Consider the following 54,356-nt stretch of genomic DNA (forward strand, 5'->3'; position numbering starts at 1 on the left):
GCTCGACTACGGGCTTGACAGTAGTCCTTGAGCAGTAGGTCAGCGAAGAATAGGGTCTCGCAGTACTGACGACACCGCAGTAAGACAGTGTGCGCTTATCAGAGCTCCGGAGAAACCAGGTCCGCTTGAACGATCTCAAGTCCGCGCTGTGCAGCGGCACTTCGCGCAGCGTCTTTTGTTGCAAAGGGGCCGAACTCCTCGGCACCCGCAAATGGAAAGAGCAGTCGGCCGTCGGTCACACGAACGACTTTCAACGTGCCGAAGAATCCGCCGCTGACGCCGGGCCGATACGACGCATAGATCCGATAGTCGTCCGCCGAACGCCCTGGAGTCGGCTCGGGACGCCTTGTCGTGAAGAACAGTAGCTTAGGCCGGCGGCGTTGATGGTCATCCATGTGAACGGCCTCAAAACGTCGAAGGGGTTCATCCGCTTTCAGCAATTATTGCTCCATCTGATTCTTGAATCGGCGCTCAGGTCAATCGGCATCCAAGTAAAATAACGCCGTGGAAACAGGACGGTGGAAGCACAACCGCTTCGAATATGCGTCGACAACTTTTTCGCTTGGCTACGGGCGACCGGAACCATTTCATAGCGTTATATGCCATGATCGCTGCGGCGCTTATATCTTGCGCGGCGGCGTTCGTCTACGAGGCGACGGTCATTGCGGCGAGCCAAGCGCGCGCCCAAATATCGGTGGACGTTCTCGAGACTGCTAACCGCGTTTTGCACGATCTTGAAAATTTGGAGACGGGCCAGCAGGGATATCTCCTGACCAATGACGAGGCCTACCTGCAGCCCTATCGGAGTGGTCTGCGTGATCTGGACGACGCAGTGCTCCGTCTGCATGGACTTGTCGCTGACGATGAAACGTCCGCGACGATTGTCAGACGCATCGAGCACATGAAAAACGACAAGGTCCGGGAAGTATCCCGAACCCTCGACCTCGCCCGCATCGGCAACAGAGACGAAGCGCTTGCACTCGTGCAGACCGGTGAGGGAAAACACTATATGGACGCGCTGCGTGCCGACCTTGGCGCGCTTCTCGATCAATGGCGCGAGATTCGACGCACCGCAGTCCGAGACGTCGACCGGCGCGTGCTGCTCGGCGCGGCGACGCTTTCAGTGCTTGCCGTGCTCGTCTGCGCACTCTTGATCTATACGCTGTTCATTCAGCGGCGCGCGTTTGCCCGCGTGCATACCTATACGAAACACCTCACCCGCCGCGCATCGACGGACGCGCTGACCGGCTTGCCGAATCGGCGGCACCTACTCAATGCTCTCGCACTCCTCGCAGAGGAGGCGGATGAGGACGCGGCACCGCGCCGAGTCGGCTTGCTTTATCTCGACATCGATGGCTTCAAGGCGGTGAATGATTCGCTCGGCCATCGCGCAGGCGATGCTTTGCTCCGGGCGCTTGCTCGCGGGCTGCGCGAAGAGACCCGCCAACGAGATGTGCTCACAAGAGTCGGAGGAGACGAATTCGTCCTGCTAGTCGCTGACTACGGCGATGACACGCAGCTTCGGGAGCTCGCGTTGCGGTTGGCGGATCGCGTACGTGACGTCAGAACGAGCGAACTGGGCGAGCGTTTTCAAATCGGGGTCAGCATCGGGATCGCGACCTATCCAGACACCGCAAGTTCGATCGAAGGATTGTTGGATGCTGCGGACGCCGCAATGTATGAGGCGAAGCGAGCAGGCACGTCGTCATATGTTTTCGCTCGCAAAGAATGCGAAGCGAACGTAATTCGTTTCCATCGGCCGTAGATTTCGACGGATTTACAGCGGGGCGTTTTCCGGCAGGTTCCTCAGTCGACTGCCGACTACACTTCTAACCTTCGGCGTCAAAGTCTTCTCGTACCAATTGCTCTGAGCCGCTTCTTCGTTGAAGTAGCGAACTGCTGGTTGAAAACCGTTTCGCAGGCAGAATGCGGTAGTGCGTCGATCAGCAAGACAAAGCGCTAGCACGAGCCGACGATAACCGAGCGCGGAAGCGTCTAGCTCAAGCCGTGACAAAAGCGCATAACCGATACCCGCGCTATTTGCACGACTGTAGAGACACTTGATCTCGGCGGCGCCGTAGTCAACTCTTGTCAATGCCGCGCATCCGACAGCAAACCCGCTGAGTGTGCGCACCATGAGAAACCTGCTCCGCGGGGCCCGCACTTCTTCTTGGAACAGTTTGGACCTACCCGTCGCTCCATACAGCAGTGCACGACTTGCATCAGCCTCATCGAGAAGCGCTTGGGCATCCATGCTGCAAGGGTCCTCATTCCGTACGATCACCAATGTTCCCAGGTCCGCCATGCTGCCTCCCCATTGGAATGGTTGCAAGGAAAGCAAGCAGGAGGCCAGTTGTCACCAAAGAAGCCGCCGTGTTGTATCCAGCTTGCAGGGACTGCTTTCGGAAGAGCACCATCCAAATCATGTATAGTAAGCACTTGTTTTCACAAGTTTAGTAGCATCAATGCCCTCCCTCGCTCGTTTATCGATCCGCTGGACGTCACGGTTCAGGCCGGTCGACAATCGGGTGCCACGCGTCCTCGTCGTCGACGACAACTGCTCGGCAGCCGACGCGTTGGCGACCTTCCTCGGACTGTTGCAGTTTGAGTCACACACCGCCTACAGCGGAGCCGCAGCCATCATCGCAGCGCGCGCTTCGAAGCCGGACATTGTCCTTCTGGACATCTCAATGCCAGAAATCGACGGTTTTGCAGTCGCAGCGACGCTCCGCCGAGACCCGCTGACCGCAGGATGTATCGTCGTGGCTTTAACGGCACATGACGGCGATTTTGTCCAAGCTAGAGCGTTGACGGGTCAATTCGACGCCTACTTTCAGAAGGGGTTTGGATTGGACGCGCTTATTGCGCTCCTGGCTGAAGTAGTCCCGCACACCCTAACGGTCGGAGACCGTCCTGCGCCCGCGGATATGCAGCTTTTGCCGACGCGGGCAGGCTCGACGTAAGTTATACTTGTGTAAGTGGCCTAACTCTCCGCCCGACCGTCGCTTGCACTTCGCCCGCCGGTTGGACAGTCGCAATGAAAAGAATTCTTATCGTCGACGATTCGCGCGATACGGCCGATATGCTCGGTGAAATCGCGGTCGTGCTCGGCCATAATAGTACGGTTGTGTACGATGGTGCCTCAGCTGTGAGTGCGGCGGCCGCCGAGGCGTTCGACCTGATCTTCTTGGATCTCTGGTTGCCAGATACCGACGGCCAGAAAGTTTGCATCGAGATTCGCAAAGGGCGCTCCGGGTCGGCTCACATTGTCGCGCTTACCGGCAGCAACGAGCTTATCCGCAGCGGCTGCGAAGGTTTCGACGAATGGATTCTGAAGCCCCTTCTGATGGACGACGTTGAACGGCTGCTTGCGTAACAACCGCCAGATCTGAATCGTTTCTTCCCGCGCGTTCTCTCTTTCTGCAACACCGTCCAAAGATTCAACATACTTATTGGGCCGCCAGTTGCTACGGCGGCCCCGAAGCGCGTCGAACCCTTGCGTAACCGGGACAAATTGCTTAATGTTTCGGCAAACTAGGCGTTGTGCGCCTGCTTCGAATCAAAAATCCGCCGACCTCGAAACGGGTAGGCGGATTTTTTTTGGTCGCTCACTGGCGTTCGTTCAGTGGGTGCAAGAGATAGACGGTTATTCGTCCGTACGCGTCGGTGACGTAAAAAAAACCCGCGCTCGGGGCAGCGGGCCGAAGCATCACCTGAGAGAGAGTGACGCCAAGCGTGATGCAATCGCCATACCCGACCGGTACGCTCCGAACTGCACCGCGATGGTCGTAGACGTGATCCGTCTTGGAGTTCTGTGCGTCGTCAATCCTGCTGTTCGTCCGTTCACGCGGCCGATTAGCGGCTAGGAGAGATACCTATGCTCACGATGGAACAAGCGCGCGAGATGCGCCAAGGTGCGACGCTGACGGGAGACCGCAACCAATGCTGTGAATGCGGTGAATTGTTCAACAGCAATCGTGCGTTCGATCGGCACCGCACCGGGACCTATGGTGTACGTCAGGGTCCCGACGCGCGCCGCTGCCTAAGCCATTCTGAAATGCGGCTGCTCGGCATGACGAAGAACTCGGCGGGTTTCTGGATCGCATCGCAGATGGCAGACGACGTGCGGGAATGGCTTGTTGCGGCGAACACCGTTTCGCTCGAAGGCGCTTGTGAACAGCCGCCTGTACAGTGTTAGCCAGAACGCTCGGCAACGGCTTCTAGCGTTCCGGTGAAAGTCGGAATACTCCCGCCGTGTCAGAAGACCCTCAGCGTCAAACTCGCACCCGTGGCCGTGCGTGGCAGCGCATACGATTGCGTCAGCTGAAGGCGCATCCATTATGTGCTGCGTGTCTCGCTGCGGGGTTGGTGACACAGGCCGACGAAGTCGACCACATCATCCCGCTCTATAAAGGCGGAACCGATCGGCCGACCAATCTGCAGTCGCTGTGCGTGCCGTGTCACGACGCCAAGACTCGTGACGACGCAGGACTGCGCGCGCTCGGCTGCGACCTGAACGGCGTGCCCGCTGCGCCTGTCCCGCCGATCAAACGATGACCGACGAATGCGGTACCTCGTGCGCGGGAAGGATTCGTATCGACGATGTGGGCCGCAGTTGTCTGGCGAGACGAACCGCTTGAGCTTCGTCGGCGACGATGACGATGAACAGATATTCCGCGTGAGGAAGCTCAACGCGCCAACCGGCGTCGTGTCGCGGGCGAACGATGACTTCTTCGCTGTTCACGCCTTCCGAAGTAAACATCGTGGATATGCCTTGCAGAAGGTGAAAACAGGATTCTGCGCTCGACGAAATACCTGGTGTCAGTGCATAACGCGTGGATTCTGGACGTTGGCGCGGGCAGCCAACCGGGGGGCGTCTTGTAACTTCTGCTGAGTTAGCCGGACACCTCGCGCGCTGGTTTATTTTTATGACCGCTTTTCACGAGTCAGGGGATCGAAATGCGGGACCTCACGGGCGGTGCCGAGTGACGCTTCGATCAAATCCGGCGCGTACGCAACAAATGCGCGTGCCCAATTCGCCGCGGCTGACTCCGCGCCACCGCGGGTGGCTGCCGCAACTTGAGTACGGAAACGAATTTTGTGGACGGTGATGTGGTGTTTGGAATAGTCCGACTGTCGAGAAAACTGTGCGATCGCGGTCCAGTCATCGCCAGCAACGTGCTCGGGGTAAATCTCGACGAAGTAAGGCTTCATTGAATACATGTGTTATCTCCCAGTGCTCGAAGACGCGCATAGGTCGAGCCTGCTCTTGGAGTTTGTCATGAAACAATCGGTTGACCGCACAATCTCTTCCGAGTCGAAGCCCGCCGACACCCCTCCGTGGCCGGCGGCGAATATCGAACGTCGTCCGCTGTCGCTACTCGTCCCGTACGCGCGTAACGCGCGCCTGCATTCCGACGCGCAAATCGCCCAGATCATGGCTTCAATGCGCGAGTGGGGATGGACACAGCCGATTCTCGTCAGCGAGACCGATACGATCATCGCCGGTCACGGCCGCGTCATGGCCGGGATGCGGCTAGGTCTGGAGGAAGCGCCGGTCATGGTCGCGCGCGGCTGGTCCGACGCCAAGATCAGGGCGTACGTGATCGCGGATAACCGCCTGGCCGAAAACGCGTCATGGGATCGCGAACTGCTCGGCGCGGAGTTGAGCGAACTGCGCGACGCGTTCGATCTGTCGCTGACGGGTTTTACGAGCGGCGAAATCGACGCGATCACCGTGACCGAACTGCCCGACTTGGGCGTCGAGTATGACGAGCGCGCGGCCGAACAGGTCAAGTTCATCAAGTGCCCGGAATGCGGGCATGAGTTTCCGAGGTAACGCAGTATGGCCTATCACGATCGATTGTCAGGGGCTTGGCAAGCGCACCTGTTGCCGAGAGCGCCGAACGCGCCGACGGTCGTCTCAACGTTCGCCGGTTGCGGCGGCTCGTCGCTCGGCTATTCGATGGCAGGCTTTGAGGAAAGGCTTGCGATCGAATGGAGCGAGAAACAGGCGGCCAGCTTCAGCGCGAATTTTCCGCTCGTGCCGCTCTATCTCGGCGACATCGCCGAGCTATCGAACGATGACGCGCTGCGCCGCGCGAAGCTGGTACCGGGCGAACTGGACGTCTTTGACGGTTCGCCGCCGTGTCAGGGCTTTTCGACGGCCGGCGCGCGCCGCTTCGATGACGGGCGCAATCAGCTGTTCCTCGAGTTCCTGCGGCTGCTGCGCGCATTCGCGCCCAAGGCGTTCGTCATGGAGAACGTACGCGGGATGGTGGTCGGCAAGATGCGCCTGATTTTCGCGGAAATAATCAAGCAGCTACGCGACGCGGGCTATCAGGTGAGCGCGCGCGTTCTGATCGCGGGACATTACGGCGTGCCGCAGATGCGCCCGCGCATGATTATCGTCGGCATCCGGAACGACCTCGCGGCTCTGGGCGTCGAGCCGTCGCATCCGAAGCCGTTTGCGATCGCGCCGACCGTGCGCGAGGCGTGGCATGGGCTCGTCAACACGCCGGAAGAATGCGAGGTCGCGCGTTTCGGCGAAAACCGCATCGTGCATCGGCTGCTGTTCCGTATGCAGCCGGGCGAATCGGGCGACAAGTACCACCCGAACAAGCAGCTATACGGACTGCATCGACTCGATCCCGACAAGCCGAGTCCGACGATTCTGCGCAACGGTGGCGCGGGCGGCGCATGCGAGGCTTGCCATCCGAGCGAACATCGGCGCATAACGATCGAAGAGGCCAAACGTCTCGCGTCGTTTCCTGATCCGTTCGTGCTGCGTGGCACGTTCGAGGAACGATGGGCTGCGATCGGCAATTGTGTCCCGCCGCTGTTCATGCGGGCGATCGCGCTGCACATTCGAGGTCTGCTGGACAAAGCCGCGCATCTTGAAGTCGAGGAACGTCATGCCGCGCATTCGTAAGCCAACCGCACTACGTCTGATCGAGGGCAACCGCGAGAAGCGGCCGATCTCGAAGAATGAGCCGAAACCGCGCGTCGGCGTGCCGACTCCGCCGCCGCACCTGATCGGTTACGCGCTTGAAGAATGGGAGCGCATCACGCCGGAACTGTTCGCCTCGGGCGTGCTGACGATGATCGACGGCGCGATGCTGGCGGCGTACTGCCAAGCGTATGCGCGCTGGCGCGAGGCCGAGGAAGCGCTCGCGCGCATGAAGGCGCGCGACAGGCTGACGAACTCGCTGATGATTAAGACGAAGAACGGCAACGCGATCCAGAACCCGCTCGTCGGTGTTGCTAACCGTTCGATGATGCTGATGCACCGTTTTGCTAACGAGTTCGGCATGTCGCCAGCCGCGCGTGCGCGTCTGGAAGTCGATCCGCATGAGCATAGCCCGGCCAACAAAGCCGACGCCTACTTCTGATCCGGTGCGCGCCTACGCGCGCGCGGTCATATCGCATAAGGAAGTCGCGGGGCCGCACGTACGCGACGCATGCCGGCGGCATCTTAACGATCTGAAGTACGGCCGCGCGCGCGGCTTGAAATGGGACGGCAAGGCGGCGCAGCGCGCAATCGACTTTTTTCATGACGTGCTGAACCTGAACGGCGGCGAATTCGAGGGCAAGCCCTTCAACCTCTTGCCGTGGCAGCAGTTCGTCGTCGGCTCGATATTCGGCTGGAAGCGCGAGGACGGCACGCGCCGTTATCGCGAGGTCTACATCGAGGCCGGCAAGGGTTCCGGCAAATCGCCGCTCGCCGCGGGCATCGGCCTGTATATGCTCGTCGCAGATGGCGAAGCGCGCGCCGAGGTCTATGCGGCGGCCACGCGCCGCGATCAGGCGATGGTGCTGTTTCGCGATGCCGTCGCGATGGTGCAGTTGTCGCCGGCGCTCGCATCGCGCACGACGCTTTCCGGCCGTGACGATCGCGTATGGAACATCGCGTATGTGAAGACGGGTTCGTTCTTCCGGCCGATCGCGTCGGACGACAGCGGCCAGAGCGGGCCGCGCCCGCATTGCGGGCTGATCGACGAGGTGCACGAGCACAAGAGCCCGACCGTCATCAACATCATGCGCGCCGGCAAAAAGGGACGTCGCCAGCCGCTGATCCTGATGATTACCAATTCGGGATTCGATCGAACGACGGTCTGCTATGAACAGCACGAGTACGGCGCGCGCGTCTCGTCGGGCGTGATCGATGACGACGCGTACTTCGCCTATGTGTGCGCCCTGGACGAAGGCGAGGAACCGTTCGATGACGAGTCGTGCTGGATCAAGGCAAATCCGTCGCTCGGCAGCACGATCGAGAACAACTACCTGCGCGAGCAGGTCCGGCAGGCGCGCGGCATGCCGTCGCTTGAATCGACCGTACGGCGCCTGAACTTCTGTCAATGGGTCGATGCCGCTGATCCGTGGATAAGCGCCGATCTGTGGTGCAAATGCGAGGTCGGTGCGCCCCCGATCGCGCAGCCGGCCGGCGAGCAGGACGCGGACCGCGAATCGCGCTGGTCGAAGGTCATCGAGGACGCGATGCGCGAGCGCGAAGCGCTATTCGAGCGCATGAAGGGCCGGCGCATCGCGGGCGGGCTCGATCTGTCGGGCACGCGCGACTTGACCGCGCTCGCGATCGCGGCCGAGCAGGACGATGGCAGTGTCGATGCGCTCGTCGAATTCTGGACGCCCGCCGACACGCTGCGCGATCGCGCCCAGCATGACCGCGTGCCGTACGAAGCATGGGTCAAGGCGGGCTTCCTGCACGCGAGCAAGGGCCGCGCGGTCGATTACGGCGATGTCGTGCGGCGGCTCGCCGCGCTCGATGCCGAACTCGCGATTGGCGGACTCGCGTTCGATCCGTACCGCATCAAGTATTTCGAACGCGACCTCGACGCCGAGAACGTCGATATCAAGCTCGTCCCGCACGGTCAGGGCTTTTTCCGGGCGGCCGAGTCGGGGCTGTGGATGCCGCGCTCGATCGAGCAAGTCGAGCAGCTCGTATTCGAAAAGAAACTGCGCGTCGCCTTCAATCCGTGCCTGCGCTGGAACGTGTTGTCGACGGTGACGGAGACGGACGCGAAGAACAACCGCATCTTCAACAAACGTAAAGCGACGGGCAGGATCGACGGGCTCGTGGCTTTGACGATGGCGATAGCGCTCCTGCTCGAAGGCAAGAACGAGCGCGAACCCGAATATCAGATTTTCTTTGTCTGAGGGAGACACCGCTATGAAACTGGAACGCGCTTTTACGCTGCTGGAAGTGCGCGGCATCGACGACGACGCGCGGCACATCGAAGGCATCGCCAGCACGCCCACGCCCGACCGTTACGAAGACGTGGTCGAGCCGCTCGGCGCGAAATACGCGCTGCCGATGCCGCTGCTATGGCAACACCGCAGCGACGCGCCAGTCGGTCATGTCGAATTCGCGAAGCCGCAGAAAGACGGCATTCCGTTCAAGGCGCGCATTCTGAAAACCGACGAGCCCGGCACGTTGAAAGAACGGCTCGACGAAGCATGGCAGTCGGTCAGGCTCGGTCTGATCCGCGCCGTCTCGATTGGCTTTAGGCCGCTCGAATATTCGCATATCGACGGCGGCGGTCTCCGGTTCCTGTCATGGGAATGGCTCGAACTGTCGCTCGTTACGATCCCCGCCAACGGCGAGGCCACTATCAACGTCGTGCGCAGCATCGACGCCACGGAACGGGCCGCGTCAGGCCACGGACCCGCGACGATCGAACAGCCTGCCTCTCATATCGTGCGCCTGCACGATGATCGACTCTCGCGCGCTCGCGAACCCTTCGTCATTCAAACTATCCATCGGAGCGTCAAATGAAATTCTCCATTCAGGAACAGATCGCGGCGTACGAAGCGCGCCGGACGACCGCGAGCGCGCGCATGGTCGAAATCATGGAAGCATCGGCCGAGGTCGGCGCGACGCTCGATGACGCCCAGCAGCAAGAGTTCGACGATCTGCAGGAAGATCTGAAGTCGATCGACGCGCATATCATGCGTCTGCGTAGCATCGAGTCGCTTTCGCTGCGGACCGCTTCGCCGATCATCGTCACCGACCCGACGAGCGCGGCTGTCGCGCGCGCCGGCGCGGGTCATAGCAGCGAAGCGGCGCGCAGTGTGCGGGTCGAACGCAACCTGCCGAAAGGCACGGCGTTCACGCGTTATGCGATCGCGCTCGCGCGCTCGCGCGGCAATCTGATGCAGGCCGTCGAGGTCGCGCGCGGCTGGCGCGAGTCCACGCCCGAAGTCGAAACCGTCCTGCGTGCGGCCGTCGCCGCGGGCACGACGACCGACCCGGAATGGGCCGCGCCGCTCGTCGAATATCAGAACATGACCGGCGAGTTCATCGAACTGCTGCGGCCGGCAACGATCATCGGCCGGATCAACGGCTTTCGTCGTGTGCCATTCAATGTCCAGATGCCCGCGCAAAAAACGTCCTCGACCGCGCAATGGGTCGGCGAAGGCAAGCCGAAACCCGTCAGCAAACTCACGTTCGACACGATGCGCCTCGGCTTCGCCAAGGTCGCGGGCATTGTCGTGCTGACCGATGAACTCGTGCGCTTCTCGAACCCGTCCGCGGAAGACATCGTGCGGCGCGATCTAGTCGAAACGATCACGCAGCTGCTCGATCACGACTTTGTCGACCCCGCCAAGGCCGAAGTTCCGGACGTGTCGCCGGAATCCATCACGCACAACGCAACCTATATCGACGCGAGCGGCGACACGGCCGACGCGCTGCGCTGGGACGTGCGTTCGCTGTTCTCGGCGTTCACCGCGAACAACGCGTCGGTCGCGGGCGCGTACTGGATCATGGACCCGGTGATCGCGCTGACAATCGGCATGATGGTCAATCCGCTCGGACAGGCCGAGTTTCCCGGCATCGACCAGAACGGCGGCACGCTCTACGGTCTGCCGGTGATCTGCTCGACCAACATCCCGAAGTACACCGACGACACGTTCTACATCATCCTCGTCAAGCCGTCCGAAGTGCTGATGGCTGACGATGGCGGGGTCGCGCTCGATGCGTCGCGCGAAGCGAGCTTGCAGATGGACGACGCGCCGACCGGTGACGGCAGCAAACTCGTGAGCCTTTGGCAGCAAAACATGATCGCCTTGCGCGCCGAACGGTTTATCAACTGGAAGCCGCGCCGCATGCTCGCGTGCGCGTATATCCGGGGCGCGAATTACGGTGCGCCCGAAGCGCCCGATACGGGCGGCGGTGCGTAGTCGGACCGGTGTTGTGACGTGATCGAAGGGCATCCCGAGCGGATGCCTTTTTTTCTGCGAGATCGAATGGGGGCGAGACATGAAAGTCAAGGCTAAGCAGGCGGTGACCTACGGCAACAAGCATTACGCGCGCGGTGACGAGATCGAGATGACCGAACGCGACGCGAAGCTGCTCGCCGCGACCGGTCGCGTGACGATCGCGGCGCCGGAAACCGGCACGGTGGCCAAAACGAGCCAGAAACGCGCGGGAGACGCCGGCGCGCGCGGGAAGCGAACCGTAAAGGCCGACGCGCCGGAAGCTGCTGGCGACGCGAAAAACGCGCCCGCTGAGCGAACCGACGCCGGCGACGACGAGACGGCCAAAGGCAGCGGAAAAAAGGCTCGCAGCTACAAACGGCGCGACATGCGCGCAGCGGATACGCGCGAGGACTCGGGTGACGCCGAGGATGACTAATGCGAATCCTGGGCTTCGAAATCTCGTTCTCGCGCGCGTCGCGCGCCAAGTCGCCGGCGCTACCGACGGATGCGCAGGCGGTCGGCAGCGGCGTGCTCGGGCCGTTCGGTTCTGGCGGCTGGTGGCCGCTGATCGTGCGCGAACCGTTCTCCGGCGCATGGCAGCGAAACATCGAACCGCGGCCGGAAACGGTGCTCGCCTATCACGCCGTGTACGCCTGCATCACGCTTATCAGCGCAGACGTGGGCAAGCTCGCCGTGCGGCTGATGAAGGCGGACGGCGAAATCTGGATCGAGGCGCAATCGCCCGCGTTCTCGCCGGTGCTGCGCAAGCCGAATCGCTACCAGACCCATATCCAGTTCGTCGAGAACTGGATCATGTCGAAGCTCACGCGCGGCAACACCTATGTCCTCAAAGAGCGCGATAACCGCGGCGTGGTCGTCGCGCTCTACGTGCTGGATCCGTCGCGCGTGCGTCCGCTCGTCACCGATGACGGCGGCGTTTATTACCAACTCGACATGGACTTGCTTGCCGGTGTCGCGCCCGAGCTCGACGGCCAGCAGATCGTCGTCCCGGCCAGCGAAATCATTCACGACCGGATGAACTGCCTGTTTCATCCGCTCGTCGGCACGTCGCCGCTGTTTGCGTGCGCGCTCGCCGCGCGTCAGGGGCTGGCGATCCTCGATAATTCGGCCGCGTTCTTCGAGAACGGCGCGGAGCCCGGTGGAATTCTGATCGCGCCCGGCGCAATCAGCGACGAAACGGCCAAGCGGCTCAAGGACCGTTGGGAAGAAAACTACGGCGGTGCCAATCGCGGCCGGATCGCGGTCCTGGGCGACAACCTGAAATACCAGCCGCTGACGATGACCGCCGTCGATGCGCAGCTTATCGACCAACTGAAGATGACGAGCGAAATCGTCTGCTCGGTCTTTCACGTCCCCGGCTATATGGTCGGCGTTGGCACCGCCCCGACCTATAACAACGTCGAAGCATTGAGCCAGAACTACTATTCGCAGTGCCTGCAATCGCTAATCGAGTCGTTCGAGCTTTGCATGGATGAAGGGCTGTCGCTGCCCGCCGACTATCGCACCGAACTCGACCTCGATGGGCTCTTGCGCATGGATACCGCAACGATGGTCAAGACGCTTTCCGATGCGGTCGGCGGCGGCATCGCCGCGCCCAACGAAGCGCGCAAGAAGCTAAACCTGCGGCCGATGAAAGGCGGCGACACGCCCTACATGCAGCAGCAGAACTATTCGCTCGCCGCGCTCGACGAACGCGATCGCAACAAGCCGTTCGCGAAACCCGATCCCGCACCTGTCGCCAGTCAGCCCGCGAGCACGTCCGAGAGTGCCGACGCGAACGCCGACGACACGGCCGAGATCGATCAGGAACGCGCGGCGCGCTGGCTGAACCAGCTGCTCGCGGGGCTGACCGAGGGAGATAATGACCATGCGTGACGTGACCCGAATCCCCGACGAACTGCTGAGCGTGATCGCACGCGCGATCCGGCTGCACGTACAAACCTATTGCGCAACGTTCGCTGCGCGCCTTGAAGCGCTAGAAAAGGTCGAAGCGCGCGAACCGATCGTCAATGTGACGAGCTTTCCCGTCAAAGATCATACCGAGACGATCGACAGTCTTCGCCGTGTACAGGAGACACATGATCGACGGGCTGTCGAGGACCGCCGCACGCTCGATCGCTTAATGAGCAACTTCGATCGCATAACCGAGCGCATGGTAGCGCTTGAGGCCCGAGAACCTATCGCCCTCACCGCGAACTCTAAAGAGCATACCGAGGCGATCGAAAGCCTGCGCCGAGCGAACGAGGCGCGCGAGCGCCAGGCCATCGAGGACCGCCGCGCGATCGACCGTCTACAAGACGGCCTCAATACACTCGCCGACCGTGTGAACGAGCGAATCAAAAGACTCGAAGCACGGCCGGTACCAAAAGACGGCGAGCATGGGCGCGACGCGTTCGAGATCGATGTGCTGCCCGCTATCGACTTCGCGCGCGATTATCCGCGCGGGACGCTCGCGCAGCATCGAGGCGGATTGTGGCGCGCGCACGCGAACACGCACGGCGAACATGGCTGGTCGTGCGTCGTCGACGGCATTGCCGCGACCCACGTCACGATGGACAGCGAACGTAGCTTTACGGTGCACATGGAACGCGCAGGCGGCGCGCACGAGACGGCCACGTTCGCGCTACCGGTCCTGATCTACCGCGGCGTGCATCAGGCGGGCGAGACGTACCGCGCCGGCGACGTGGTGACGTGGGCGGGGTCGCTGTGGCATTGCAACGCGACGACCGACACGAAGCCCGACGCCGGCGGCGACGCCTGGACGCTCGCAGCCAAGCGCGGACGCGATGGCAAGGACGCGCGCATGAGTCTCGTTGGAGGGAGCGCAGCATGAACGGCGATCTGATTACAACCGACGAGGCGCGCGCGGCGCTGAGGCTCGACAACGACTTTCCCGACTTCACTATCCAGCTTGCCGTGACGAACGCGAGCGATTCGGTCGTGCAATACCTAAAACTGAAAACGCCATACGACGAAGATAACCCGCCGCCCCCGAACGTCAAGCAGGCGACGCTGCTACTCACCGGCATCTTCCTGCGCGATCCCGATGGCGTCGAGTCGCAGACATGGGAACAGGGCTATTTGCCTTGGGCCGTCTGCAATCTGCTGCACCAGCGGCGCGATCCGGCGATGGAGTGAACGCGATGGCGACGAAAACAACCGGCATGGCGGCGGGGCCGCTGCGTCATCGCGTGCAGCTGCAAGCGCCGGTCGTGCAGATCGATGACGAGACGGGCGAGCCCGTCATCACGGACTGGACCGACAAGGGCTCGGTCTGGGCGGCGGTCGAGCCCGTTAGCGGCCGGGAGTGGCTTCTGTCGGCGGAGTTTCGCGAAGGCGTGACGACGCGTATCCGCATCCGCTGGCGCGACGATATCGACTCGACGTGGCGCGTGATTCATACCCGCACGAGCGGCGAGACGGTCTACAACATCGATGCGGTGCTGCCGCGCTATGAGGGCATGTCGGAACTGCATCTGATGTGCAGCAGCGGCGCCGTCACGACAGGAGGTCAACCATGATTTCGATTAGCGAGGTCAAGGGCTTGAAGGAACTCGATGCGTTTCTCGCGACGTTGCCCGAGGAAGTCCAGCGCTCGATGCTCTCGGGCAGTCTGCGCGACGCGGCCAAGCCGATCATGGATCAGGCCGCGCTTAACGTGCTGACGCTGTTCGGCGGTTCGCCGCGATCGAGCGGCGTGCTGTTCTCGCACATCACGCGCAGCAAGTACAAGCGCACCGGCTATGCCGCGCGCGTCAACGTGACCATCAAGCGGCCGCGCGGCGCGGCCGCCAAAGCGCCGCAGTTCATCAACGGCGTACGCAAGCCCTACGGACAGGACGCGTTCTATGGGCGTTTCCTCGAGTTCGGCACGTCCAAAATGACCGCGCGTTCGTGGCTGCGACCGGCCGGTATCGCCAAGCAGGACGAAGCCGGGCGCGCGATGAATCGCGCCTTGCAGAAACGCATGATGGCGTGGTGCAAGCGTACCGGCGTGCAGTTCAAAGTTGGGCTCGGACCATGACCGAAGATGAACTGTTCGCCGTGCTCGATAGCGCGATGCCTGGGCGCGTCTTTACGCCGATCGCACCCGCTAACTTCGTCGAGCCCTACATCGTCTATCAGGACGTCACCGCGCAGATGCAGCACACGCTTTGCGGCTATGCCGGTCTCGCTCAGGTGTTCTGGCAGGTTGACAGCTACGCGAAGACGCGCCGCGAAGCGAAGTCGAATATGCAGCGCGTCATCGGCGCGCTTCTAGCGTGCGACCCCCAGCCCACTTTCGACAACCCGCAGAGCATGTTTGAAATCGAGACGCGGCTGAATCGCCGCATGGTGCAGGTCATTACTTGGGACGACTCAACCGGAGGCTCAGCATGAAAAAGGCAATTTCCGCGCAAGGCACGAAGCTCTATCTCGAAGACCTCGACAGCGCCGCGTACGCAACAGGTCAGATCGTGTCCGCGAGCGCAAGCGATCCGGTCTATGTCGTGCTCGATGACGTAAGCAAGCTGAAGAACGGCGAGCCGATTCATATCACTGGCAGCGGCTGGGCGTCGCTCGATAATCAGGCGTTCGTGATTCAGGACCTGAACCCCGATGCGAAAACCGCCGCGCTCTATGGCAGCGACGCGACCGGCGAGACCGACGAGTTCGGCGATCTGGCGATGTGGTCGTTGAGCACCTTCGTCGATCTGTGCGCGCGGACCTATTCGATCCAGCAGACGCCCGCGACCAGCATCGATACGACGACGCTTTGCGATGACGAGAAAACCTCGCTCGTCGGCTTTCGCGATCCGGGCTCGTTTACCTTCGATTTTTTCATCGACCCGACTGACCCGAACTATCTCGCACTGCTGCAAGCCTATGACGATGGCGAAGAACGCATGCTCGAAATCGTCTATCGCAACAAGGCTGTCCGCACGCTTCCCGTCATGGTGCAAAGCGTCAGCGAAACGGGCGGCGTCGATCAGGCCGTGGCCGGTAGCGCGACGCTCAAGATTACCGGCGCGCCGGTCCTCACGCAGCCAGCCGACAGCGGCCAGCCCGCCGAGCAGTACAACCTGAGCGCGGCGGTCACGCCCGCGAGCGGCGACGCGCCTTTGCACGTCACGATGCAGCTGACCGAATCGGGCGGTGCGGCGGCGAAGTACGCGATCGACTGGAAGGACGGCAGCGCGGTCGAAACGCTGGTCGGCGCAAAGACGACGACGCACAACTATGACGGCGCGGGCAGCTACACGGCGAGCGTGACCGCGACGGTCGGCGGCAAGCAGCAGCCCGCCGTACAAGCCAATCCCGTGACCGTGACGGAAGGCGCATAACTAGGCGCATCAATTCGGAGAGCACGCATGAACGACATGAGCCAACGGCCCGACGACGCGCCCGCGTATTTTCACTTCGACAACGAAAACGAGATCGTCGAAACCCGTTTCATGGGGACCGTCACCTTGCACGATGTTGGATTCGAGCGCGTCGAGGCGATTCTGTTCGAGGAAAGCCGGGCCGATGCCGACGACGATGCCAAGCAACGCATGATGGACCGCGTCATTAAACGCCTGCTGTTTGAGAGCATGAGCGGCGAGCACGGCGAACGGCTCGACCCCGACGAACCGCTACCGGGCCGGATCATGATGGACATGGTCAAGCTGCGCGCCGCGATCGTGCGTATGTACGGGCTCGATCAGGGCGAAGTAAAAAACGGATGACCGCGCCCGCTACGCGCATCGTGTTCGCGGTGGCGTCGCACCTTCACATGAGCGCGGGCGCGGTCAGAAAATCCATGAGCAGTTATGAGGTCATGTGCTGGTGGCAATGGCTTAACGAAGCGCACGAAGCCGCTGCAGCCACACGAACGCAGGCCGACGACGATGCGCCGCTCGTGCTCGATGTTGAAGCCGAGATAGCGGCGTGGCCGTCCTGAATCAGGAGACACCTTCATGGCATCAGCAGGTAGTTTGATATTCGAACTCGCTGCGGACGTCTCGCGCCTTCGCACCGATATGGGCAAGGCGGCGAAGGAAATTTCCGGTTCGCTGGAATCCATCAAGAAAACGAGCGCGGCGCAGGCGATCATGACCGGCGCGGATTACGCGCTGAACTTCGCCAAAGGGTTCGCCGACAGGATTCGCGCGGCGGTTGACCAAGCCGACGCGATGGGTAAGCTCGCGCAGCGTATCGGCACCAGCACCGAAGCGATTAGCGGGCTGAACTATGCGGCGGGCTTCGCGGGCGTCAGCCTGGACGATCTGACGACCTCGTTCAAGGGCCTTAATAAAGCGCTGCTCGATTCGCGCGATCCGGCAAGCGACGCGGCCGCCGCGTTCAAGGCGCTCGGGCTCGACGCGGCGCAGCTGCGCGCGATGGACCCGAGCGACGCGATGAAACGCATCGCGACCTCGCTCAGCGGCTTCAAGGACGGCGCGGAGAAAGCGGCCGTCGCGACCGCGCTCTTTGGCAAGCAGGGCCAAGCATTGATCCCGCTGCTCAATCAGGGCGCCGACGGCATCGCCAAGTTCACCGACGAAGCGCAGCGCATGGGACTGATCGTCAGCCACGAGACCGCGCAGGCGATGGGCGACCTCAACGACGATATCGCGCGCTTCGAAAAGCAAAGCGAAGGTGCGGCCGCGATTCTCGCGCGCGAACTGCAACCCGCCTTTCATGAAGTCATCGAGATCATGAAACAGGCGCAGGCCGAAGGCACAACGTGGAACTCTGTGCTTAACGGCATCGCGATCACGGCGAAGGCCGTCATCGGCACGCTGGTTGGACTGGCCGGGACCGTGACCGCGCTCGGCAAGCTGATTCATGGCTTCGCGCAGATATTGAATCAGCCCATCAACGCCGAGGGCATGGCGAAAGCCGGCGAGATTTGGCGCGACTCGATGTCGAGCGCGCAAAAAACAATGAAAGACACCGAGGCGTCGATGACCAAGATCATCCACGTCCAGACCGCCGCCGAAAAGGAAGCTGCGGGCCTGTCGGCTGCATGGGGCATCGTCGGCAAACGCGCGGAAGCGAGCGGCAAGGAAACGCTCAAGTACTCCGACCAGCTCGACAAAAACGCGGCGTCGCACAAGAAAGCGAAACAGGCGGTCGACGAATACGCGCGCATGCTCGAATCGCTTCAGCAGACCTATCGACAGATCGTCGCGCAAGGCGACCCAATGAAAACGCTGACGCTCGATCCGAAGTATCAGGCGATGACCGAGCAGCAGCAAGCCAATCTGCGCAAGCAGGTCGAGGCGAATGAGGAAGCGCAGCGCGCGATCGATGCCGTCACGAGCGCGAAGGACGCGCAGCAGGCCGCCGACGACTTCGCCTATGAGCAAGGCGCGAAAGACCTCCAACAGCAGCTTGACCAAGCCGATGCGATGTGGGACCTCGTGGACGCGACTAAGGCGGCGGTCGATCCGACCATCGCCTATGCGCAGGCGGTCGAACAACTCAACTCGATTCAGGACAAGCTGTCGCCCGAAGAATACGCCAAGCGTATGAAGCAACTCGGCGACGATCTCGCCAAGGCGCAAAACAAGATGGACCCGCTTGCCGAATCGCTCAAGTCGTTGCAGCAGGCCGTCGAAGGTTTCGGCAAGAAAGCAAGCGATGCGTTCGTCAACTTTATCTTTGCGACCGATGACGTGAGCGAGAGCTTTGCGGAGATGACCGCCTCGATTCTGCGCGACCTCGCCAAGATGCTGGTCTATCAGAACGTCATGAGCCCGATATTCAGCAAGATCAGTTCGGGCGTGAGCGGCTTCGATTGGGCGTCGCTATTCGGCGGCGGGCGCATGGGCGGTGGTCCCGTCTCGGCGGGCCGCATGTATCGGGTCAACGAGATTCCTGGGCGCACCGAATACTTTCTGCCGAACGTGCCGGGGCGCATCGTCACCGACGCGAACGCGGGCGCGGGCGGCGGCGGCACGAGCGTAACCGTGAACGTGCATATGTCGAAGGACGATCGCGCCACGCAAGAGACCACCGCGAACGAACGCGAGACCGCCGAACTCGGCAACCGTATCGCGACGGTCGTGCGCTCGGTCATCGCGCAGGAAAAACGCAGCGGCGGTTTGCTCGCCGCACGCTAAGGGAGCATCGATATGAACAGGCCCGCTACGGTTACGCCGTTAAACGAAGTCATGCGCGCGCGCGTGCTCGCGATTCGCAGCGACCCGGACCTGATCGCGACGACTATCAAGGCGTCGGGCCTCGTTTTCAAGTGGTGCGTGTCGGAAGCGAGCTATGACCTTGAACCCAAGATCATCAAGGCGCAGTTTGGCGACGGCTACGCGCAGCGCAGGCCCGCGGGCATCAACACGCAGGCGTGCATCTGGTCGTTGTCGATGAAGAACATCGACGTGACGACGGCGGGCGATGTGGTGACGTTCCTGTCCGATCGCAACGGCGTCGAGGTGTTCAACTGGACTCCGCCGCGTCAGATCGTCGATTCGCCTGTCGTGCAGGACGTGATCTGTCCATCGTGGAACCTTGCCTATGGCCAGATGATCGCGGACGGCTCGTTGCTCTATAACGTGCAGTTCAGATTCGAGCAGGTGTTCCTATGAGCGTCAGAGGCGACATTCAAGGGCTGCACCCGAGCGCGGTCATCGAGCTATACATCGTGGACTTGACTCGCTATACGAACCAAGTTTTGCACTTTCACGCGGGCACGAACAAGCTCAAGAGCGATGTGATCTGGCAAGGCGTGACCTATACGCGTTACCCGGTCCGCGCGACCGGCTTCGAATGGAAAGGCCAAGGCACGCTGCCGCGCCCGCACTTCGCCGTCGCCAACGTGACCGGCATCGTCTCGGCGATGTGTCACCTCTATAGCGATCTGGTCGGCTGTCCAGTGACGAGAAAACGCACGCTCGCGCGCTATCTCGATGCGGCCAACTATCCGAACGGCAATCCGTTTGCGAACCCCGACGAAGCGTTCTTCGATGACATATTCGCGATCAATCAGAAGGTCCGGGAGTCGTCCGATATCGTCGAGTTCGAACTGGCCGCGCCGTTCGATGTGGAGGGCGTGTTGCTGCCGCGTCGGCAGGTCGTCGCGAACGCCTGCCCTTGGCGTTATCGCGGCGACGGCTGCGGCTATGCCGGACCGCCCGTCGCCGATATCAACGACAACCCGACCAGCGACGCGAACGCCGACGCGTGCGGCAAACGGCTGAAGTCGTGCATGTATCGATTCGGAAGCGGCTGGCTTCCGTTCGGCGGATTTCCGGGCGCGGGTCGATATCGGACGTGAGACTATGAAAGACGAAACCCTTGCGCGTGTCGTCCCGTACGTCATCATCCACGCGAACGCTGAAGCGCCGCGCGAATGCTGCGGCGTCGTCATCCTCAAAGATGCTGATCTGGTCTATGTCGGCTGCCGTAACATCGCGGTCGAGCACGAGCATTTTCTGATTTCTGGTTTCGATTACGCGCGCGCCGAGGATAGCGGCCGCGTTATGGCGATCGCGCATTCGCATCCGTACATATCGCCCGAACCGTCGCTCGCGGATCGCATCGGCATCGAGCGGACCGGTCTGCCGTGGCTGATCGTCAATATCCCGGTCGGCTCGTACACGATCACGCGGCCGAGCGGATTCAAGGCGGCGCTGATCGGTCGTCCCTTCGTGCATGGTGTGCACGACTGCTATGCGATCGTGCGCGACTACTACGCCGAGCAAGGCGTCGATCTGCACGACTATCCGCGCGCGTTCGGCTGGTGGGATGATCCGCTCGGGCCCGACCTGTACCGCGACAACTTCGCCAAGGAAGGCTTTGTCGAAGTCGATCGCGATCACATGCAGCCGGGCGATCTGCTGCTGATGAATATTCGCGCGCGCCGCGACAATCATATGGCGGTCTATCTCGGCGGCGGCGTCATCCTTCATCATCTGATCGGCCAAGTCTCGCGGCGCGAGGCGTATCAGGAGTTTTACCAGCGGCGCACGACCGCCGTGCTGCGCCACAAGTCGATGATGCAGGGAGCGACGCCATGCTGACCGTGCGGCTTTACGGCGACCTCGGCGCGCGATATGGCCGAACCTTTCGGCTTGACGTGCGCAGCCCCGCAGAGGCCATCCACGCGCTCTGCACGCAGCTTCCCGGACTGTGCCAATACTTTCTCGAGCGCGCGACGCAGAAATTTCGCGTGCGCGGCGTGCAGGACTATGGCGAGAACGAACTGAACTATCCGCAGGGCGCAGGCGTGCTCAAGATCGTTCCGCTCGTCGAGGGCGCCGGCGCGTTCGGCAAGATTATCGGCGGGGCCGTGCTCGCGGTCGCGGGCTTCTTTATTCCGGGCGTCGGCGGCATGGTCACGAGCATGGGTATCGCGCTCGCCCTGGGCGGCGTCGCGCAGCTGCTCGCGCCTCGCAATAAAGCCACGGCCACGCCCGAGAAAGAAGAAAACCAGCCGTCGCTCGCGTTCGACGGCGCGGTCAATACGATGGGTCAAGGCGGGCCGGTGCCGCTCGGCTATGGCCGGCTGCTCGTCGGTTCGCAGATCATCTCAGTTGGGTTCTCGACTAACAACGAGGTCGTCATCCGATGAACGCGCGCCAACTTGTTCCGATCGCGGGCGCGGGCGGCGGCGGCGGTAAAGGCGGCGGCTCGGGCGGCTCGACCGCGCCCGTTGAAGCGCCCGATTCGCTGCGCTCGATCCAATACGCGCGCGTCATCAACCTGATCTGCGAAGGTGAAGTCGAAGGCATCGTCGGCGGTGCGCAAGGCGTATATTGCGACGACACGCGCTTGCAGAACGCCGATGGCTCGTGGAATTTTTCAGGCGCGGCCATCGAGTGGCGCAGCGGCACGGCCAATCAGGAACCGATAACGGGATTCAGTGCGACCGAAAGCGAAAGCTCGGTCGGCGTGCAGGTCACCGCCGCGGCCCCGGTCGTGCGTTCGGTCACGAACCCGAACATGACCGCGTTCCGTATCACGCTCGGCTTTCCGACCCTGACGACGCTCGACCCGACGACCGGCAACCTGTCGGGCGCAAGCGTGCAGATCGGCATCGATGCGCAGCGCAACGGCGGCGGCTTCCAACGTCTCTATACCGACACGGTGGCGGGCAAGACCACCGGCCGCTATCAGCGTTCGTATCGCATCGACCTGCAAAGCCGCTTCGGTCAGATCGGCGGCACGTTCGATTTTCGTGTCGTACGCATCACGCCCGATGCGACCTCGACTTATGTCACCGACAAGTTTCAATGGGAGACGATGAGCGAGATCGTCGACAACATGCTGGTGTATCCCTACTCGGCATTGTGCGGCGTGCAGATTGACGCATCGACATTCAAGAGCATCCCCAAGCTGTCGTTCGATATCAAGATGCGGCGCATACAGGTGCCGAGCAACTATGATCCGACCACGCGCGCCTATACGGGCGTCTGGGATGGCACGTTCAAGATCGCGTGGACCGACAACCCGGCGTGGATTTTGTACGACCTCGCGGTCACGCAGCGCTTCGGGCTCGGCGGCTATCTCAGTGCGAACCTCGTCGATAAATGGACGCTGTACACGATCGCGCAATATTGCGATGCGCTCGTGCCCGATGGCTTAGGCGGCAACGAGCCACGCTATACCTGCAACGTGTATGTACAAACACGCAGCGAAGCGATAAGCCTGCTGCAACAGTTCGCCAGCATCTTCAATGGCGTGCTGTTCTGGACCGGCGGCACGCTGAGTTTCGCCGCCGATATGCCGGGCGATGTGACGGTCAACTACAACCGCGCGAACGTCATCGACGGCGTGTTTACCTATGTCGGCACGCCCTTGAATCAGCGGCATACGACCGCGCTCGTGACGTGGAACGACCCGGCGAACAAGTGTTTGCAGACCATCGAGTATGTCGAGGATCAGGACGCGATCAATCTATGGGGCATTCGCGCGCTTGAACTTCAGGCGTTCGGCTGCATCTCGCGCGGGCAGGCGCATCGCATCGGCAATTGGGCGCTGCTGTCCGAACGGCTGCTCGGCGAGACGATCTCGTTCAAGACCGCCATCAATGGCGCGTACTCGCGGCCCGGCGATATCTTTTCGACGACCGACGAGACGCGCGCGGGCATTCGCATGGGCGGGCGCGTGCTCGCGGCGACGACGACGAAGATCCAGATCGACGCGCCGATCACGATTGGCATTGCGCAGTTTTCCGTGATGCTGCCTAACGGCACGTTCGAGACGCGCACGACGACGAACGCCTATGGCGAGACGGACCTCGTCACGGTCGAACCGCCGTTCAGCGTCGCGCCGGTGCCCGGTAGCGTCTGGAGCTATCAAAGCTCGAACCTCGTCAACGAGCAGTGGCGCTGCGTGAGTGTCGTCGAGGACGATGACGGCAACATCGCGATAAGCGGCGTCGCGTATCGCGCGGACAAATTCGCCGCTATCGAGCAGGGCTTGCAGTTGATGCCGCTGCCGACTTCCATCATCGACCCGTTCAGCATCGGTCCGTGTACCGAACTGAAAGTGACCGAGAGCAAGTATCAAATGAGCCCGGTCGTGGTCGGTGCGCGCGCGACGTTCTCGTGGCTCGCGCCGCTCGGCGCGGTGCGCTTCATCGTCGTCTATCAGAAAGGCGACGACGCGCCGGTCACGGTCGAATCCGGCATGGCGAGTATCGACGTGCAGCCGACCGAGGAAGGCGCGTGGACGTTCACGGTCTGGGCGCTCAACGCGATCGGTGTGCGCAGCGCGGCCGCGACGATACAGGTCCAGCTGCGCGCGCTCAATCAGCCGCCCGGCGACGTGCAGGGTTTCCAGCTCGACATCTACAACGACAGCGCGCAGCTTTCGTGGCGCACCGCGGCCGACCTCGATGTGCTGGTCGGCGGCCAGATTCATATCCGCTACTCGACGCGCCTCACGACCGCCGTCACATGGGAGGAAGCCAGCCCCATCGCGCAGTTCGCGGGTTCGCAAACGAGCGGCTTCGTGCCGTTGATGAAGGGCACGTACCTCGCGAAGTTCGTCAATAGCTCGGGCGCGTTCTCAGCCAATCCCGCGTACATCATCAGCACGACCGGACCCTTGCGCGATTACAACCTGATCGTCGATCAGGCGCAGCAGCCGACTTTCGCGGGCACGAAGGTCAATTGCGAAGTCCGCACCGGCGTGCTGTATCTCTCGCAGAACGCGGACCGCACGGCGGTTGCGAACCATGCGGAGTATTACTTTTCGCCCGCTTATATCGACTTGGCGAAGGTCTACACGATACGGTGCTCGGCCTATCTCGAAGGCGCGGTTTATGGGCTGCTCGATGACGTCGACTCGTGGCCCGACTTCGATGCGCGCCTGGACGTGGACGGTTCGAAAATCGACGAAGGCGGCGCACTCGTCATGGTCAGCCTGACCAACAAGGATCCGGCCACCGCCGTTGAAGCGGACTGGAGTTCGTACAAGCGGCTTGTCGTCTCGGACCTGACGTTTCGCGCCGCGCGCTTCATGCTTCAAGAGGCCGTCCCCGATCTGACGACCGGTATCGGCATCATCACGCTCGGCGTCAAGGTCGACGTACCGGACCGGATCGAAAGCCGGAACAACGTCGCCATCGCCGCGGCCGGCACGACGATCAAATTCACGGTGCCGTTCAAGGACGCGCCCGCAATTTCCATCATCGCGCAAGGTCTCGCGTCGGGCGACAAGTGGACGATCACCGCGCAGAGCGCGACGGGCTTCACGATCGCGTTTCAGAATTCGACCGGCACCGGCATCGCCAAGACCTGCGACTGGATTGCGCGCGGCTATGGGTATGAGCATGTCGGTCTGCTTGGTCTCGGCCAGCGCGAGCTAGAAAGTGCCGACCTCGATGTATTGATGGCGCAGCGCGCCGCAATCGGTCCAGTCATGCAACGTCGCAAAGAATCCGGAGAACTGCTATGACCCAAGTTGCAAGCTATCAAGTCCCCGCGCATCCGTCAGGGCTCGACATGCGCACGCAACTCAATGCGATCGTGCTCGCGCTCGTCGGCGACAACTCAGGACCGACCGCGCCGACCGTGACCTATCCCGGCATGATGTGGGGCGACACCACCGCGATGCGACTAAAGCGCCGCACGAACGCCAACGATGCATGGGTCGACCTCGGACCTATCGATAACTTCCTCGCGGACGTGACCACGACCGCGAATAACAAGGTGAGCAAGACCGGCGACACGATGACCGGGCCGCTTACGCTTTCGAACACCGGCACGATCTCGTATCAACTCTATTTGAAGGCCGGCAGCTACTCGCCGCATATCAGAAGTAACAGCAGCAATCCCGGCTTCGAATGGGTAAACAGTGCGAATAATGCGGTGCCGATGAATCTCACCGATAGCGGCAGTCTAGGTATTGCCGGCGCACTAACGGCTGGTACGGGCGTCATCATCAACGGCTATGGCTCGCTTCAGCTTGCAGGCGCTGCGGGCCGCGCTTATCTGCGCGCCGATGCCTCGATGACAAACGGCTATGGCGGCGGCGGACTTGGCTCGGGCATGATTAACAATGCCAATAACGCTTGGAATTTCCAGATGAGCGATAACGGCAATTGGAGCTTGCGCGGCTTTGCCTGGAGCGACATCGCGCGCGTGGGCAATAACGGCGATGCCAACGGCTATCGTTCGTGGATACTATCGGGCGCGATCAAGCAAAGCGAGTACAACTACGGGCCTTATCACGACTTCAATCGCGCGGGATCGGAGGACTTCAAATGGCGCATTCACTACAACTTCAACAATAACTACCTGGAGTTCCTGTGCAACGGCGCAGGCAACGTGCAGTTCGCGAACGACGGAAATATCTATTCATCCTCGCAAGGATGGTTCTCGGACAAGGCACCTAAAGTCAACTGCCAATGGAATAGCGGCATCACAGAGACCGGGCCGATCTATGGCGGCAATTACGATGCGTATCAGCCGCAAGTGCTCGCGGGCGTACGCGGCGGCACCGGGCAATCGACCGCCAACTTCATCTTCATTCGCTTCCTGTATCTGCGCGACTTCTGAAAATCGAGAACGAGCATGAGCTACATCACGAACGATGAACTGATCTACCTCACGCAGCTGGCCGTTCCCGATGCCGTGCCCGGTCTGCACTACGCCGTAACGTGCCAGTATGACCGCGTGACCAACGAACCACTCTGCGACGCGACCTATACGAAGTGGACATATCCGGGCCGGCGCGCACCGTCGCGCGCGAAAATCAAGGCGATCCGGGCGGAGAACGATTACGAGACGTTTCGCAAAGGCGACGAACTACGGCTCGAACGCGCGAGACGCTTCGTCTACGCCGATGCGCTCGTCGGTCGCGCGCTCGATAGCGGCGACGATGCCGCGCTCGCGAAAGCCAGCGAATACCGTCAGGCGCTGCGCGATGTACCGCAGCAAGCAGGCTTTCCCGATATCGTGCAATGGCCCGTCGCGCCCGATGCGAAAGAGCAGCCCGCCGCGCTCGATCACGATGACGGCGATCCTGAAAGCATGCTTAACGCGACGCCGATGCAACCGGACCCGATACCCGTCACCGCGTACGACGCGGAAGGCAAAACCTATCTGACGACCGATGCGTCGCTCGCCGCGCGACCCGAGCCGATGTATCAATACGGCAATCTTGAAACCGGACAGGTTACGACACCGCATGAACGGCGTAAGCCCATCGTGCCGGATCTCGGCCCGGATGGTAGGACGACTATCGAAACGGACGACGATGAACCGCTACCGCATTCGCCGGGCTATGAAGAATCGATCCCGCTCGATTACGGTATTTCCAAGAGCACGGTGCAAGAGGAAGAACCGTCGCCGTTCGTGCCGAGCCCGCAGCCGCCGATTGAAGCCCTGGGCCAGCCGGACGTGCAAGCGACGACCGCGCTCGCAGACGATCCGGTCGCGAAGTTGCAAGCGTTCCTCGCGGCCAATCCCGATGTTGTCTCGTACATCGAGGCAAACACGCCGGCGCCGGAACCACAACCCGAGCCCGATCCCGACGATGGCGGAACGACGACATGAGCCCGCACACGAAGCGCATGATTCGTGGTCTGTTCGGAGCGACCGCGATGCTGATTGTGATCGGGATCGGTCTCTACTTCATTGTCATGGTGCTGGGCGGCTGTACTGTGGTGTTCGTCCGCTCGGCGGGCGATGTCGCGCTCGAACAGGTCGGCGGGCATAACGGCTGGACCGTCACGCCAGCGACGCACGACACGCCGAGCGTGCGCGAACGGCTGTTCGGTCTGCCGGCGTCAGACGCGCACGCGCACTACTGATCTTCCGTTACGACGCGCAGCCCCTATGCTCACCCGCCGTTGTCGGCAGAAGGCGTTGACCGTCCGAAGGCGAAGCGAAGCAATTGCACGGCATCCCATCCATGGAATTGCATGCGCGGATCGTCCGCGAGCAGCGCATCAAGGCTGTTGTTGAAGGCAATGCAATGCGCCACGTTTTTCTGATCGAAGGCGGAGCCGAAGCGCGCAGCAACAGTAATTTCGGCCGCGCTGACAGCGGCGTCGTAGAGTTGGCGGGCTTGCAATCTAGTCGTGAAGTAGTCCATGCCCGGGAATAACGGCAGTGCGTCGTAAAACTTGAGCCGGACCGCCAGAAGCGACCAGAACGCGCCCGCGCACGCGGGCCGCTGCGTTCGTATTCGCGCGGTCGCGGTGGGACGCTTCTGGCGCGTTTCTGGTGCGCTTCCGATTTTCGTCCGGTGACGGGCTTTTCAAGGGGAGTCGCGATGAAGGTGAAGATTGAAAATCAGGGAGACGACGTGATCCGCGTTATTACGGATCACGACAACATCAACGATACGACGCTCGAAGCGGGCGCGACCGAGGCATTCGAGTCAGAAGACGAAGGCGTGATCGAGCTACGCGAAATAGGAGACAAACAATATTCCCTTCCGACGTCCGAAGCCGGCAGTTGGCGACCCTTCACAGTCGCAACCGTTTAGGTTACAAAGGTTCTTTGGTAGCCTTTAGAACGTTCTGCATCTCCGCCCACGTGCAACGCAAGAGCATGTCTGCGGAGACGTAACTAGCCTTTCTATGACCGGCCGAGAGCTTGCTCGCTCGACCATGAACAACATCGCTTCGGTGGCTGTACATCTCTCGAAAGGCGTGCCTCATTTTCCCTCGCTCGGACTCAGTCTTCCCGAGCAAATAAGCGTACCTGTCCGCGAGACGCTCGGTCACGTCTCTCCGGCCGCCGTCTACTCCGAGCAAAGCTTCTAAGCCGATACATCGCTGCAAGAACGAAATGCTTTCGTTCGAGGTAGACTCGGAGTCGATGTACCATTCCATCGCAGCACGGATTGCCATCGCGTCGGGAGACTTCAAAGATACGAACTTTGAGGCGGTATTCAGGAGGGTGGCCACTGCTTCGCTTACGTCCTTGCCGTCCGTAGCTGGTCGCATGCCGGAGTTCAGAAGACCTTTTCCGGGTTGGTAATCGAAGACCTGGAGCGGCTCCTTAAATTGGATACGCTGTAAGAAGTGGTTAAGGTCGTATGGAAGGGATATTCCGTTGACTGTCGGATCACCTTCTCTATATTGAACGACGAGACCGGGAAGGCGTTCAGCATTGCTTCTCATGTCCCACCTCTGCGAACTATAAGCAAGACTGAAAGCACCCGTTGCCAAACCGACGAAGACGATCTGCTTCGTTTCGGATAGAGCTTCGCGTACCACTTGACTGTCGGAGCCGTCACTTGCGAATCCAGTCGTCCGAATCTTGATAAAGCGCGACGGCGGACTCACGGCCGTCGACTTGACAGCGCCGAGAAGTTGGAACAGACCGTTGGACGGCTTGGCCGTTTCAAGGTAACGAGCCAACTCCTTGTTATGCGCGCTGTCAACAAGTGCGACCCGATCAGTAAGTTTGATCTCGGCCTGTTGCAATTGAATCAAGCCATTCACAGGAACGAAGACGTCTACCGTGGAGGGGATCTGCTGAAGTTCCGCGCTGATAACCGTGATCAACTGTTCGGCCGCTTTCCCGTCGTCAAGCTCTGCAAGCTTTCCCGAGAAACCACGTGGATAGCGACTTGCTTCGCGATATGCGGCCCTCCAGATAATCGTAGAGAGGTCGGCAATATCGATGTAATCCTTCCACGGCGGTGCTTTCAGGATCTGGTTCGAAAGCTTCTCGTACAATCCCGCATCCGGCGGATCGAAGGACAAGTCCGAGTCGATAAACAAGCTGCGCACGAATTCAGAGAGCGCTCCAAGCTGGCCACCATGTAGTTTCATCTTGATTCGGCGCGAACTCGCGACGCGGTAGGTCGAAAGTCGACATCATGCCAGTTTTCTGACCATTGCTGGCTTTCTACCCACTTGGTTTTGTTTTCCGATAGGCCTGCCGTAGGCGGTAAGGAGAATAGCGGTTCTCTAATGAAAAAAGCCCGCTCGAACTTCCGAGCGGGCGAACGACAGTTAACCCCGTGACTTGTGGTTTTAGTTATTTCTTCTGTTCGCGCTGTAGTACCCCGGGCGCGGATATGACCTTCAATCGGCCTTCGCCTTCGAGAAATCGCTGATAGGCGAGTATCGCGACAACCCATGCTTCCTCCGCGACTTGCGGACCGCTTTCGATCACATGGCCGGCGTCATTGACGATCGCTAACTGTGCAGGCCGGCCGTCTGCGAGGCTAATTTCGTATCCGCGCTGTGCCGAACCGGCGATCGTTGCGGAAACAAGCCGACCGGGCTCCTCAACATCGATCGCTAGCACGTCTGTAACGCGACTCATAGGATTCTCCCGAACGTTAAGCTGCAAGCATCGTGACGACGAGTCCGATCACGCCCACGCAGCTCAGCGTGAGACCGCCGACTATTAAAAGGGTTTTCATCATCAATCGATCGCGGACAGAATCGCTTCCCGTTCTGCGTGCTCGACCGCGAACGCGCGCAGCTGGTGATAGTGATCGCTGTACTTCTCGCGCAGCGTGTCGTCGTCGATGAACACGAGCGCGCCGTACACGAACAGCGTCACGATGATCCCGAACGCGTCGGCGCTTACGATGCCCTCATAGCCGTTGCCATCGATACGCACGGCGAACTGTTCCGGCCGCGTCGGCGCGAGATAGAACCCGCCGTTGGAAAGCGTGTAGAACTCCCAATATCCGCCGCTGTATTGCCGCGACAGCATCGACGCTTGATGAAACGTCAACCCTTCCGCGCGCATCATCATGCGCGCAGTGAACGCTTCGGGCATGAAGGTAAATCGTCGCGACTCGGGAACCAGTGTTGCAGTAATCGGCTTACTCATATCTCTGTGCTCGGTTAAAGCGCGCGTCACCGCGCGCGGTTCTGTTCTCAACGCTTTGCCGTCGCTTTCTTTGCGGGCGCTTTCTTCGCGGCCGGGTTCGTCGGCGCTGCTTTCTTCGCCGCCGGCGCTTTCTTCGCCGCGGGCGCTGCCGCTTTGGTCGTCGTCGCCTTTTTCACGGTCGGCTTGTTCACCGCGGCTTTGTTCGCGGCTGCGATCGCGTTCGGAATCGTCGCGCCGATCGCGCCGGCGTCTTTTACGTCGATCGTTCTCACTTCGAGCGATTCGACGTTCTTCGGCGTCGCGACAAAGCCGTTGACTTGACCGGTGAACTGCTGCGCTTTCCGCGACGCCATGACCGCTTCGCGGTTATAGAGGCTGCGCACGCCGACACGCTCGGGCAGGATCGGGAACGCCGTCGGCGCGATTTTTTTCGACGCCATCGAGCGCAGCGACGGCACACCGTAACCCGTCACCGCCGACACTTCATCGACGGTCATGTACTGCGCGGCTTCTTCGGCGGTCAACTCGACACGCGCTTTCGGTCGTAAAGCTTTGGCGGCGTCGCGCTCTGCGTAGTACGCGCGGATTTCCTCGGCGACTAGCTTGCGGATGGCGTTGAGCGACGATTCATCGATCATGGTGATTTCAACGTTTTTCGACATGGTAGGGATCCTAATCGTTAGTGGTTCGGTTCGGGCGGTCATGGCCGCCGACAACTTCATATTGCTGTGATGCTCAACTCCGGTACATCGAAACCTGCAGTGCAATCGCTCTAAAGCTCTTCAGCGAATCCGGCGACGTTGCCCGCCAGAGGTCAGCAGTGCGCCGACGACCATGACCGGAAACATCAACACCGCGAGCAGAATGCCGAGCAGAATGATCCAGCCGGCGTGCGGCGCTTCGTGTTCGGTCGCTGCCGAGCGCGCCTTGCTGCTGCTCGTCGTATAGCGCCAGCCGGTGCCGGGAACGCTGTAGGTCGTCCGTCCGCTCTTCGTGTTGTAGGTCACGCCCTTGCCGCCGAGCGAAAAGCTCGAACCGTTCTTACTCATATTCGAACGAACACCGGGAAGAACTTTGACCGACTTTCTCCAGCTCCCGCCCATCTCACACCTCCGCCAATTAGTTCGTGACAGGTTTTTGCTCAACAAAAAAGCGGCCGTAGTATGCGGATGACGACATGCCAACCTTGTACGGCTTGCCGCCGTTCGCTTTAACATGCGCGTCGATCAGGAAGTACGGGTTTGCGTCGTCCTCGACGATCTGATCGAACTTCGGATATATGCCGCGGACATCAGTGATCGTTACTCTTTTCATGCTGCACTCCTATCTGTTTGTTTCGCGGCGTTCACCGCCGGCAACTTCATATTGTCGAGATGGGCCGCAAAAGCACACGACTTCCGCAGTGCAAACACTCTAAAAACCCGCGACAATAAAAACCCCGCTCGGCGGCGGGGTGAAAAGTTCAGGACGAAAACGACGAGCGTGCTAGTCGTCGGGTTCGTCGCGTTCGAGAAAGACGATGCAGCGCGACGCGATCGCAAGCGACGTTTCGGGATCGACTTCGTCGCCATCGTCTGTTGACCCTACCCATAGCGCGCGGCCGGCGAAGAACGGCGCGGGATAGCGCGAGCAGACGAACGCGTCGCGCTCGATGTGCTGATTCTCGTCGACATAGAGCATGTCGCCGTTCGTCTGCTCTAGTCCATGACTATCGACGTGCGAACAGCCGAGCAGCGCGTCTGTCTCGTGCCACAGAAACTGAAAACTGTGCGGAGTAAATGAAGAACTGCTGACACAGTTAGTCGTTTGGCACGTGGGACGTGCAATCCGAGCGTCCGAGGTCCGTGGCCGTCTCAGTTCGACTCTTTTCGGTCGGGCAACTCCAAGCGCTTCGAAGAACCGTTGCACATCATCGAGGGAACGGCTTACTGCACCGGGCGCTCACTTCTCTAGTGAATGAAGAAGCCTTGTAAGGTTTTGCGGTTGAACGCGAATAATCCCGCCGCGCGGACTATCAATATCAGCGATGAGAGCAAGAGACAACGAAACCGTAAACGGCAAGATCGTCACTAGCAGTGCGACGCGCCGTTTGCCCTTTGCTCCATACCCCTGCACGGCACACCCGAAGACAGCAATCAAGATCATCAGTATCCACGCCCCATGCGGAATATGGTTAATCCTCGCTGCCTCGGAATAGTCTTGCGAGTTCAACACGTCATTCATTCCCGCCACGACAAGTGCCCCTATCGGCGTAGGCTGCGCCTTCCCGACCTGCGTTGCCTGTTGCCATAATTCGGATTGAAGTGCAGCGATTTCCGAGCCAAGACGTCTTCGCGCGTCCGTATCGCGTGTTTGGAATTCGGTCAACCTCAAGCGCGTGTAACGGATCAGCGCTGCTCGCATCGGGTCACGAAAGTGAGGGTCTGCTAGATCAACTCTTGTGAACTCGGTACCGATCGCATTAGCTTCTGCTTCCTCAAGGCTCTTTCGGAGGTCGTAGCGGCTTACCGCCATTGAGACACTGAAGCCGATCAGCAAGGCCAACAATGTGAAGGTCGCCCCTTGAACCGCGTTGAGGTCGTCGCGCTCTTCGTCACCCAGCGGTGCAACGCGCCGCAGAACGAAGACCCCAATCGCTGCTGCGACAATCAACAGTACATGAACCAACAGAAATACAATCGCTGGATGGTCAACGAATGCTGCCATTCAACACCTCCTATGAACGTCGCATGGCATGGTCCTCGTCGCCGGTAGAGGACCGAATCCGGATGCGTTGCATCCAGTGGTTCCTATTTCGGAAAAAGCAATGTGATCACCAGGCGACCTCCCCAGCCGTGTGGGCCGGAATCTTGGCTCGCCACCCAATAGCGCACACCTCCGCCGATGCTCACCGGTTGTTTCCGAAATTTGAGGAGCTTACTGACCGTCGCGTTGACCGGCGTGGACCACGCATGACGATTCCAGTCATACGTCGACTCGGTGTTGACGCCGAAGGTCCATGCGTCTTTGGTCGTGTAATTGAGAAAGGGCTGCAAAAAAGTCGAGCTGACTTGTGAACGATCGCCATTGCCAGCGAACGACCAAATATGATTAGCGAGTGCACCGTAAGTCCATCCGTTGGCCTGCCACAGCAAGACAGCCGTCGGCCCGGCTCCCCACTTTCCGGCGCCTAATAGGCGGTCGGTACCGGTGGGTAACAAAAGTGCAGGCCCGACGCCCCAGATCAAGCCGCTTTCAGTAGGCTTCGCTGGCGACAGGAAGAAGCTCTGAACAACGTCTCCCAAGCCAGATTGTGATCCCGAATTAAACGCGACGTTGCTTTGGGACTCGATGGGAACGATGGTGCGCGAGATGAGGTTCCACTGATCGTTAAGTTTGAATGGAACGACAGGCTGGAAGTTAAGGAGCAATCTCCTTCCGTCCCGGTTTTGTCCAACGTTCGCGTCGTAATTGAATTGGAACGGGACGCTGATCAACGCGGCAACTGGGTTACTGAGTTGCTTGGCAAGATCCGAATCACTCTGTGCCTGAACAGAATGCGATACCAGCATTAGCGCGGCAATCCCGCCTGCTGTCTTCGCAATGCAACGGCAGCCTCTCATATCTTCTCCCGAGTTATTCGCCAAATTCTGTCGCGGCACGAGTGTGATATTACGTTAGACTTGCAGCGCAGTCTCCCTTTCGAAAATCAAGTTGTCTCACGCATCTATCTTCATCCTTTTGGAGCGTAAGAAATGCATAGAGCTACTTTCCGGCTGTTTAGCGTTGGTTTCTTCTTGATCGGCCTGCCCGTGATCTCGCAGGGCCAGGATTCGCCCTCGTACAAATTTACCGCTGAGGCCAAAGGCGCGACCAGTTTTACCAGTGAAGCGAATAAAGCTGTCTACCAACAACTCGATTTCAATGACAAGGTCGCGTTTCAGGACTCGCGGCGCGGATTGATTGCCCCGCTATCCAACAATGGGAATATCGAAGGAGGCGTGTTCGATGCGGCCGGCATGAATTTCATGCAGAACAAGCAAGCGCCGGATTCCGTGAATCCCAGTCTTTGGAGAATGGCCCAATTAGTTAATTATGGCGGCCTATTCAAAGTCACGGACCACATCTATCAGGTGCGTGGCCAGGATCTTTCGAATCTCACCATCATCGAAACGAAAACGGGAGTTGTATATTTCGACGTGGAGTATTCGCCGAAGTCCCTCGCGAAGTCGGTCGCACTCTATGAGCAGTATCGCGGCAAAAAGCCTCTCAGAGGCGTCATCATTTCCCATAGCCACGCTGACCACTTCGGTGGTATCGACGGCGTGTATGAAGCAGGGCTGGCCAAGCCGGAGGATTTCAAGACCGGCAAGATTCCGCTCGTCGCGCCGGAGGGGTTCTTGGAGGAAGCCATCGCCGAGAACGTGACTGCGGGAAACATCATGGCCCGCCGCGCCGGATACCAATATGGAAACGTGCTCAAGCCAGGGGAGCGGGGAATTATTACCGGCTCTCTTGGCCCGGCCTTGGCCAATGACAAGTCGGGACTGCCGATTCCCAATAAAGTGATTACCAAGGACGGCCAGAAAGTCACCATCGACGGAGTCGACTTTGTTTTCTACTTAGCGCCGCACTCGGAGGCCCCGGCGGAGATGGTCATGTACATCCCGCAGTGGAAGGCGCTTTCAATGGCGGAAGACGTCAACCACCTGGAACATAACATCTATACACTGCGCGGTGCGCAGACCCGCGACGCCAGCGTTTGGGCCAAATACATTGGCGAAGCGGTGGCTCGATGGGGCGGCGAGGTCGAGGTGAATTTCGGCCCGCACACTTGGCCGGTCTGGGGCAACAAGAACGTAAGGGAGTACCTGAAGAATCAGCGCGACCTGTATCAGTCTCTCTACGACACCACCCTGCGCTACGCCAACTATGGTTACCGTCCGGACGACATTGCCGAAAACGCGCAGTTGCCTAAGTCCGTGTTCAACCAGTGGGACAATCGTCCCTACTATGGTCACACTCGAAACAACTTGAAGTCGACTTACATCCGCAATTTAGGGTGGTATAGCGGGAACGCTGCAGAGCTAGCCAAGTATCCAGATGCCGACCGCGGCCGGCGTTACGTCGAGGCGATGGGCGGTGTTCAGAAGGTGCTTGACGCTGCATTGGCGAGCTTTCAGAAAGGGGACTATCGCTTCACAGTCGACCTGCTCAATAACGTTGTCGCCTACGACGGCGGCAATCAACAGGTCAACTTCCTCATGGCTGATGCGCTGGAGCAATTGGGCTACCAAGAGGAAAATTCCCTCTATCGCAACTGGTATCTCGGTGCTGCTGTCGAATTGCGCCAAGGCGGCAACGTGAAAAACGACCTGAACACATCGTCGCCAGAAGTGATCGCCGCTCTCCCACCTGAGCACTTCGTCAATTACCTAGGCATGCTCGTTGATCAGATCAAGGCGGAAAAAGCTGGCAATGCGACGATCAACTTGAACCTCACCGGTGGCACCAAGTTTGGCCTCGACCTGCATAATGGCGTGCTGAATCGAACGTCCAACCTTCAGGCGAAAAATCCCGACGCCACTCTGGACATCTCGCAGGCGGACTTGCTGGCTTTCGCTTCTGGGAAATCCTCACTAGAGGAGTTGGTGAATGCCGGAAAAGCCAAGATCACAGGCGATAGGGCGGCTGTCGACAAGCTCAGTGGAATCTTCGCACTTGACCTCAGAAACGACATGAATCTCGTGTTGCCACTGCAATCGGAGAATCGAGTCAAATAATCGGCTGATTGGAGCTTGCGTGCGTTGGGCGAGACACCGAATCGACGTCTCGCCCAACTCGCACGTCCCGAGAGATTCTTCATTGCGAGAGCGTGGAACTCGCCTTCATGTACCGTGCACTCTGATGGCCCGAGACCTAGAACACCGCGACTGTCGCCACAAAACGACGGTGCGAGCGGTAAAGCCTGCATCGATGACCGTCCCGATTAAGCGTGAGTGCCCGTACTGTCGCAGACGTCTCAGGGCCGCTACGTTGGCCAAGCAGGCGTCTGACTGTCAACGCAATTTGCTTTTCGAGTGATGCTTCATGGCGATTGGGCGAGGTCGCCAACGGCGGCTTCGTGACAGTCCAGTTCGCAAAACCTCGAGTCAACTGACTGACCGCTTCGGAGACGGCCGTCTGACCGGAGCGCGTCGGCATGAGGCTTGGCTCGACGTCCCGCGCAGAACGAGCGCATCGTTTAAAGGCAACAACGCGCGGATTTGAAAGGCAACAGTGGTCTAAGACAGCTTTGCTGGACAAGCCTTTGAGCGGCAACGCCCGGCGAGGTACCTACTTGCATTTCAGTTCGCATAGCCAGTCCTCGCGTGAGAACGGCGCACGCGTCAGCGTGGCAAGCATCAGGCCGCGCGCATCGACCAGCGATATCGTGATCATGCCGATGCGGGCGGCAATCGAGCACTCAGGATGCGTACTTCGCCCACGCGTTATTTTCGGCGGTCGCTAAAAACTACGGGAAAATACTAACGTGAGAACACGATAAAATCGCGTCTCGCGTTCGTCAGTTTACGATCGGCTCGTTAGCGTGTGCCGAGCACGCTGTGGCTCAAGAAGATCGGCGCACGCCTCACGATTTCCCGCATCATGATCCTGTGGGGCGGCATCTCGACCGCGATGGCCTTCATGACCACGCCGGCGCAGTTTTATATCGCGCGCATCCTGCTCGGCGCGGCGGAGGCCGGGTTCTGGCCCGGCATCATTCTCTATCTGACGTACTGGTACCCGGGCGCGCGGCGCGCGCGGATCACATCGCGCTTCCTGCTGGCGATTGCCGCGGCGGGCATCATCGGCGGGCCGCTCTCGGGCTGGATCCTGCATAACTTCGTCGACGTGCTCGGCTACAAGAACTGGCAGTGGCTCTTCTTTCTCGAAGGCCTGCCTGCGCTGCTGATGGGCATCGTCGCGTTCTTCTATCTCGTCGATCGCCCGCAAGACGCGCGCTGGCTCGACGAGGAACAGAAGAAGATCATCCTCGATGCGCTCGCCGCCGACCGCGCCGAGAAAAAGCCCGCCAAACATACGCGTCATCAGTTGCTGGCCGCGCTCAAGGATCCGCGCGTGTATATCCTCGCGGCGGGCTGGGGCACGGTGCCTTTGTGCGGCACGATCCTCAACTACTGGACGCCGACCATCATCCGTCAGGCGGGCGTGTCGGACGTGCTGAACGTCGGTTTGCTGTCCGCGCTGCCGTACATCATCGGCGCGCTCGGCATGTTCGCGGTCGCGCGCAGTTCCGACGTGACGCTGGAACGCCGCTGGCATTTCTTCCTGTGTACGGCGGTGGGCGCGCTGGGCGGCTTCCTGCTGCCCGTGCTGGCCGGCAATACGACAGCGGCCATCGTCTGTCTGGGCATGATCTCCATTTCGTACTTCGGCGCGGCCGCGATCATCTGGTCGATTCCACCGGCCTATCTCTCCGATGACGCCGCCGCCGCGGGCATCGGCGCGATCAGTTGCCTGGGGCAAGTCGGCGCGTTCTGCGGACCCATCGCGCTCGGCTGGATCAAGACGATGACGGGCAGTCTGGCCATCGGGCTATCGGCGATCGCGGCCATCGTCATGCTGGGCGGACTCGCCGTGCTGATCGGCGTGCCGGCCAACACGCTGCGCGAGCACGCGGAAAAGCATTCGTAAGCATCGATTCTCGCAGCAGCGGCGGCGCCTTCGTCATGAAGGCGCCGTTTTTTCTTGTAACGAGGTGACGCGCTTCAGGGAAAACCCGCTTGCCGATAAATGATTAGATATCTAATATAAACGTCATGGTGATCGACGCTGGGAAGGCTCGATCGAATGAGGCGACAAGCAGGGGAGCCGGTGCAATGAACGACGAACTGTCATTCAGGACGCTCGTGGTGACGAAGAAGGATCAGGTGGCGGAAGGCATCTTCCGTTTCGAGTTGCGTGACGGCGCAGGCGGCAAGCTGCCTGCGTTCACGGCCGGCGCGCATCTGACGGTGCGCGTGCCGAACGGCGCGAATCGCAGCTATTCGCTCTGCAACGATCCGGCCGAGACGGACCGCTATGTGATCGCCGTGAAGCGCGACGCGGCGGGTCGCGGCGGCTCGGTCAGCATGGCGGACGACCTCGCGCAAGGCGATCGCATCGACGTCTCGGAGCCGCGCAACGAATTCGTGCTCAACGAGCGCGCGCGCAGTTTCGTATTCGTTGCGGGCGGCATCGGCATCACGCCGATTCTCTCGATGATGCGTTATCTGAAGGCCATCGACGGCCCGCGTTTCAAGCTCATCTACGTCTCGCGCAGCCCTGAGACCACCGCTTTCATCGACGAACTGTCGGGCCCGGAATGGAAGCCGCATGTGGTCATTCATCACGACCACGGCGACCTCGCGCAAGCGTTCGATTTCTGGCCCGTGTTCGAGAAGCCCGCGAGCGGCGCTCATGTGTATTGCTGCGGCCCGCGCGCGTTGATGGACGGCGTGCGCGACATGACCGGGCACTGGCCGACCGGCAGCGTGCACTTCGAGAGCTTCGGCGTCGATCAGTCGCGCGCAGCCGACAACGCGCCTTTCAGCGTGAAGCTGGAACGCTCGGGCCGCTCTTTCGAGATTCCGAAGGACCGCTCGATTCTCGAAATCTTGCGGGACAACGGCATCCGCGCGCCGAGCTCGTGCGAAAGCGGCACTTGCGGATCTTGCCGCACGACGCTGTGCGCGGGCGAAGCGGATCATCGCGACATGGTGCTCGGCGAGGACGAGAAGCGCGATCAGATCATGATCTGCGTATCGCGTGCGAAGAGCGAAGAACTGGTGCTGGATCTCTGAAGAACATTCCCCACTGCATAGGTTGGTCAGGAGAAGCGTAAATGCTCACGCATGAAGAAAATGAATTGCTGTGCCGCGTCGAAGGCGATGCGCCGATGGGTCAGTTGATGCGCCGTCACTGGACGCCGGTGTGTCTCATCGAAGAAGTCAGCGAACCTGACGGGGCGCCGGTGAAGGCGCGTCTGTTCGGCGAGGATCTCGTCGTCTTCCGCGATACCGACGGCAATGTCGGCGTGATGGACGAGTACTGTCCGCATCGCCGGGTGTCGCTCGTCTATGGACGCAACGAAGATTGCGGTCTGCGCTGTCTCTATCACGGCTGGAAGATGGACGTGAAGGGCAATGTGATCGAGATGGTCTCGGAGCCTTCGTGCAGCGACATGACGAAGAAGGTCAAGCACAAGGCCTATGAAACGAAAGAGTGGGGCGGCTTCGTATGGGCTTACATGGGCCCGCAGGACGCCATTCCCGAGTTCGTGCCGCCGGCATGGGCGCCGACCGAAGACACGCGCGTGAGCATCGCCAAGGCGATCCTGCCGTGCAACTGGGCGCAGATTCTCGAAGGCGCGATCGATTCGGCGCACAGCTCCAGTCTGCACTCGTCGGACTTCGTGCCGGCGCGTGTGGGCGGCGCGGAAGCGACCTCGAAGAACTGGCTGCGTCCATCGACGGACAAGGCGCCGCGCCTCCAGGTGCATCGCACCGAATACGGCTTTCGCTATGCCGCGCTGCGCCGCCCGATACAGAACGCGGCTACGCATGACTACGTGCGCTCGACCGTGTTCGTCGCGCCGGCAACTGCGCTGATCCCGCCGAACAACCTCTACAACGTCGCGAACATCAACGTGCCCTGCGACGATCACAGCACGGCGTTCTACTTCATGGCGTGGGGCCATCCGGACAAGACGCCGGAAACCGAGACGTGGCGCAAGTTCCTGGGGCAGCAGGTCGGCATCGATCTCGACGAGTACTATCGGCCGCTGCGCAATCACGACAACCGTTTCTGGCAGGATCGCGAAGCCATGAAGGCCGGCAACTTCACCGGCATCAAGGGCTTCCCGAATCAGGACATCGCCATGTGGGTGACGATGGGCGCGATCGCGGATCGCACCGAAGAGCGCCTCGGCGCGAGCGATGTCGCCGTGGTCGAGTTCCGCCGCCGCATGCTCGATGCGCTCGAGGCGTTCAAGTCCGGCGAGGCGGCCATCGGGACCGGCGAGAAGGCCATTCCACGCAGCGTGTGCTCGTTCCAGGCGATGGTGCCGAAGGACACCGACTGGAAGCAATACGCGGCGCATCCGGTCTGGATGGAGTCCGTCGACAAGGAAGCGCCGGAACTCGAATCGAACTATCAGGTTCAGGTCTGATGACCACGATCAGACTCGGCATCGTCGGCCTCGGCCGCGCCTTTTCGCTGATGCTGCCGACCTTTCTCGGCGACGCGCGCGTGCGACTCGCCGGGGCGTGCGATCCGCGCGAGACGGCGCGCGCGCAGTTCGAAGCGGATTTCGACGCGCCCGCTTTCGACGACATCGAAGCGCTCGCGCGCCGCGCCGATATCGATGCGCTTTACATCGCGAGTCCGCATCAGTTTCATGCGGCGCATACGCGAATCGCGGCGGCGCACGGCAAGCATGTGCTCGTCGAGAAGCCGATGGCGCTGTCGCTCGCCGAGTGCGACGACATGATCGCCGCATGTCGCGAGGCGAACGTGCATCTCATCGTCGGTCACTGCCATAGCTTCGACACGCCGTATCTGCGAACGCGCGAGTTGATCGCATCGGGCGCGTTCGGCGACGTGAAGATGATCCAGGCGCTTAACTACACCGACTATCTCTACCGGCCGCGCCGTCCGGAGGAACTGAAAACGGAAGAGGGCGGCGGCGCGGTTTTCAGCCAGGCGGCGCATCAGGTGGATATCGTGCGAATGCTTGCCGGAAGCCGTGCTACGCGCATCCGGGCCGCCGTCGGCAACTGGGATACGGCGCGTCCGACCGAAGGCGCGTACACCGCGACGCTCTGGTTCGAGAACGGCGCATTCGCGACGCTTGCCTATAACGGTTACGGACATTTCGATTCCGACGAGTGGACCGGCTGGATCGGCGAAATGGGTCAGACGCGCAACGCCGACGAGTATGGCGCCGCGCGGCGCAAGCTCGCGAAAGTGGCGTCGCGCGAAGAAGAGGCGCGTCTCAAGGCTGCGGGCACGTACGGCGGCAACGCCTATGCGCCCGCCGCCAAGACAGCCCATACCCGCAGGCATCAGCACTTCGGGCCGCTGATCGTGTCGTGCGAGCGCGGCGATCTCCGGCCGATGCCCGATAGCATCGTCGTGTATGGAGACGAACGGCGCGAGCGCATCGAGCTCGATGCGCCCGAGGTGCCGCGCGCGGAAGTCATCGACGAACTCATGGCCGCCGTGCACGGCGAGACCGCTCCGCTGCACGATGGCGTCTGGGCGCGCGGCACGCTGGAGATCTGCCTCGCGATGCTGCGTTCGAGCGCCGAACAGCGCGACGTGCTTATCGGCGGCGAAACGTCAATCACAAAGGAAAGTTGAATATGGGCAAGCTCAATCTGTCGGTCGCGGTGGGGAACTACGATCGCATGCGGCCGCTGGTCGATGGCGAAGTGCAGATCGACGGCGTCGATCCGACCTTCATGCTGCAGGATCCGGAAGAGATCTTCTTTCGCGCGTTTCGCCACGCCGACTACGATATCTGCGAACTGTCGCTGTCGAGCTATAGCGTGAAGACGGCGGCGGGCACGAGCCCGTATATCGGCGTGCCGATTTTTCCGTCGCGCGCGTTCCGGCATACGTCGATCTATGTGCGCAACGATCGCGGCATCGAATCGCCTGCCGACTTGAAGGGCAAGCGCATCGGCGTGCCGGAATATCAGCTGACGGCGAACGTGTGGGCGCGGCTCTTTCTCGAGGAAGATCACGGTCTGAAGCCGTCGGACGTCACGTGGGTTCGCGGCGGCTATGAGGAAGCCGGCCGGCTCGAAAAGATCAGTCTCAAGCTGCCCGGCGACGTGAGGCTCGAAAACGCACCGGAGAACCAGACGATCTCGGGCATGCTCGCATCCGGCGAGATCGATGCGCTCATCGGCCCGCGCGCGCCGTCGTGCTTCGCGAACGGGCATCCGAACGTCAAATACCTTTTCGACGATCCGCAAAAGGCCGCCGCCGACTGGTACACGCGCACGAAACTGTTCCCGATCATGCATCTGCTGGGCGTGCGGCGCACGCTCGCCGAGCAGCATCCGTGGCTGCCCGGCGCGGTGGCGAAGGCGTTCGAGAAGAGCAAGGCGCTGGCGCTCGCCAGACTCAGTGATACGTCCGCGACCAAGGTGACGCTGCCGTTCGTCGAAGAACAGTTGCGCAATGCGCGGCGTCTCATGGGCCACGATTTCTGGTCGTATGGCTTCGAGCCGAACCGGCACCTGTTGTCGCGGTTCCTTGAGCGGCATCATCAGGAAGGCTTGTCCAGCCGGCTGCTGCAGCCCGAGGAACTCTTTCATCCCGCGACGCTGGAAAGCTTCAAGATCTGAGCGTGACATGGCCGCGGCGACGCGGCCTCACATCTTCGATAGCGCCTCACATGCCGGTTCCGGCATCTTCCGTTCAGTCTGGACTCACCGGATGACGGCCGTCGCGCGACCGTCCATTGTCGCCACTCAGGCAACACGGTGTACGCACTCGCGACCCTACTGGCCTTCGCTACCGCTTCCTACAATCCGTCACACGCTCGGTCGAACGCGAGCGAAAGGAAGCGCAACGCGCGCTCACGCCATCAAATTTCCAGGACTATCGAAGATGAGCCAGACAACCCGCAATGTGCAGCGCGTTATCGCCAAGCTCGGCAAAGAAGGATCGGGCGAGCTCGTGTCTTCCCGATACGCAGTTCGCATAGGCGATATCGATGTCGTGCTGATCAGCGACGGCGTGCTGCCGCTGCCGACCTCCACCATGTCCACGAACGTGAGCGAAGCCGATCGCAACGAATGGTTCGATGGCCGTTTCCTGCAACGGGACACGTTCGACTGGGCGTTGAATATCGCGCTCGTGCGCAGCGGCGAACGCCTGATCCTGATCGACTCGGGCGTAGGCGATGGGTTCGAATACTTCTCGCGCGCCGGTCAGTCGGTAATGCGCCTGGAATCGGCCGGTATCGACCTGGCTGCCATCACCGATATCGTGATTACGCATATGCACATGGACCACGTCGGCGGGCTGAATGTCGATGGCGTCAAGGCGAAGCTGCGTCCCGACGTGCGCATTCATGTGTCCGCCGCTGAAATCGCGTTCTGGAAGAATCCGGACTTCAGCAAGACGGTGATGCCCGAAGCGGTTCCTCCGGCGCTCCGCGAGGCTGCTGCGAAGTTCGCGAAACGCTACAGCGAGAACATCGTGCAGTTCGATCAGACAGTTGAAGTCGCACAGGGCGTGTCGGCGCGGGTGACGGGTGGCCACACGCCGGGGCACTGCGTCGTGGATGTCGCATCGAACGGGGAGAAGCTGACGTTCGTCGGCGACGCCATTTTCGAAGTCAACTTCGACAACCCCGATTGGCAGAATGGCTTCGAACATGATCCCGAAGCCTGTGTGGACGTGCGTATTGCGCTGCTCGACGACGCCGCTGACACCGGCACGCTGCTCGCTGCTGCGCACGTCGCGTTTCCGTCGATCGGTCATGTTGCAAAGAGCGGTGAGCGTTACCGCTTCGTGCCGGTGCAGTGGGACTATTGATCGATACTTCGCGGCGCATTGCGAGTTGGATTCGAGGACATCCGCGTCACTGGCAATGATAGTCAGTGAGCGGCCTTCTTCTACTGGTTCTATACAACGGACACGATATGGAACTCAACGGTCTCCTGCCAGCCGTGTGCTGCACGGCTTTGCTTGCAACAGTACCCGCCATTGCGGTTGCAGATTCCTTCACTGTCAAGGTCGATGGGCTGAATCGCGGTCGGTTCGAAAATGAACAGGTGTACGGTCAATTCGGCTGTCATGGCGAAAACGTCTCTCCGCGCATTTCGTGGTCGCATGTTCCGGCCGGCACGAAGAGCATCGTCATCACCATCTACGACCCGGATGCACCCACCGGCGGTTTGGGCTGGACGCACTGGCAAGTGGCAAACATTCCGCCGTCGCAAACATCGATTGAAAAAGGCGCGTCGGGCAATGCCCGAGTGCTGCCGATAGGTGCAATCGAGACGCTGACCGATTTCGGTGCTTCGGCGTATGGCGGACCGTGCCCGCCGCCGGGCAAAGCGCATCGATACATCGTGACGGCTTCGGCTTTGACCGTTTCGAGCCTCGATGTCAAAGCGGATTCAAGTCCCGCGCTTGTCGCCTATCAGATGCATGGGAAAGTCATCGGCCAGGCGCGCTACGTGGCGCGCTATCACCGTTCGGCGGACTGAGCAGACCTGCAAGGCGCGGCTCTCCGATGCGAACCGGCACGCGGGTTGCGGAAGATACGCGATCAACCCACGGAGAGCACCATGAGCCAACTGACTTTGCACGATCTCGCAACCAAGATGGCGGAGATCGACTTCGCGATGCTTTCGACGCGCTCGCTGAACGGCAAGATCGCCGCGCGGCCGATGAGCAATAACCGCGATGTCGAATACGACGGCGACAGCTACTTCTTCACACTCGAAGAAACGCATACGGTGCAGGAGATCAAGGCCGATGCGACCGTGGCGCTGACTTTCACGAGCAGCGCGAACCCGGACGGCGCGCCGCCGCTTTTCGTGGCCGTCGAGGGCCGCGCGGAGCTCATTCGCGAGAAACCGGCGATGAAGGATCACTGGAACGAAGACATCGAGAAGTGGTTCTCGGAAGGCTTCGAAACGCCGGGGATCGTACTCATCAAGGTTCGCGCCGAGCGCATTCACTACTGGATGGGCGAAGAGGATGGCGAGATCACGCCTGACTGATTGCCGTAGCCGCTGACAGAATGATCTTGCCGACATTCGTCGACGATTCCATCCGCCGATGCGCGTCGGTTGCACGCGCGAGCGGATACGTCGAGTCCACGACGCGGATTGCAGCGAGCGAGGCTGCGCATTCAGCGGCGCTTCGACAGAAAGGGCACAACCAGTCCCGCGCCGAACGCCAAATAGACAGCGGCGATGTGCGCCGCGGGCAGGTGATATTCGAAGCCGGGCGTGAAGCGCTTGGGGACGACGATATAATCGCCGGCCGCTGCGGCAAGCGTCGTCGCTGCGGCGAGTGCGACGCGTTGTCCGTGAGTCGGCGCGGCACCGCCGCGCAGTCTCGGCGATGTGCGCGCGGCCGCGACAGCCAGCGCATTGCAGGCGGCCCAGCCGATCGACATCGACTGGTGAATGGCGAGACCGGCAAGCAGATGGCGCCATTCCGGCCGCGCGGTCTGGTTTGCTTCTTGCGGCCATAACCAGTGGCTGACGGCGCTGATCGGCGCGCTTGCGCGTTTGCCGTGCAGACGCCCACAGATCGCAAGGGCCGCCGTCGATAACAGTCCGGCAACGGAGCCGGGAATCAGGATATCCGTCACAGGGTCGATGTCTTCAGTCATGGTCATTTTTCTGACAGGCGCCACGGGGCTCCTCGGCTCGCGCATCGCGGCGGCGCTGGTTGCGCAAGGACACGCGGTGAGGTGCGCCGCGCGCCATGCGCCTGGCGGCGAAGGCGCCGTGAGAGGCCGCCGTTTCGTGGCGCTCGATTTGAGCGATGAACTCGACCCAGCAAGCGTGATGCCGCTGCTCGAAGGCGTCGATGTGGTCATCAATGCCGCCGGCATCTTCGAGGACCGGACCGGAGACGACTTCTCGCGCATCCATACGCGTTCGCCGATCGCGCTGTTCCAGGCGGCCGTGATGGCAGGCGTGGGCCGAATCGTGCAGATATCGGCGCTTGGCGCGGATGCGGGCGCACAGACGCCTTATCACCGCTCCAAGAAAGCCGCCGACGACGCGTTGCGCGCGTTGCCCATCTCGTCGTTGATCGTGCAGCCTTCGCTCGTGTTCGCCGAAGACGGACGCAGCACGCAGTTCTTCGCCGCGTGGTCGACGTTGCCGGTCGTGCCGCTGCCGGGGTCGGGCGCGCAGGTCGTGCAGCCGGTTCATGTGGACGATGTGGTCGAACTCGTGACGCGCGGCGCGTTGACGCGCGCAAGCGCAGCCCCCGCGAGCGAGACGGTGGCGGCTGTCGGTCCGAGACCTGTGACGATGAAGGAATACTTGCGTCTGCTGAATCGGCTTTGCTCCGCCGGTGCGCCCTTGTTCATGCCGGTGCCGATGCCGCTCGTCAAGACGGCCGCCGCGTTATGCGCGCGCTTGCCCGGCGCGCTGATGAGCCCCGATGCACTCGCGATGCTGGAACGGGGCAACGCGGCATCGGCGGATGGCATGCAGCGATGGCTCGGCAGGCCGCCCCGATCGCTCGGCGACGAGCCGTCGAAACGCGCCACGCTTGGCCTGCGTGCGAAGCTCGCGTGGCTCGCGCCGCTGCTGGCGGGCGCCATCGGCGCGGTGTGGATATGGACCGCGATCGTGTCCGCCTGGCTTTATCCGCGAGCGGCGAGCCTCGACTTGCTGGCGCGAGTCGGCGCGCCCGAAGGCACGCGCCTCTTCCTGCTGTATTCGGCCGCGCTGCTGGACCTGCTATTGGGCGTGCTGTGCTTCGCGTGGCCCGCGCGGCTCGGACCGCGACGCCGTCTCTGGTGGGCGCAGATCGGGTTGATCGTCGTCTATTCGGTGCTGATTACCTGGCGCTTGCCGGAGTTCTGGCTTCATCCGTATGGCCCGCTGTCGAAGAATCTGCCGATGATCGCCGCACTCTTGCTGCTGATGAACATTGATGGAAAGGGCTCGACGTGACTTATCTGACGATCAAGTGGATCCATGTGATTTCGTCGACGATCCTGTTCGGCACCGGAATCGGCTCCGCGTTCTATCTGCTCGCCGCGAGCATCGGACGCGATGCACGGACCGTCGCGCGCGTGTCGCGGCTCGTGGTGCTGGCAGACTGGCTTTTCACGACGCCGACCGCCATCGTTCAACCGCTCACCGGCTATCTGATGATGCGGCTCACGGGCTTTCCCGTTTCGAGTCCCTGGCTCGCCTGGTCGATCGGCCTCTACGTTTTCGCGATCGCGTGCTGGCTGCCCGTCGTGTGGCTGCAGATGCGCCTCGCCGCCGAGGCGCAAGCCTGCGCCGTATCCGACGCCGGGCTGTCGAGGCGCTACTGGCGCCTCATGTCCGCATGGATCGCGCTCGGCGTGATGGCGTTCGTCGCGTTCGTCGGCATCTTCTGGCTGATGGTCACGAAGACGCTCTAGGCACGCGGTTCAATCCGTCCGGCTGTAATAAACATACGAAGGTTGTCTCAGCTCGCCTTCCTTCCCGGCGACATCGCCGGAGTTCGGAAACTGTGGAAGCTTGTCCCACAGCAGCGCGCGTCCGAGCATCTGTTCGCGATCCAGTTCGGGATGATCGTGCTTGAGCCGATTCAGAAACTGCTCGAAGTCCGACACATAGAGATCGGTTTTAACGGCGTGCTCGCGCCGATGAAAGAGACGCTGCAAGAAACTCATCGCTTGCTCCTCGGGGTGCGGCCCGGGCTATTCGCGCTCCAGCCTGAACACGTGCGATGCGCGTGAACCGTTGCGCTCCTCGGCGTACACCGTTTCCGTAACGACGACCCGATAGCCCGGCTTCGGCAAGATGGAAGGGAGATTGCCCGTCACGCGGCTATCGATGCCGCCCAGTCCTGCGGCCGGCGCCGGCACGTTGTTTTCGAGCGTCGCGTTCGATGTGATGACGTTGTCGTGCCAGCCCGACAGATCGCGGCGCGCCTCGATCGACTTCGCGTCCGCGTCCACGGTATCGTCCGTCGAGCCCATGCCTTGCGAATCCACGCCGACGATGCGGCTGTTCGCCCGCTGCACCGGATCGCCGGAATCCCGCGCGATCGAAGCATGGTCGATGTCGGGCAGCGGCGACGGGTCATTGCGCTGCCCGGGCTCGGCCGAGCCAGCATTGCGGTCGCGGCCGAACTCCGCTGCCTGCGTGGCGGCATCGGGCGATGCGGTGCCTGTCGCTGGTGTCTTGGCGGGGCTTTTTGCCGCCATCTCGTTCTGCTGGGCCTGGGTCGGGTTGCCTTCGGCGTTCTGCATGCTTGCTCCAAGTCGTCGTTTCTCGCTGCACGACTCGGTCTGCGCATGGCGCGTGCCTAGCGCATGACGGACTCGCTGGCGGCATCCGTCTTCCGCCGTTGCCGCTTGCGCGAAGCGCGGATAGACGCTGCGAGTTCCATCGCGTACGGCACGACGCCGAATATCGCGCAGAGCATCAGCACGGCTGTGACGGTCGTCGAGGACAACGGAGGATCGCGCCATGCGGGCGTGTAACCAGCGGCGTTATCGAACAGTCTGGCGAAGACATCGGGATGTGCGAGACAAATGATGGCTAGCCCGACGATCGGTGCCATCTCAAGAACGCTATGTACCATTTGCTCGACGGGTGTAATGACGCGCGTCGCCGATGCGTAGCGCAGATCCGCATACACGGTGAGATGGTGGACGACGATGAGCGCGGCCATCGCAACGATCGCGAACGCGTTGATTTGCAGGAACAACGCGCACAGCACGACACCGGCGCCTTCGGTTAGCTGGGCGATATGCATCAGCGATTCGCGCACGCCGGCAGTCTCGGGAAGATTCGCCCAGCGGTGACAAAGCGCGTCCGCGGTGCCGGCGGCGAGCCACAACGGAAGCACGCCGTAGAGCAGGAAGTGCTGCGCGAGCGCCGGATTCATGTTCCGCTGCCGCCGGGCGATGCCGCGGCCTGACACAGTTGAAGCGAGACGCCGCCGACGAAGGAAAGCGACGCGAGATGCTCGGCGCAGCGCCTGAGCGCGCCGACGTCGGCCTCGCAAACGAAGTTGATGCCATCGGGTGCGACGCGGGCATCGAGAACGGCGACGTGGCGCTGCATCGGTGCGGTTATCAGGTCGTGCTCGGGGAGCGACTCCGCTGTCATGGTTCGAATAGTGATGTTGGCTTTCGGCATGTTCGACTGGTTTCACCACAGGTACGTGCTCATTGTCACGGGCACTGCCGCGCGTCACAACTCAGCGCGCATGTACGAAATGCGAGGAAGCGGAACGTCAACGCGGAAGTACAAACGCGGGCGTCCACAAACCGCGCGATCCGAACACCGAGGGTCTGCCGGGCAGCAGAGCGCTCGCGGATGACAAGGCGACCGGCGTCAGCCTGCCGCTGTTTCAAGAAGTGAACCCGGCCTCTTATATTCAAGACGCGTGCTGAAAGTTGCACGGCCACCGATCCACAGACGGTTGGCCGACCGGCTCGCGACACAATGTCCGAACATCGGTGCACCGTTCAGTGTGAAACACAGTCGGTCGGAACGCTGTGACAGGCGGACGGCGGGTTGCCTTTGGCCACCGAACCGCGCACCCGTTCTGATTGCTGGTTGATCTGGCGTCGCGATCATCCCACCCACAAGCGGGCGGCGGCGCTGCCCGCGCGAACGTCGGTGTCCTTCCCACGAAGCGCGCTTTCGGTGCCTCGACCTGAGACTGAGACGAAAGACGAGATTCGCTTTTCGACGAAGTCGAAGGCTGCCTGGGCTGCCGCGCACGAGACCCGCTTGCTAACTCCGCGCATGTCGAATCGGCAGCGTGGCTCGACGGGTCGGGTGCTTGCGACCCGTACGCACTGTCGCGATCACTTTGATTGTCGGGTTCCAACATGGGACTTTTGGGAATCGGAATTGCTCAACCCTGCCACGAAGGCTTGTTAGTGAACCGCGCACCGTGTTGATTCGGCTATGTCGGTTGTGCAAGAAGGAATCGATGATGGATCAGGCTTTTGACTGTGTTGTTATCGGCGGCGGTCCGGCTGGGTTGACCGCTGCACTCTATCTTGCCCGGTTCAGGCGCTCCACCCTGGTTATCGATGCCGGTCAGAGCAGAGCGTCGCGGATCCCGATCGTGCGTAACCTTGCTGGTTTTGAAGGCGGCATCAGCGGCAAGGAACTCATCGTCAAGATGCGTCGACAGGTCGATTGCTACCCGGTGCCGATAATCGCCGGCCGAGTCGTCGCGATACGACAGGTGTCCGCCGGCTTCGTCGTGGACTACAGGAGCAGCGGCGATGCTGACAGGCAGAGCGCTCTGGCACATCGTGTCCTGCTCGCGTTCGGGATCCGCGATAGGCTACCGCCGATCGTCGGAGCCGAACGGCTTACCGAAAAAGGATTGCTCAGGTTGTGCGCGATATGCGATGGCTTCGAGGCGCAAGGCAAACGGGCGGCGATGCTGGGTTCCGCGTCACGAGCGCTGTCGCACGCTTTGTTCTTCCGAACGTTTTGCAGGCAGGTAGCTGTCGTCGCGCCCGACCTTTCGGCGCTGACGCAAGAGCAGCGCGCGTCGGCCGTAGAGAACGCCATAGAATTGGTGCCGTTGGGTGCGCTCGAAGCTTCGGCTAACGCTGACGGGCGCTTGAGCGTTGTCTGCCCGGATGGGCGGCTACAGAGGTTCGATATTGTCTATCCTGTGCTTGGCTCTCGCGAAGAAACTGAGCTATTGAGTGGCTTGAACGTCGAACGGGATGAGGACGGCATGATCGTGGCGGATAAGCGGCAGCGCACTAGCGTGGCCGGCATATTTGCCGCGGGCGATGCAGTCAATTCGTTGAATCAGATCTGCGTGGCAGTCGGCGAAGCCGCGATCGCCGCGACGGCTATCCATTGCAGCTTGCCAGGCAATCCGCTTTGAAGCGGCGGCAGGCCGCTGCGACATCAGCATCGGCGTGAGTAGGCTAACTGCGCCGCATCTTGCTTCGCACTGTCGCGGCTCAGAGCGAGGGAATCTGTGAAAAGATGGTCTGGCCGGGCCGGGACGCTCACGGCGCGGCTCACCCAGCTTCATGGTAGCCTGATCACTTGTCACGCAACGCGTTACGCTTGCCACCATGGCTTCCACGTCGATTCCCGGCACCACCCGCTATCAGGACGAGGCACACCATCCAGGGGATCTTCTCAAGATCTTTGTGCTGCCCCATTTGGGCCTCTCGGTGAGCCAGGCGGCCCGAGATCTGGGCGTGGCTCGTCAAACGCTTCACCGGATCTTCGACGGCAGCGCGAGCATCACGCCCGAAATGGCGGTGCGTCTCGAGGCCTTTTGTGGCGTGCCGGCGATGTACTGGTTGGAACTGCAATCCGCGCATGATGTCTGCGACGCTCGTACTTCGCTCGAGCAGGCGCTGACGAAAATTCCGAAACACAGGCTCTCCCGTGTTGCAATGAAGCAGCTTGGAGCAACAGATGAACGATAGTACCGTAATGCCCCAATACGCTCGCACGGGCGTCCCGGGGCTCGACGACATTCTCGTTGGCGGACTGAGCCGGGGCAACTTGTTCCTTCTCGAGGGAAGTCCGGGCACGGGCAAGACGACCATCGCGCTGAGTTTCCTGCAGGCTGGCGCCGAACTGGGGGAGCCATGCCTTTACATCACGCTCTCCGAGACGATGGAGGAACTGCGCAACGGCGCTTTGTCGCACGGATGGCGGCTCGGTCCACAGATCAGCATCTTCGAAGTCAGCCCGTCCGAAAATCTGCTTGACGCCGATCAGCAGCAGACGCTGCTCTATTCCTCCGACCTCGAGCTGGGCGAGACGACGCGGCTCATCCTCGGCGAGTTCGAGCGCGTGAAACCGAAGCGCGTGGTCATCGATAGTCTTTCGGAGATTCGCTTGCTTGCGCAAAGCTCGCTGCGCTACCGCCGGCAGATCCTGGCATTCAAGCATTACTTCGCGGGCCGCGACGCCACGGTGCTCATGCTGGACGATCTCACCTCCGATGCGGCGGACAAGACTGTGCATAGCGTGGCGCACGGCGTCATCAAACTGGAGGAGTTATCGCCGCAATATGGCGCCGAGCGCCGGCGCCTAAGGGTGCTCAAATACCGCGGTCAGCATTTTCGTGGCGGCTATCACGATTTTGCTATCCGACACGGCGGGGTGGCGGTGTTCCCGCGACTTGTCGCCGGTGAGCACCGAACCAGTTACGCGCGCACGCAAATGACAAGCGACGTTGCGGAACTCGACGCTTTGCTCGGCGGGGGTGTCGAGCAAGGATCCAGCACGCTTATCCTTGGCCCCGCAGGGACCGGCAAGAGCCTCTTCGCGATCCAATTCGTCACGGCGGCCGTGCGGCGGGGCGAAAAGGCTGCGCTCTTCGTCTTCGATGAAGAGCTCGGCCTTCTGTTCGACCGTGTGCGCCCAATGGGCATCGACCTCGAAGCCATGAGAGATGCCGGTGACCTGCACGTCGAACAACTGGACGCGGCAGAGCTGTCGCCGGGCGAGTTCGCGCATCGCGTGCGTGCGAGTGTCGACCGCGCGCGTGTAAAGACGGTTGTCATCGATAGTCTGAACGGGTATCAGGCCGCCATGCCTGAGGAAAACGCGCTCGTACTGCACGTGCACGAGTTGTTGCAGTATCTGAATCGGCAGGGCGCGAACACCTTTTTGACTGTCGCCCAGCACGGCCTCGTCGGCGACATGAAGGCGCCGGTCGACGTGACCTATCTTGCTGACACGGTCATCCTGCTTCGTTACTTCGAAGCGATCGGGCGCGTTCGACGCGCGGTGTCGGTCATCAAGAAGCGCACCGGGGCTCATGAGGAATCGATCCGCGAGTTCCGTATCGGTTCGGAGGGGCTCACGCTCGGAGAGCCGCTGGAAGATTTCCAGGGGGTGCTTCGAGGCGTGCCGACGTTCGTCGGAAAGTCGGCGCCTCTGCTGACGCCGAAGACTGCAACCAAGGACTGACGATCGCATGGCCGAAACCGAGCGATGTCCCGTGCTGCTCCTCACCCCGTCGGGACGCGACTGCGTCGTTGCGCAGGCGCTGTTGGGGGCGGCCGGGATCGACGCAGAGCCGTGCAAGAACGTAGCGCAACTCGGCGAGACGTTGAGAGACGACGTCTGCTGCGTTATCGTCGCCGACGAAGCGTTGAACGGCGCCGACCTCGCCGCGCTGGCGGGATGGGTGTCGTCGCAGCCGCCGTGGTCGGACCTTCCATTTGTCGTACTCACACAGCGCAGCGGTCCCGTTCGCAGACCGATGGCCGAGCGGTTGATTACGGCACTCGGCAACGTCACGTTCATCGAGCGTCCGTTTCATCCGACGACGTTCGTAAGCGTCGTCGAAACAGCGGTGCGGGGCCGGAATCGCCAGTTCGAGGCTCGGGCTCGAATCCGAGAACTCGATGAGGGCGAAGCGCATCTTCGCATAGCACTCACGGCCGGACACCTCGGCTCCTGGAGCCTCGATCTTTCCAGCAACACGCTGACAGCATCGACGACTTGCAAAGCGATATTCGGCCGCTTGGAGACCGACAACTTTACTTATGAAGAACTGATTGCAAGCACTCATCCCGAGGATCGCGAGCGGGTGCAGGCAGCCATCGCGGTCAGCGCGGAAACCGGCTGCGACTACGCGATCGAGTATCGCAACGTCTGGCGGAACGGGACCGTGCACTGGGTTGAAGTCAGGGCGCGTGTCGTGCGCGACGACCGGATCGTTCGGCTCGTCGGCGTTTGCTCCGACGTGACGCTGCGCAAAACGTCGGAAGATCAGCTGCGCCGGGTGAACGAATCGCTCGAAGTCAAGGTGCTGGAGCGCACCGCGCAACTGGAAGACGCGCATCGAACGGTGCTCGAGGAAATACGGCAGCGCGAGCATACAGAGAAGCTGCTGCGGCAGGTCCAGAAGCTCGAGATGATCGGCCAGTTGACGGGCGGCATCGCGCACGACTTCAACAATTTGCTGATGGCGATCATGGCGAATCTCGAACTCGTGCGAAAGGAAGTGCCGCCGGAAGAGCGAGTGGGTCGGTTGGTCGATGGCGCGCTGAAAGGCGCTCAACGCGGCGCCGCGCTCACTCAACGGCTGCTCGCGTTCGCGCGACAGCAGGTCCTTAAGGTCGAGCCTGTCCAGATGTCTGCGCTGGTTCACGGCATGGCCGACCTT

General features: G+C 61.2%; 65 protein-coding genes and 1 pseudogene (2 of these 66 only partly in view). 47 read left to right on the top strand and 19 right to left on the bottom strand.

Going from position 1 to position 54,356, the window contains the following annotated elements; genetic code table 11:
- Positions 1–38, top strand: partial view of a hypothetical protein gene (locus NCR93_RS30985; RefSeq protein ID WP_250532414.1) — the 3' portion only. 280 nt of this gene lie to the left of the window's left edge; only the last 38 of its 318 coding nucleotides appear in the window; its start codon lies beyond the left edge, outside the window; the stop codon is at positions 36–38.
- A gap of 60 nt (positions 39–98) precedes the next feature.
- On the opposite strand, the gene NCR93_RS30990 is transcribed toward NCR93_RS30985, so the two are convergent.
- Positions 99–395 carry a DUF6723 family protein gene (locus NCR93_RS30990; protein WP_239295243.1) on the bottom strand — a complete coding sequence of 99 codons (297 nt, stop codon included), beginning with the start codon at positions 393–395 and terminating at the stop codon, positions 99–101.
- A 167-nt stretch (positions 396–562) separates the two neighbouring features.
- Here NCR93_RS30990 and NCR93_RS30995 point away from each other — a divergent pair, with 167 nt between their 5' ends.
- A complete protein-coding gene (locus tag NCR93_RS30995) occupies positions 563–1,765 on the top strand; it encodes a diguanylate cyclase (RefSeq protein WP_250532415.1) in 1,203 nt (400 codons plus the stop codon).
- Between the two features lie 12 nt (positions 1,766–1,777).
- Here NCR93_RS30995 and NCR93_RS31000 read toward each other — a convergent pair whose 3' ends face one another.
- Positions 1,778–2,137: a GNAT family N-acetyltransferase gene (locus tag NCR93_RS31000; protein ID WP_250532416.1), complete on the bottom strand. Its 360-nt coding sequence runs from the start codon at positions 2,135–2,137 to the stop codon at positions 1,778–1,780.
- A 328-nt stretch (positions 2,138–2,465) separates the two neighbouring features.
- Between NCR93_RS31000 and NCR93_RS31005 the strand changes: the two genes are divergently transcribed.
- The 4 genes from NCR93_RS31005 (at position 2,466) to NCR93_RS31020 (ending at position 4,557) form a co-directional block, all read left to right on the top strand.
- Positions 2,466–2,963, top strand: coding sequence for a response regulator (locus NCR93_RS31005; RefSeq protein WP_250532417.1), 498 nt, complete (start codon positions 2,466–2,468; stop codon positions 2,961–2,963).
- 74 nt (positions 2,964–3,037) lie between these two features.
- Positions 3,038–3,376 (top strand): response regulator, encoded by a 339-nt coding sequence (locus tag NCR93_RS31010; protein WP_250532418.1) that lies wholly within the window; start codon positions 3,038–3,040, stop codon positions 3,374–3,376.
- 501 nt (positions 3,377–3,877) lie between these two features.
- A complete protein-coding gene (locus NCR93_RS31015; RefSeq protein WP_250532419.1) occupies positions 3,878–4,198 on the top strand; it encodes a hypothetical protein in 321 nt (106 codons plus the stop codon).
- Positions 4,199–4,254: 56 nt separating this feature from the next.
- Positions 4,255–4,557, top strand: coding sequence for an HNH endonuclease (locus NCR93_RS31020; RefSeq protein ID WP_350029168.1), 303 nt, complete (start codon positions 4,255–4,257; stop codon positions 4,555–4,557).
- Positions 4,558–4,926: 369 nt separating this feature from the next.
- On the opposite strand, the gene NCR93_RS31025 is transcribed toward NCR93_RS31020, so the two are convergent.
- The gene (locus tag NCR93_RS31025) at positions 4,927–5,223 is read right to left on the bottom strand and encodes a hypothetical protein (RefSeq protein ID WP_250532421.1); all 297 of its coding nucleotides are present in this window, start codon (positions 5,221–5,223) and stop codon (positions 4,927–4,929) included.
- Positions 5,224–5,281: 58 nt separating this feature from the next.
- On the opposite strand from NCR93_RS31025, the gene NCR93_RS31030 reads away from it, so the two are divergent.
- From NCR93_RS31030 to NCR93_RS31150, 25 genes are all read left to right on the top strand, one after another.
- Entirely contained in the window at positions 5,282–5,839 is a 558-nt protein-coding gene (locus NCR93_RS31030; RefSeq protein WP_250532422.1) for a ParB/Srx family N-terminal domain-containing protein, read from the top strand.
- Positions 5,840–5,845: 6 nt separating this feature from the next.
- Positions 5,846–6,931 carry a DNA cytosine methyltransferase gene (locus NCR93_RS31035; RefSeq protein WP_284507449.1) on the top strand — a complete coding sequence of 362 codons (1,086 nt, stop codon included), beginning with the start codon at positions 5,846–5,848 and terminating at the stop codon, positions 6,929–6,931.
- On the top strand, positions 6,915–7,391 hold the full coding sequence (locus NCR93_RS31040) for a phage terminase small subunit P27 family (RefSeq protein WP_250532424.1): 477 nt from the start codon (positions 6,915–6,917) through the stop codon (positions 7,389–7,391). The genes NCR93_RS31035 and NCR93_RS31040 overlap by 17 nt, the downstream gene beginning before the upstream one ends.
- Entirely contained in the window at positions 7,351–9,174 is a 1,824-nt protein-coding gene (locus tag NCR93_RS31045; RefSeq protein ID WP_250532425.1) for a terminase large subunit, read from the top strand. The genes NCR93_RS31040 and NCR93_RS31045 overlap by 41 nt, the downstream gene beginning before the upstream one ends.
- 13 nt (positions 9,175–9,187) lie before the next feature.
- Positions 9,188–9,793 carry an HK97 family phage prohead protease gene (locus NCR93_RS31050; protein WP_250532426.1) on the top strand — a complete coding sequence of 202 codons (606 nt, stop codon included), beginning with the start codon at positions 9,188–9,190 and terminating at the stop codon, positions 9,791–9,793.
- Positions 9,790–11,199, top strand: a complete 1,410-nt coding sequence (locus NCR93_RS31055; RefSeq protein ID WP_250532427.1) for a phage major capsid protein — start codon at positions 9,790–9,792, stop codon at positions 11,197–11,199. The genes NCR93_RS31050 and NCR93_RS31055 overlap by 4 nt, the downstream gene beginning before the upstream one ends.
- A gap of 79 nt (positions 11,200–11,278) precedes the next feature.
- Entirely contained in the window at positions 11,279–11,653 is a 375-nt protein-coding gene (locus NCR93_RS31060; protein ID WP_502799868.1) for a DUF7210 family protein, read from the top strand.
- Positions 11,653–13,113 (top strand): phage portal protein, encoded by a 1,461-nt coding sequence (locus NCR93_RS31065; protein WP_250532429.1) that lies wholly within the window; start codon positions 11,653–11,655, stop codon positions 13,111–13,113. Before NCR93_RS31060 ends, NCR93_RS31065 begins: the two co-directional genes overlap by 1 nt.
- A complete protein-coding gene (locus tag NCR93_RS31070; RefSeq protein WP_250532430.1) occupies positions 13,106–14,071 on the top strand; it encodes a hypothetical protein in 966 nt (321 codons plus the stop codon). Before NCR93_RS31065 ends, NCR93_RS31070 begins: the two co-directional genes overlap by 8 nt.
- Positions 14,068–14,376: a head-tail connector protein gene (locus tag NCR93_RS31075; protein WP_250532431.1), complete on the top strand. Its 309-nt coding sequence runs from the start codon at positions 14,068–14,070 to the stop codon at positions 14,374–14,376. The genes NCR93_RS31070 and NCR93_RS31075 overlap by 4 nt, the downstream gene beginning before the upstream one ends.
- 5 nt (positions 14,377–14,381) lie before the next feature.
- On the top strand, positions 14,382–14,759 hold the full coding sequence (locus NCR93_RS31080; RefSeq protein WP_250532432.1) for a phage head closure protein: 378 nt from the start codon (positions 14,382–14,384) through the stop codon (positions 14,757–14,759).
- Positions 14,756–15,262 (top strand): HK97-gp10 family putative phage morphogenesis protein, encoded by a 507-nt coding sequence (locus NCR93_RS31085; RefSeq protein ID WP_250532433.1) that lies wholly within the window; start codon positions 14,756–14,758, stop codon positions 15,260–15,262. The genes NCR93_RS31080 and NCR93_RS31085 overlap by 4 nt, the downstream gene beginning before the upstream one ends.
- Positions 15,259–15,618, top strand: coding sequence for a DUF3168 domain-containing protein (locus NCR93_RS31090; RefSeq protein WP_250532434.1), 360 nt, complete (start codon positions 15,259–15,261; stop codon positions 15,616–15,618). The genes NCR93_RS31085 and NCR93_RS31090 overlap by 4 nt, the downstream gene beginning before the upstream one ends.
- Positions 15,615–16,562, top strand: coding sequence for a phage tail tube protein (locus NCR93_RS31095; protein ID WP_250532435.1), 948 nt, complete (start codon positions 15,615–15,617; stop codon positions 16,560–16,562). The genes NCR93_RS31090 and NCR93_RS31095 overlap by 4 nt, the downstream gene beginning before the upstream one ends.
- Positions 16,563–16,589: 27 nt before the next feature.
- Positions 16,590–16,946, top strand: a complete 357-nt coding sequence (locus tag NCR93_RS31100) for a hypothetical protein (RefSeq protein WP_250532436.1) — start codon at positions 16,590–16,592, stop codon at positions 16,944–16,946.
- Positions 16,943–17,161, top strand: coding sequence for a hypothetical protein (locus NCR93_RS31105; RefSeq protein WP_250532437.1), 219 nt, complete (start codon positions 16,943–16,945; stop codon positions 17,159–17,161). The genes NCR93_RS31100 and NCR93_RS31105 overlap by 4 nt, the downstream gene beginning before the upstream one ends.
- Before the next feature lie 16 nt (positions 17,162–17,177).
- Complete coding sequence (locus tag NCR93_RS31110; RefSeq protein WP_250532438.1) at positions 17,178–19,328, top strand: phage tail tape measure protein; 2,151 nt, start codon at positions 17,178–17,180, stop codon at positions 19,326–19,328.
- A 12-nt stretch (positions 19,329–19,340) separates the two neighbouring features.
- On the top strand, positions 19,341–19,805 hold the full coding sequence (locus tag NCR93_RS31115) for a phage tail protein (protein ID WP_250532439.1): 465 nt from the start codon (positions 19,341–19,343) through the stop codon (positions 19,803–19,805).
- The gene (locus NCR93_RS31120; RefSeq protein WP_250532440.1) at positions 19,802–20,494 is read left to right on the top strand and encodes a phage minor tail protein L; all 693 of its coding nucleotides are present in this window, start codon (positions 19,802–19,804) and stop codon (positions 20,492–20,494) included. Before NCR93_RS31115 ends, NCR93_RS31120 begins: the two co-directional genes overlap by 4 nt.
- Positions 20,495–20,498: 4 nt before the next feature.
- Complete coding sequence (locus NCR93_RS31125) at positions 20,499–21,239, top strand: C40 family peptidase (protein ID WP_250532441.1); 741 nt, start codon at positions 20,499–20,501, stop codon at positions 21,237–21,239.
- On the top strand, positions 21,233–21,790 hold the full coding sequence (locus NCR93_RS31130; RefSeq protein WP_250532442.1) for a tail assembly protein: 558 nt from the start codon (positions 21,233–21,235) through the stop codon (positions 21,788–21,790). The genes NCR93_RS31125 and NCR93_RS31130 overlap by 7 nt, the downstream gene beginning before the upstream one ends.
- On the top strand, positions 21,787–25,122 hold the full coding sequence (locus NCR93_RS31135) for a TipJ family phage tail tip protein (protein WP_250532443.1): 3,336 nt from the start codon (positions 21,787–21,789) through the stop codon (positions 25,120–25,122). Before NCR93_RS31130 ends, NCR93_RS31135 begins: the two co-directional genes overlap by 4 nt.
- Complete coding sequence (locus NCR93_RS31140) at positions 25,119–26,225, top strand: hypothetical protein (protein ID WP_250532444.1); 1,107 nt, start codon at positions 25,119–25,121, stop codon at positions 26,223–26,225. Before NCR93_RS31135 ends, NCR93_RS31140 begins: the two co-directional genes overlap by 4 nt.
- A gap of 15 nt (positions 26,226–26,240) precedes the next feature.
- Entirely contained in the window at positions 26,241–27,224 is a 984-nt protein-coding gene (locus tag NCR93_RS31145; protein ID WP_250532445.1) for a phage tail assembly chaperone, read from the top strand.
- Positions 27,221–27,481, top strand: a complete 261-nt coding sequence (locus NCR93_RS31150; RefSeq protein ID WP_250532446.1) for a hypothetical protein — start codon at positions 27,221–27,223, stop codon at positions 27,479–27,481. Before NCR93_RS31145 ends, NCR93_RS31150 begins: the two co-directional genes overlap by 4 nt.
- A 29-nt stretch (positions 27,482–27,510) precedes the next feature.
- Here NCR93_RS31150 and NCR93_RS31155 read toward each other — a convergent pair whose 3' ends face one another.
- Complete coding sequence (locus tag NCR93_RS31155) at positions 27,511–27,765, bottom strand: hypothetical protein (protein ID WP_250532447.1); 255 nt, start codon at positions 27,763–27,765, stop codon at positions 27,511–27,513.
- A 180-nt stretch (positions 27,766–27,945) separates the two neighbouring features.
- Here NCR93_RS31155 and NCR93_RS31160 point away from each other — a divergent pair, with 180 nt between their 5' ends.
- Entirely contained in the window at positions 27,946–28,161 is a 216-nt protein-coding gene (locus NCR93_RS31160; protein ID WP_250532448.1) for a hypothetical protein, read from the top strand.
- Position 28,162: 1 nt separating this feature from the next.
- Here NCR93_RS31160 and NCR93_RS31165 read toward each other — a convergent pair whose 3' ends face one another.
- From NCR93_RS31165 to NCR93_RS31205, 9 genes are all read right to left on the bottom strand, one after another.
- Positions 28,163–29,458 (bottom strand): HEPN domain-containing protein, encoded by a 1,296-nt coding sequence (locus tag NCR93_RS31165; protein WP_250532449.1) that lies wholly within the window; start codon positions 29,456–29,458, stop codon positions 28,163–28,165.
- A 208-nt stretch (positions 29,459–29,666) separates the two neighbouring features.
- Complete coding sequence (locus NCR93_RS31170; RefSeq protein ID WP_250532450.1) at positions 29,667–29,957, bottom strand: hypothetical protein; 291 nt, start codon at positions 29,955–29,957, stop codon at positions 29,667–29,669.
- 102 nt (positions 29,958–30,059) lie between these two features.
- The gene (locus NCR93_RS31175; protein ID WP_250532451.1) at positions 30,060–30,476 is read right to left on the bottom strand and encodes an antirestriction protein; all 417 of its coding nucleotides are present in this window, start codon (positions 30,474–30,476) and stop codon (positions 30,060–30,062) included.
- A 47-nt stretch (positions 30,477–30,523) separates the two neighbouring features.
- On the bottom strand, positions 30,524–31,138 hold the full coding sequence (locus NCR93_RS31180; protein ID WP_250532452.1) for a hypothetical protein: 615 nt from the start codon (positions 31,136–31,138) through the stop codon (positions 30,524–30,526).
- A 120-nt stretch (positions 31,139–31,258) separates the two neighbouring features.
- Positions 31,259–31,579: a DUF4236 domain-containing protein gene (locus NCR93_RS31185; RefSeq protein WP_284507450.1), complete on the bottom strand. Its 321-nt coding sequence runs from the start codon at positions 31,577–31,579 to the stop codon at positions 31,259–31,261.
- A gap of 16 nt (positions 31,580–31,595) precedes the next feature.
- Positions 31,596–31,790 (bottom strand): hypothetical protein, encoded by a 195-nt coding sequence (locus tag NCR93_RS31190; protein WP_250532454.1) that lies wholly within the window; start codon positions 31,788–31,790, stop codon positions 31,596–31,598.
- Positions 31,791–31,961: 171 nt separating this feature from the next.
- A complete protein-coding gene (locus tag NCR93_RS31195) occupies positions 31,962–32,156 on the bottom strand; it encodes a hypothetical protein (protein ID WP_250532455.1) in 195 nt (64 codons plus the stop codon).
- Positions 32,157–32,417: 261 nt separating this feature from the next.
- Positions 32,418–33,182, bottom strand: coding sequence for a bestrophin-like domain (locus NCR93_RS31200; RefSeq protein ID WP_250532456.1), 765 nt, complete (start codon positions 33,180–33,182; stop codon positions 32,418–32,420).
- 83 nt (positions 33,183–33,265) lie between these two features.
- Positions 33,266–34,078, bottom strand: coding sequence for a transporter family protein (locus tag NCR93_RS31205; protein WP_250532457.1), 813 nt, complete (start codon positions 34,076–34,078; stop codon positions 33,266–33,268).
- A 132-nt stretch (positions 34,079–34,210) separates the two neighbouring features.
- Between NCR93_RS31205 and NCR93_RS31210 the strand changes: the two genes are divergently transcribed.
- From NCR93_RS31210 to NCR93_RS31250, 9 genes are all read left to right on the top strand, one after another.
- Positions 34,211–36,238 carry an alkyl/aryl-sulfatase gene (locus NCR93_RS31210; protein ID WP_250532458.1) on the top strand — a complete coding sequence of 676 codons (2,028 nt, stop codon included), beginning with the start codon at positions 34,211–34,213 and terminating at the stop codon, positions 36,236–36,238.
- A gap of 808 nt (positions 36,239–37,046) precedes the next feature.
- Positions 37,047–38,153 carry an MFS transporter gene (locus NCR93_RS31215; RefSeq protein ID WP_350029169.1) on the top strand — a complete coding sequence of 369 codons (1,107 nt, stop codon included), beginning with the start codon at positions 37,047–37,049 and terminating at the stop codon, positions 38,151–38,153.
- A 185-nt stretch (positions 38,154–38,338) separates the two neighbouring features.
- Positions 38,339–39,301: a PDR/VanB family oxidoreductase gene (locus tag NCR93_RS31220; RefSeq protein WP_175982128.1), complete on the top strand. Its 963-nt coding sequence runs from the start codon at positions 38,339–38,341 to the stop codon at positions 39,299–39,301.
- A 41-nt stretch (positions 39,302–39,342) separates the two neighbouring features.
- A complete protein-coding gene (locus NCR93_RS31225) occupies positions 39,343–40,668 on the top strand; it encodes a Rieske 2Fe-2S domain-containing protein (RefSeq protein WP_175982127.1) in 1,326 nt (441 codons plus the stop codon).
- The gene (locus NCR93_RS31230; protein ID WP_008345579.1) at positions 40,668–41,861 is read left to right on the top strand and encodes a Gfo/Idh/MocA family protein; all 1,194 of its coding nucleotides are present in this window, start codon (positions 40,668–40,670) and stop codon (positions 41,859–41,861) included. The genes NCR93_RS31225 and NCR93_RS31230 overlap by 1 nt, the downstream gene beginning before the upstream one ends.
- Before the next feature lie 2 nt (positions 41,862–41,863).
- Positions 41,864–42,856 (top strand): ABC transporter substrate-binding protein, encoded by a 993-nt coding sequence (locus NCR93_RS31235; protein WP_175982126.1) that lies wholly within the window; start codon positions 41,864–41,866, stop codon positions 42,854–42,856.
- Between the two features lie 265 nt (positions 42,857–43,121).
- The gene (locus NCR93_RS31240) at positions 43,122–44,054 is read left to right on the top strand and encodes an MBL fold metallo-hydrolase (RefSeq protein WP_250532460.1); all 933 of its coding nucleotides are present in this window, start codon (positions 43,122–43,124) and stop codon (positions 44,052–44,054) included.
- A 107-nt stretch (positions 44,055–44,161) separates the two neighbouring features.
- On the top strand, positions 44,162–44,731 hold the full coding sequence (locus NCR93_RS31245) for a YbhB/YbcL family Raf kinase inhibitor-like protein (protein WP_008345576.1): 570 nt from the start codon (positions 44,162–44,164) through the stop codon (positions 44,729–44,731).
- Positions 44,732–44,812: 81 nt separating this feature from the next.
- Entirely contained in the window at positions 44,813–45,250 is a 438-nt protein-coding gene (locus NCR93_RS31250; RefSeq protein WP_175982125.1) for a pyridoxamine 5'-phosphate oxidase family protein, read from the top strand.
- Here the strand turns inward: NCR93_RS31250 and NCR93_RS31255 are convergent.
- Together NCR93_RS31255 and NCR93_RS31260 are read right to left on the bottom strand one after the other, a co-directional pair.
- A pseudogene (locus NCR93_RS31255) lies at positions 45,237–45,353 on the bottom strand (zinc-binding dehydrogenase); the annotation flags it as partial. The gene NCR93_RS31250 and the pseudogene NCR93_RS31255 sit on opposite strands and share 14 nt — an antisense overlap.
- Before the next feature lie 28 nt (positions 45,354–45,381).
- A complete protein-coding gene (locus tag NCR93_RS31260; protein ID WP_175982124.1) occupies positions 45,382–45,870 on the bottom strand; it encodes a hypothetical protein in 489 nt (162 codons plus the stop codon).
- Between NCR93_RS31260 and NCR93_RS31265 the strand changes: the two genes are divergently transcribed.
- Both NCR93_RS31265 and NCR93_RS31270 read left to right on the top strand, forming a co-directional pair.
- Complete coding sequence (locus NCR93_RS31265; protein ID WP_175982123.1) at positions 45,869–47,173, top strand: NAD(P)H-binding protein; 1,305 nt, start codon at positions 45,869–45,871, stop codon at positions 47,171–47,173. The genes NCR93_RS31260 and NCR93_RS31265 overlap by 2 nt on opposite strands.
- Entirely contained in the window at positions 47,170–47,634 is a 465-nt protein-coding gene (locus NCR93_RS31270) for a DUF2269 family protein (protein WP_175982122.1), read from the top strand. Before NCR93_RS31265 ends, NCR93_RS31270 begins: the two co-directional genes overlap by 4 nt.
- A gap of 9 nt (positions 47,635–47,643) precedes the next feature.
- Here NCR93_RS31270 and NCR93_RS31275 read toward each other — a convergent pair whose 3' ends face one another.
- From NCR93_RS31275 to NCR93_RS31290, 4 genes are read right to left on the bottom strand one after another with little or no spacing between them, the layout of a single operon-like run.
- The gene (locus NCR93_RS31275; protein WP_250437908.1) at positions 47,644–47,889 is read right to left on the bottom strand and encodes a DUF3460 family protein; all 246 of its coding nucleotides are present in this window, start codon (positions 47,887–47,889) and stop codon (positions 47,644–47,646) included.
- Between the two features lie 27 nt (positions 47,890–47,916).
- Complete coding sequence (locus NCR93_RS31280) at positions 47,917–48,471, bottom strand: DUF3005 domain-containing protein (RefSeq protein ID WP_008345556.1); 555 nt, start codon at positions 48,469–48,471, stop codon at positions 47,917–47,919.
- Positions 48,472–48,527: 56 nt separating this feature from the next.
- Entirely contained in the window at positions 48,528–49,112 is a 585-nt protein-coding gene (locus tag NCR93_RS31285; RefSeq protein ID WP_175982120.1) for a diguanylate cyclase, read from the bottom strand.
- Positions 49,109–49,366: a hypothetical protein gene (locus NCR93_RS31290; protein WP_175982119.1), complete on the bottom strand. Its 258-nt coding sequence runs from the start codon at positions 49,364–49,366 to the stop codon at positions 49,109–49,111. The genes NCR93_RS31285 and NCR93_RS31290 overlap by 4 nt, the downstream gene beginning before the upstream one ends.
- An 805-nt stretch (positions 49,367–50,171) precedes the next feature.
- Here NCR93_RS31290 and NCR93_RS31295 point away from each other — a divergent pair.
- The 4 genes from NCR93_RS31295 to NCR93_RS31310 all read left to right on the top strand — a co-directional run.
- Positions 50,172–51,095, top strand: coding sequence for an NAD(P)/FAD-dependent oxidoreductase (locus NCR93_RS31295; RefSeq protein WP_250497505.1), 924 nt, complete (start codon positions 50,172–50,174; stop codon positions 51,093–51,095).
- A gap of 196 nt (positions 51,096–51,291) precedes the next feature.
- Positions 51,292–51,654 (top strand): HigA family addiction module antitoxin, encoded by a 363-nt coding sequence (locus NCR93_RS31300; protein WP_175982117.1) that lies wholly within the window; start codon positions 51,292–51,294, stop codon positions 51,652–51,654.
- Entirely contained in the window at positions 51,644–53,152 is a 1,509-nt protein-coding gene (locus tag NCR93_RS31305) for an ATPase domain-containing protein (protein ID WP_033535654.1), read from the top strand. The genes NCR93_RS31300 and NCR93_RS31305 overlap by 11 nt, the downstream gene beginning before the upstream one ends.
- Before the next feature lie 7 nt (positions 53,153–53,159).
- A protein-coding gene (locus NCR93_RS31310; RefSeq protein WP_175982116.1) for a hybrid sensor histidine kinase/response regulator crosses the window boundary here: on the top strand, positions 53,160–54,356 show its 5' portion. 873 nt of this gene lie beyond the right edge of the window; 1,197 of the gene's 2,070 nt are visible here — the first part of the coding sequence; its start codon is at positions 53,160–53,162; the stop codon falls past the right edge of the window.

Source organism: Caballeronia sp. ATUFL_F1_KS39, assembly GCF_023630985.1.
GTDB lineage: Bacteria > Pseudomonadota > Gammaproteobacteria > Burkholderiales > Burkholderiaceae > Caballeronia > Caballeronia zhejiangensis.

Excerpts from the sequence above, each read along its gene's own strand:
- NCR93_RS30990 (WP_239295243.1), bottom strand. The coding sequence starts at position 395 with ATGGATGACCATCAACGCCGCCGGCCTAAGCTACTGTTCTTCACGACA.
- NCR93_RS31000 (WP_250532416.1), bottom strand. The coding sequence starts at position 2,137 with ATGGTGCGCACACTCAGCGGGTTTGCTGTCGGATGCGCGGCATTGACA.
- NCR93_RS31005 (WP_250532417.1), top strand. The coding sequence starts at position 2,466 with ATGCCCTCCCTCGCTCGTTTATCGATCCGCTGGACGTCACGGTTCAGG.
- NCR93_RS31010 (WP_250532418.1), top strand. The coding sequence starts at position 3,038 with ATGAAAAGAATTCTTATCGTCGACGATTCGCGCGATACGGCCGATATG.
- NCR93_RS31015 (WP_250532419.1), top strand. The coding sequence starts at position 3,878 with ATGCTCACGATGGAACAAGCGCGCGAGATGCGCCAAGGTGCGACGCTG.
- NCR93_RS31025 (WP_250532421.1), bottom strand. The coding sequence starts at position 5,223 with ATGTATTCAATGAAGCCTTACTTCGTCGAGATTTACCCCGAGCACGTT.
- NCR93_RS31030 (WP_250532422.1), top strand. The coding sequence starts at position 5,282 with ATGAAACAATCGGTTGACCGCACAATCTCTTCCGAGTCGAAGCCCGCC.
- NCR93_RS31035 (WP_284507449.1), top strand. The coding sequence starts at position 5,846 with ATGGCCTATCACGATCGATTGTCAGGGGCTTGGCAAGCGCACCTGTTG.
- NCR93_RS31040 (WP_250532424.1), top strand. The coding sequence starts at position 6,915 with ATGCCGCGCATTCGTAAGCCAACCGCACTACGTCTGATCGAGGGCAAC.
- NCR93_RS31045 (WP_250532425.1), top strand. The coding sequence starts at position 7,351 with ATGAGCATAGCCCGGCCAACAAAGCCGACGCCTACTTCTGATCCGGTG.
- NCR93_RS31050 (WP_250532426.1), top strand. The coding sequence starts at position 9,188 with ATGAAACTGGAACGCGCTTTTACGCTGCTGGAAGTGCGCGGCATCGAC.
- NCR93_RS31055 (WP_250532427.1), top strand. The coding sequence starts at position 9,790 with ATGAAATTCTCCATTCAGGAACAGATCGCGGCGTACGAAGCGCGCCGG.
- NCR93_RS31060 (WP_502799868.1), top strand. The coding sequence starts at position 11,279 with ATGAAAGTCAAGGCTAAGCAGGCGGTGACCTACGGCAACAAGCATTAC.
- NCR93_RS31065 (WP_250532429.1), top strand. The coding sequence starts at position 11,653 with ATGCGAATCCTGGGCTTCGAAATCTCGTTCTCGCGCGCGTCGCGCGCC.
- NCR93_RS31070 (WP_250532430.1), top strand. The coding sequence starts at position 13,106 with ATGCGTGACGTGACCCGAATCCCCGACGAACTGCTGAGCGTGATCGCA.
- NCR93_RS31075 (WP_250532431.1), top strand. The coding sequence starts at position 14,068 with ATGAACGGCGATCTGATTACAACCGACGAGGCGCGCGCGGCGCTGAGG.
- NCR93_RS31080 (WP_250532432.1), top strand. The coding sequence starts at position 14,382 with ATGGCGACGAAAACAACCGGCATGGCGGCGGGGCCGCTGCGTCATCGC.
- NCR93_RS31085 (WP_250532433.1), top strand. The coding sequence starts at position 14,756 with ATGATTTCGATTAGCGAGGTCAAGGGCTTGAAGGAACTCGATGCGTTT.
- NCR93_RS31090 (WP_250532434.1), top strand. The coding sequence starts at position 15,259 with ATGACCGAAGATGAACTGTTCGCCGTGCTCGATAGCGCGATGCCTGGG.
- NCR93_RS31095 (WP_250532435.1), top strand. The coding sequence starts at position 15,615 with ATGAAAAAGGCAATTTCCGCGCAAGGCACGAAGCTCTATCTCGAAGAC.
- NCR93_RS31100 (WP_250532436.1), top strand. The coding sequence starts at position 16,590 with ATGAACGACATGAGCCAACGGCCCGACGACGCGCCCGCGTATTTTCAC.
- NCR93_RS31105 (WP_250532437.1), top strand. The coding sequence starts at position 16,943 with ATGACCGCGCCCGCTACGCGCATCGTGTTCGCGGTGGCGTCGCACCTT.
- NCR93_RS31110 (WP_250532438.1), top strand. The coding sequence starts at position 17,178 with ATGGCATCAGCAGGTAGTTTGATATTCGAACTCGCTGCGGACGTCTCG.
- NCR93_RS31115 (WP_250532439.1), top strand. The coding sequence starts at position 19,341 with ATGAACAGGCCCGCTACGGTTACGCCGTTAAACGAAGTCATGCGCGCG.
- NCR93_RS31120 (WP_250532440.1), top strand. The coding sequence starts at position 19,802 with ATGAGCGTCAGAGGCGACATTCAAGGGCTGCACCCGAGCGCGGTCATC.
- NCR93_RS31125 (WP_250532441.1), top strand. The coding sequence starts at position 20,499 with ATGAAAGACGAAACCCTTGCGCGTGTCGTCCCGTACGTCATCATCCAC.
- NCR93_RS31130 (WP_250532442.1), top strand. The coding sequence starts at position 21,233 with ATGCTGACCGTGCGGCTTTACGGCGACCTCGGCGCGCGATATGGCCGA.
- NCR93_RS31135 (WP_250532443.1), top strand. The coding sequence starts at position 21,787 with ATGAACGCGCGCCAACTTGTTCCGATCGCGGGCGCGGGCGGCGGCGGC.
- NCR93_RS31140 (WP_250532444.1), top strand. The coding sequence starts at position 25,119 with ATGACCCAAGTTGCAAGCTATCAAGTCCCCGCGCATCCGTCAGGGCTC.
- NCR93_RS31145 (WP_250532445.1), top strand. The coding sequence starts at position 26,241 with ATGAGCTACATCACGAACGATGAACTGATCTACCTCACGCAGCTGGCC.
- NCR93_RS31150 (WP_250532446.1), top strand. The coding sequence starts at position 27,221 with ATGAGCCCGCACACGAAGCGCATGATTCGTGGTCTGTTCGGAGCGACC.
- NCR93_RS31155 (WP_250532447.1), bottom strand. The coding sequence starts at position 27,765 with ATGGACTACTTCACGACTAGATTGCAAGCCCGCCAACTCTACGACGCC.
- NCR93_RS31160 (WP_250532448.1), top strand. The coding sequence starts at position 27,946 with ATGAAGGTGAAGATTGAAAATCAGGGAGACGACGTGATCCGCGTTATT.
- NCR93_RS31165 (WP_250532449.1), bottom strand. The coding sequence starts at position 29,458 with ATGAAACTACATGGTGGCCAGCTTGGAGCGCTCTCTGAATTCGTGCGC.
- NCR93_RS31170 (WP_250532450.1), bottom strand. The coding sequence starts at position 29,957 with ATGAGTCGCGTTACAGACGTGCTAGCGATCGATGTTGAGGAGCCCGGT.
- NCR93_RS31175 (WP_250532451.1), bottom strand. The coding sequence starts at position 30,476 with ATGAGTAAGCCGATTACTGCAACACTGGTTCCCGAGTCGCGACGATTT.
- NCR93_RS31180 (WP_250532452.1), bottom strand. The coding sequence starts at position 31,138 with ATGTCGAAAAACGTTGAAATCACCATGATCGATGAATCGTCGCTCAAC.
- NCR93_RS31185 (WP_284507450.1), bottom strand. The coding sequence starts at position 31,579 with ATGGGCGGGAGCTGGAGAAAGTCGGTCAAAGTTCTTCCCGGTGTTCGT.
- NCR93_RS31190 (WP_250532454.1), bottom strand. The coding sequence starts at position 31,790 with ATGAAAAGAGTAACGATCACTGATGTCCGCGGCATATATCCGAAGTTC.
- NCR93_RS31195 (WP_250532455.1), bottom strand. The coding sequence starts at position 32,156 with ATGCTCTATGTCGACGAGAATCAGCACATCGAGCGCGACGCGTTCGTC.
- NCR93_RS31200 (WP_250532456.1), bottom strand. The coding sequence starts at position 33,182 with ATGGCAGCATTCGTTGACCATCCAGCGATTGTATTTCTGTTGGTTCAT.
- NCR93_RS31205 (WP_250532457.1), bottom strand. The coding sequence starts at position 34,078 with ATGAGAGGCTGCCGTTGCATTGCGAAGACAGCAGGCGGGATTGCCGCG.
- NCR93_RS31210 (WP_250532458.1), top strand. The coding sequence starts at position 34,211 with ATGCATAGAGCTACTTTCCGGCTGTTTAGCGTTGGTTTCTTCTTGATC.
- NCR93_RS31220 (WP_175982128.1), top strand. The coding sequence starts at position 38,339 with ATGAACGACGAACTGTCATTCAGGACGCTCGTGGTGACGAAGAAGGAT.
- NCR93_RS31225 (WP_175982127.1), top strand. The coding sequence starts at position 39,343 with ATGCTCACGCATGAAGAAAATGAATTGCTGTGCCGCGTCGAAGGCGAT.
- NCR93_RS31230 (WP_008345579.1), top strand. The coding sequence starts at position 40,668 with ATGACCACGATCAGACTCGGCATCGTCGGCCTCGGCCGCGCCTTTTCG.
- NCR93_RS31235 (WP_175982126.1), top strand. The coding sequence starts at position 41,864 with ATGGGCAAGCTCAATCTGTCGGTCGCGGTGGGGAACTACGATCGCATG.
- NCR93_RS31240 (WP_250532460.1), top strand. The coding sequence starts at position 43,122 with ATGAGCCAGACAACCCGCAATGTGCAGCGCGTTATCGCCAAGCTCGGC.
- NCR93_RS31245 (WP_008345576.1), top strand. The coding sequence starts at position 44,162 with ATGGAACTCAACGGTCTCCTGCCAGCCGTGTGCTGCACGGCTTTGCTT.
- NCR93_RS31250 (WP_175982125.1), top strand. The coding sequence starts at position 44,813 with ATGAGCCAACTGACTTTGCACGATCTCGCAACCAAGATGGCGGAGATC.
- NCR93_RS31265 (WP_175982123.1), top strand. The coding sequence starts at position 45,869 with ATGGTCATTTTTCTGACAGGCGCCACGGGGCTCCTCGGCTCGCGCATC.
- NCR93_RS31260 (WP_175982124.1), bottom strand. The coding sequence starts at position 45,870 with ATGACTGAAGACATCGACCCTGTGACGGATATCCTGATTCCCGGCTCC.
- NCR93_RS31275 (WP_250437908.1), bottom strand. The coding sequence starts at position 47,889 with ATGAGTTTCTTGCAGCGTCTCTTTCATCGGCGCGAGCACGCCGTTAAA.
- NCR93_RS31280 (WP_008345556.1), bottom strand. The coding sequence starts at position 48,471 with ATGCAGAACGCCGAAGGCAACCCGACCCAGGCCCAGCAGAACGAGATG.
- NCR93_RS31285 (WP_175982120.1), bottom strand. The coding sequence starts at position 49,112 with ATGAATCCGGCGCTCGCGCAGCACTTCCTGCTCTACGGCGTGCTTCCG.
- NCR93_RS31290 (WP_175982119.1), bottom strand. The coding sequence starts at position 49,366 with ATGCCGAAAGCCAACATCACTATTCGAACCATGACAGCGGAGTCGCTC.
- NCR93_RS31295 (WP_250497505.1), top strand. The coding sequence starts at position 50,172 with ATGATGGATCAGGCTTTTGACTGTGTTGTTATCGGCGGCGGTCCGGCT.
- NCR93_RS31300 (WP_175982117.1), top strand. The coding sequence starts at position 51,292 with ATGGCTTCCACGTCGATTCCCGGCACCACCCGCTATCAGGACGAGGCA.
- NCR93_RS31305 (WP_033535654.1), top strand. The coding sequence starts at position 51,644 with ATGAACGATAGTACCGTAATGCCCCAATACGCTCGCACGGGCGTCCCG.